Raw genomic sequence first — 57,671 nt, forward strand, 5'->3', positions numbered from 1 at the left:
GAAGCCCTCGCATACCTTCGTCGGCTATTTCATCGGCAGCCCGGGGATGAATCTGATTGACGTCACGCCGCAGCCGGGCGGTGTCGGTTTTGCCGATATTCACTTACCGCTGCCTGAGTCGTTGCAACAGAAGCTCGCCAATACGCCGTGGAAAACTCTGAAAGTGGGTATTCGTCCTGAGTTCGTGCATGTCTGGGACGGGCCTTACGACGATGCGATGCGTGCCGACGTGACCTATGTGGAAGACCTCGGCACTTACAAAATCATCACCCTGAAACTGGCCGGACAACTGCTGAAGGTGCGTCTGCAGGAAGACAAGCCGGTGCCGCAAGGCCAGGCCTGGATCAGCTTTCCGGGGCAATGGCTGATGCTCTATGCAGATGATTACCTGATCGAAGCCGGCCCTGCCAGTGAGGTGTCCCATGCGTAAGGTTCAGAACAACAAGGCCTGGTGGCTGGTGATGCCGGTGTTTCTGCTGGTGGCATTCAGCGCGATTATCCCGATGATGACCGTGGTCAACTATTCGGTGCAGGACATTTTCGACCAGTCCAGCCGCTATTTCGTCGGCACCGACTGGTTCCGGCAGGTCCTGCAGGACCCGCGTCTGCACGACTCGCTGTTGCGCCAGTTCATTTATTCGGGCTGTGTGCTGCTGATCGAGATCCCGCTGGGCATCGCGATTGCGCTGACCATGCCGACCAAGGGCCGTTGGTCGTCGTTGTGCCTGATCGTGATGACCATTCCACTGCTGATCCCGTGGAACGTGGTCGGCACTATCTGGCAGATCTTCGGCCGTGGTGATATCGGCTTGCTGGGTTACACGCTGAACAATGTGCTGGGCATCAACTACAACTACGCCGCCAATGCCTCGGATGCCTGGGTGACGGTGCTGGTCATCGACGTCTGGCACTGGACCTCGCTGGTGGCTCTGCTTTGCTATTCAGGGCTGCGGGCGATTCCGGATGTGTATTACCAGGCGGCACGCATTGATCGGGCGTCCGGCTGGGCGATCTTCCGGCATATCCAGTTGCCGAAGATGAAAAGCGTGCTGCTGATTGCGGTGATGTTGCGCTTCATGGACAGCTTCATGATCTACACCGAGCCGTTCGTGCTGACCGGCGGCGGGCCGGGTAACTCCACCACGTTCCTCAGTCAGACGCTGACCACCATGGCGCTCGGGCAGTTCGACCTGGGGCCTGCGGCCGCGTTCTCGCTGGTGTATTTCCTGATCATTCTGTTGGTGTCATGGGTGTTCTACACCGCGATGACTCACAGCGAAAAGAATTGAGGGGCTGGTCATGAGTCTGCGCAAAATCATACCGCTGTGGATTTACCTGTTGTTTCTGCTGGTGCCGATCTACTGGCTGATCAACATGTCGTTCAAGACCAATACCGAGATCCTCGGTGGCCTGACCCTGTGGCCGCAGGATTTCACCCTGGCCAACTACAAGGTGATCTTCACCGACGAGAGCTGGTACAGCGGTTACCTCAACTCGCTGTACTACGTGTGCCTCAATACCGTGATATCGCTGAGCGTCGCATTGCCGGCAGCCTACGCGTTTTCACGCTATCGTTTTCTCGGCGACAAGCACCTGTTCTTCTGGCTGCTGACCAACCGCATGGCGCCACCGGCAGTCTTCCTGCTGCCGTTTTTCCAGCTGTATTCGTCCATCGGTCTGTTTGACACGCACATCGCCGTGGCACTGGCGCACTGTCTGTTCAACGTTCCGCTGGCTGTATGGATTCTGGAGGGTTTCATGTCCGGCGTTCCCAAGGAAATCGATGAAACGGCCTACATCGACGGTTACAGCTTTCCCAAGTTTTTCGTGAAGATTTTCATTCCACTGATTGGTTCGGGTATCGGCGTCACCGCGTTTTTCTGCTTCATGTTCTCTTGGGTCGAGCTGTTGCTGGCGCGCACCCTGACGTCGGTGAACGCCAAGCCGATCGCTGCGGTGATGACCCGCACCGTGTCGGCATCGGGTATCGATTGGGGGGTGCTGGCGGCGGCAGGGGTGTTGACCATTCTGCCGGGCATGCTGGTGATCTGGTTCGTTCGCAACCATGTGGTCAAGGGCTTTGCTCTTGGTCGTGTCTGAGGAGTCGAAAAAATGGAGTGGATGTCCTGGACACTGCCCACTGCGGCCTTCTTTATCAGCATTGCACTGCTGCTGGCAGGGATGACCGTATGGGAATTGCGCTCGGCAAGTATCGAGCGCCGCGGTTTTCTGCCGATTGCCACCACGCGTGGCGACCGTCTTTTCATTGGGCTTTTAGGTAGCGCTTATCTGCATTTGCTGGTGATCGGCGCGACGGACTGGAGCATCTGGATCGCTTCGGGGGCTTCCCTGGTGTGGCTGTTGGTGGTGATGCGTTGGGGTTAGAGGGCGGCCGGGCGTGGTTGCCGGGGTGATCCGGTCGGCAGTATTGAAAAAGCGGGACTACATGAAAGCAACCTGGAGATGACTATGTTCAATAAGAAAAACAAGCTGCAACATAGCGTGACGCTGGCAACCATGATCATGCTCAGTGGGTTGAGTGTGTCGGCATGGGCGGATCAGTACGAAGATGCGGCGAAGAAGTGGGCGGCGAGCGAGTTCAAGCCGAGCACGCTTTCCGATGCCGAGCAGTTGAAAGAGCTGGAGTGGTTCATCGAAGCTGCCAAGCCGTTTCGTGGCATGGACATCAAGGTGGTGTCGGAAACCCTGACCACCCATGAATACGAATCCAAGACCCTGGCCAAGGCGTTCACCGAAATCACCGGTATCAAAGTCACCCATGACTTGCTGCAGGAAGGTGATGTCATCGAAAAGCTGCAGACCGCCATGCAGTCGGACAAGAGCATCTATGACGGCTGGGTCAACGACTCGGACCTGATCGGTACGCACTTCCGCTACGGCAAAGCGGTGTCGCTGACGGAGATGATGAAAAGTGACAGCGGTAAGTTAGTGACATCGCCAACCCTGGATATCAAGGACTTCATCGGCACCTCGTTTACCACCGCTCCAGACGGCAATCTTTACCAGCTGCCTGACCAGCAGTTCGCCAACCTGTACTGGTTCCGTGCCGACTGGTTCGAACGTCCCGACCTGAAAAAGAAATTCAAGGACAAGTACGGCTATGAGCTGGGCGTTCCGGTCAACTGGTCGGCTTACGAGGACATCGCCAAGTTCTTCAGCGAAGACGTCAAGGAGATCGACGGCAAGAAAGTCTTCGGGCACATGGACTATGGCAAGAAAGACCCGTCACTGGGCTGGCGTTTCACCGATGCCTGGTTCTCCATGGCCGGCAGCGGCGACAAGGGTTTGCCTAACGGTCTGCCGGTGGATGAGTGGGGTATTCGCGTCGAAGACTGCCATCCGGTCGGCTCCAGCATTACCCGCGGTGGCGACACCAACGGCCCGGCGGCAGTGTTCGCTACGCAGAAATACATCGACTGGCTGAAAGCCTATGCGCCGCCGGAAGCGGCGGGCATGACCTTCTCCGAATCCGGACCAGTGCCTTCGCAGGGTAACGTCGCGCAACAAATCTTCTGGTACACCGCCTTTACCGCCGACATGACCAAGCCAGGCCTGCCGGTGATGAATGCTGACGGCACGCCGAAGTGGCGCATGGCGCCTTCGCCGAAAGGCCCTTACTGGAAAGAAGGCATGAAGCTCGGCTATCAGGACGTCGGTTCATGGACGTTCCTGAAGTCGTCCGACGAGAAAAAGCGTCTGGCCGCCTGGCTGTATGCGCAATTCGTGACCTCGAAGAGCGTTTCGTTGAAGAAAACCATCGTCGGCCTGACGCCGATTCGCGAGTCGGACATCAATTCCAAGGAAATGACCGCACTGGCGCCCAAGCTCGGTGGTCTGGTGGAGTTCTATCGCAGTCCGGCACGCGTGCAATGGTCGCCTACCGGCACCAACGTGCCTGACTATCCGAAGCTGGCACAGCTGTGGTGGAGCCATGTGGCCGAGGCGGTCACTGGCGAGAAGACTGCGCAGGAGGCCCTCGACGGTCTGGCCAAGGACCAGGATGCGATCATGACGCGCATCGAGCGTTCCGGGGTTCAGAAGGCCAGCAATTGTGCGCCGAAGATGAATCCGGAAACCACTGCAGAAGCCTGGTACAAGAAGGCCGAAGAGAGCAACGGCAAGTTCCTCGCGCCACAGCGCAAGCTGGCCAACGAGAAACCCAAGGGCGAAACCATCGCCTACGCTGACCTGCTGAAAAGCTGGGAGGCAGCCAAGAAGTAAGGGTTTGTCGAGGTAAAAAAACGGCACCTTCAAGGTGCCGTTTTTTATTGCCGCAGGCTGATCAGTCGTGCAGGGTTTCTGCCGCGTACAGCGTGTTTTCCAGCAGGCAGGCGCGGGTCATGGGGCCGACGCCGCCAGGAACCGGGGTGATCCAGCCGGCGCGGGGCAGGGCGGTCTCGTAAACCACGTCGCCTACCAGCTTGCCGTCTTCCTGGCGATTGATGCCGACGTCGATGACGATCGCGCCCTGTTTGATCCATTCGCCTTTGACAAGGCCCGGCTTGCCGGCGGCAACCACCACCAGATCGGCACGACCCACGTGGCCTGCCAGATCCTTGGTGAAGCGGTGGGTCACCGTGACGGTGCAGCCCGCCAGCAGCAGTTCCATCGCCATCGGGCGGCCGACGATGTTGGACGCGCCGACGACGACGGCATCCAGACCGTACAGGTCGACACCGGTGCTTTCGAGCAAGGTCATGATGCCCTTGGGGGTGCATGGACGCAGCAGTGGAATGCGCTGAGCGAGGCGACCCACGTTATAGGGATGGAAGCCGTCCACGTCCTTGTCCGGGCGAATGCGCTCCAGCAGCAGCGAAGCGTCGAGGTGCGCAGGCAAGGGCAGTTGCAGCAGGATACCGTCGACAGCGGCATCCTCATTGAGGCGGTCGATCAGATCGGTCAGTGCTGCTTGAGTGGTCTCAGCGGGCAAGTCGTAAGCCTGGGAGATAAAACCGACTTCCTCGCAGTCCTTGCGCTTGTGAGAGACATAGACCTGGGAGGCGGGGTCGCTGCCGACCAGAATCACCGCGAGGCCCGGCGTACGCAGACCTTGCTGGCTACGTTCGGCGACACGTTTGGCGATCTGCTGGCGCAGGCTGGCGGCGATCGCCTTGCCGTCGATTAGTTTTGCAGTCATGACGCGTGATTAACCATCGAGAGGAAAAAAATGAGCGCGCATTCTCTCATGACATGGCGCGAGGGCAAAGGCGATTGCTTTGCATATTCAGCTAACTCCTTTATCTAGCTGAATTTTTTTCAAAAAAAGGTTGACGACCCCAGGGGGCGTCTATAAGATTCGTCGCACTTGCCGGGCAGAGCCCAGCACTGGTTAAGCTAGCACTGGTTGATTCGGTCAGGCAGAGTTGCAAATCAGCTCGGTGTGATCGATTGAAAGCCTTTTAGTTTGTTATCGCAAGAGTACAAATTATATAAGTGCCCGTAGCTCAGCTGGATAGAGCATCCGCCTTCTAAGCGGATGGTCGCAGGTTCGAGTCCTGCCGGGTGCGCCATTCAAGGCAGCTTTGGCACAGCAAGTAAGTTGCATCGTCACGCGCAATATGGTGGGCGTAGCTCAGTTGGTAGAGCACAGGATTGTGACTCCTGCGGTCGTGGGTTCGAACCCCATCGTCCACCCCATATTAAGAAGGGCGCCAGATTGATAGTCTGGCGCCTTTGCTTTAAAAGTCTGAAATGCGGATGTGGTGGAATTGGTAGACACACTGGATTTAGGTTCCAGCGCCGCAAGGTGTGAGAGTTCGAGTCTCTCCGTCCGCACCAGATGTACTTTCGTCGGGTTCCAGTGAGCACCGCGAAAGTCAAGAGAAGCCCGCCCAGTGCGGGCTTTTTTTTGTCCTGGATTTCTCATTAGGCAGTTTTATCTGCGGTTTTGGCTGTGTCTGTGAGGCGGTGCGAATTTGGATCTGGTCGGCGATGGCTGAGGGGGAGAGGCTGCGGCGGCGCGAGCGGTAGTTCATGCTCGCGGCGCGCTGGACTGCAATTTCAGCCTGATGGCGGCTGTATGCTTATTCGATAACCAGCAAAACCCTGGATTGGCACAGAAGTGATGAGTGCTCGCCCGGAATTTCAGTGACTACGCTGTAGCCGCCGGATTCCAGTGAGGATAAATCGGCAGAGAATGAAAAGCCTGATTTCAGGAAGTTTTCATTGCCGAACGCTTTGATCAGATCAGGGCGGTCCACGATCACAGGATCTTTGAACATGACGGGGGTGCCTTTGTAGCCCGTCAGGCGGAGTCTGATTTCCTTGGGGGCGCGCTGGTTGGCTGTGTCGATGGCCCATCCGTTGAACTGGGCCATGCCTTTGGCTAAATAGACAGTTGAGCCGGTCTTTCCGCCAATCGAGTCGATAGCGCACTTGTCTGTTGCATAGTTTGTGACTTTGGCTGCGCTTTCTTTGCTCCCGTCTTTATCATTGCACCCCGTCATGATCGCTGAAGTTATAGCGAGAACACTTACTGCAGCAATCATCTTGAGCATGATTTTTCCTGGGAGATGTCGATGTTGTGGAGAGGGGCTGAGTGGTTTTGACGGTTTGGCAGCGCATTGGCGCGAGGCGGAGATTATATGATTCATCGTCGTCGCAGCCTCTGTCCCCGCTGCTCGGGCAGCAAAATCAGGGGTCGGATTATGGAGTGCTTAGCCCAGCAGCACAAGGGTGCAGGGTCGCCAGGCTCCGGGGTTGACCAGGTTCTCCCGTTGAATGATCCAGGCGATCCGGCTGGCTTGATCTTCCCGTGCGTCAGGTGGGAGGCCGGCTTTGCGTGCCGCTCGCTGCGATCCATCGCTTTCAGACGAATTGACATGAAAGTCCCGCTGTTATGAGCTTGTGTCGAGGTGGTTATAAAAGTTCAGGTGTTTCGCGTGTCGATGTTTTGTAGGTGTCAGGTCAGCCAAAAGTTGTCTTGTCCCCGATAACTTGCAGCGTCGTCGCCTGGATGCTTGATATGTGCGAAGTGGGGTTATTGCCATAAGTTTCAGTTATTGATGAACGGAGGGCGATCGCCGAGCCGGGGTGTATTTGCCCCCCCCTGTTCGTTGTCAGGCGGTTGCGCGACCCGCCTGAGTAAAAAAGGCCAGTCCGGTCAATTGCTTGCCATGGGTGGCGCGGCATCGCTGCGTTGTGTACGATGCGCGCCGGGTTGAATAAGGCTTCGAAGTTGGAGCAGGCATTTGGTTGATTTTGTAATCGCCATCCGCTGGAGCCTGGATTGCCGGGGCAAGAGCTCCTCGGCTACACGAAATGGCCGCCTTGAGCGGTTTTTTTGTTTCAAGGTATTCGTTTTAACGTTTCGCTGGTTCGGTGGTCACATTACCACTGGTCGAGTGGGGCGCTGTGTAGATGGAGTCGGTGATCGTCTTGTGCGGATGCGTCCTTATATAAAGGAAGCTGTGCCAGACCTGTCGCGGTTAGTGAGGGGGTCATTTCCATCTCGCCCGGCTGTAGGCCGATTCCTTCTTGTTAACCCGCCCTTTTTCAGTAGGGTGACTTCTTGAGTTTGACCCACTAGAATGCATGCCCTTGATTCTGGGGTCGGAAACGGCCGGCTAACGTCTGTGCAACGAGGAATATCCATGCAAGTTTCTGTTGAAAATACTTCCGCTCTTGAGCGCCGCATGACCATTGGCGTACCTGCCGAGCGCATCGAGACTGAAGTCAACAAGCGTCTGCAACAGACCGCGCGCAAAGCCAAGATCCCGGGCTTCCGCCCTGGCAAGGTGCCTATGAGCGTGATTCGTCAGCGTTACGAAGACGGCGCACGTCAGGAGGCACTGGGCGATCTGATTCAGGCTACTTTCTATGAAGCTGTGGTTGAGCAGAAGCTGAACCCGGCCGGTGCTCCTGCTGTAGAGCCCAAGTCGTTCGAAAAAGGCAAAGATCTGGAATACGTGGCTACTTTCGAAGTATTCCCGGAATTCACCGTTGCCGGCTTCGACAGCATCTCCGTAGAGCGCCTGTCTGCCGATGTGGCCGACAGCGATCTGGACAACATGCTTGAAGTGCTGCGCAAGCAGAACGTTCGTTTCGAAGTGGCTGATCGTGCTGCCCAGAACGAAGACCAGCTGAACATCGATTTCGTCGGCAAGGTCGACGGCGAAGTGTTCGCTGGCGGTTCCGCTACCGGCACCCAGCTGGTTCTGGGTTCCGGCCGCATGATCCCTGGTTTCGAAGACGGTCTGGTTGGCGCCAAGGCCGGTGAAGAGCGCGTTCTGAACGTGACCTTCCCTGAGGACTATCAGAACCTCGAGCTGGCCGGCAAGGCTGCCGAGTTCACCGTGACCGTCAACACCGTTTCCGAGCCAAAGCTGCCTGAGCTGAACGAAGAGTTCTTCAAGCAGTTCGGTATCAAGGAAACCGGTATCGAAGGCTTCCGCACCGAAGTTCGCAAGAACATGGAGCGCGAGCTGCGTCAGGCGATCAAGTCCAAGGTCAAGAATCAGGTCATGGACGGTCTGCTGGCCGCCAACCCGATCGAAGTGCCTAAAGCGCTGCTGGAAAACGAAGTCAACCGTCTGCGTGTGCAGGCCGTTCAGCAGTTCGGCGGCAACATCAAGCCTGACCAGCTGCCGGCAGAGCTGTTCGAAGAGCAGGCCAAGCGCCGCGTCGAGCTGGGTCTGATCGTTGCCGAGGTCGTCAAGCAGTTCGACCTCAAGCCTGATGACGCTCGCGTTCGCGAAATGATTCAGGAAATGGCCTCCGCCTATCAGGAGCCTGAGCAGGTCGTTGCCTGGTACTACAAGAACGAGCAGCAAATGAACGAGGTACGTTCTGTTGTGCTTGAAGAGCAAGTTGTAGATACTGTTTTGCAGAAAGCTAGCGTGACCGACAAATCGGTCTCCTACGAAGAAGCTGTCAAGCCGGTGGAAGCTCCAAAAGCCGACTGATTTCTCTTTTCGTGCGAAAACACCCACAAGCCAGCCTTCGCGCTGGCTTGTGCGTATTCAAGACTCGACTATTTGGGAGTGAATGCAGGACATGTCCCGCAATTCTTATATTCAGCAGAACTCTGACATCCAGGCCGCTGGCGGCCTGGTCCCGATGGTTATCGAGCAGTCCGCCCGTGGCGAACGCGCCTATGACATCTATTCGCGCCTTCTCAAGGAGCGAGTCATCTTTATGGTTGGTCCGGTAGAGGACTACATGGCCAACCTTATCGCGGCACAGCTGCTCTTCCTTGAAGCGGAAAACCCGGACAAGGATATCCATCTCTACATCAACTCGCCGGGCGGTTCGGTGACTGCAGGCATGTCGATCTACGACACCATGCAGTTCATCAAGCCGGACGTTTCGACCATCTGTATCGGTCAGGCTTGCAGCATGGGTGCATTCCTGCTGGCCGGCGGTGCAGAAGGCAAGCGTCATTGCCTGCCCAACTCGCGGATGATGATTCACCAGCCGCTGGGCGGTTTCCAGGGGCAGGCGTCGGACATCGACATCCATGCCAAGGAAATCCTGCACATTCGTCATCGTCTCAACTCGCTGCTGGCGCATCACACCGGCCAGAGCCTCGAAACCATCGAGCGCGATACCGAGCGTGACAACTTCATGAGCGCAGAGCGTGCGGCCGAATACGGCCTGATCGACTCGGTGATCAACAAGCGTCAAATGCCTGCCTAAGCGGCTCAAAATGTAGGGGGTCGGCACAACCGACCGCCTGCGGACTTGAAAAAGCCCGCAATAGCCTTCATCTTGTGTTGCAAGCCTACCGGATTGGATCGATCGAATGACTGACACCCGCAACGGCGAGGACAACGGCAAATTGCTCTATTGCTCCTTCTGTGGCAAAAGCCAGCATGAAGTGCGCAAATTGATTGCCGGCCCCTCGGTCTTTATCTGCGACGAGTGCGTCGACCTGTGCAATGACATCATCCGTGAGGAGGTGCAGGAAGCTCAGGCCGAAAGCAGCGCGCATAAATTGCCTTCGCCTAAAGAAATCAGCGGCATCCTTGACCAGTACGTCATCGGTCAGGAACGTGCCAAAAAGGTTCTCGCAGTAGCGGTGTACAACCACTACAAGCGTTTGAATCAGCGTGACAAGAAGAACGACGACGTCGAACTGGGCAAGAGCAACATCCTGCTGATCGGCCCTACGGGCTCCGGCAAGACGCTGCTGGCCGAAACACTGGCTCGCCTGCTCAACGTACCGTTCACCATCGCTGACGCCACCACCCTGACCGAAGCCGGTTATGTGGGTGAGGACGTCGAAAACATTATCCAGAAGCTGTTGCAGAAATGTGATTACGATGTAGAGAAGGCCCAGATGGGTATTGTCTACATCGACGAAATCGACAAGATTTCGCGCAAATCCGACAACCCTTCGATCACTCGTGACGTGTCAGGTGAAGGCGTGCAGCAAGCCTTGCTGAAACTGATCGAGGGCACCGTGGCTTCCGTTCCGCCTCAAGGTGGTCGCAAGCATCCGCAGCAGGAATTCCTGCAAGTGGACACGCGCAATATCCTCTTTATCTGCGGTGGCGCCTTCTCGGGTCTGGAAAAGGTCATTCAGAACCGTTCCACCCGCGGCGGCATCGGCTTCAATGCCGAGGTTCGCAGCAAGGAGGAGGGCAAGAAGGTTGGCGAGTCGCTGCGTGAAGTCGAGCCTGACGATCTGGTCAAGTTCGGTCTGATCCCCGAGTTCGTGGGCCGTCTGCCGGTGCTTGCGACGCTGGACGAGCTGGACGAGGCTGCTTTGATACAGATCCTCACCGAGCCGAAGAACGCGCTGACCAAGCAGTATGCCAAGCTGTTCGAGATGGAAGGTGTGGACCTCGAGTTCCGTACCGATGCGCTGAAATCGGTTGCCCGTCGCGCGCTGGAGCGCAAGACCGGTGCCCGTGGCCTGCGTTCGATCCTCGAGGGCGTGCTGCTCGACACCATGTACGAAATCCCGTCGCAGAGCGACGTGAGCAAGGTGGTGATCGACGAAAGCGTTATCGATGGCACGTCCAAGCCGCTGTTGATCTACGAAAACAGCGAGCCGCCTGCCAAGGTTGCTCCCGACGCATAAACGCATGTTCATATGCGTGTGAAGTAATACTGAAGGGGGCCTTTTTGGTCCCCTTTTGCATTTTTAAGCCGTTCATTCGTTTTGTATGAAGAAACTGATCTTGGCGGGTCGCGCCTCTAGAGCTTGTTTTTTTTGGACGCTACCCCCATCTTGGCTTCAAGCTAATTCCATCTGTCCCGGCCAATTGGCCGCCGTAGAGGCGAAATCATGAAGACCACTATTGAATTGCCTCTCTTGCCATTGCGTGATGTCGTGGTTTATCCGCACATGGTTATCCCGCTGTTCGTGGGGCGCGAGAAGTCTATCGAAGCCCTTGAAGCGGCAATGACAGGCGACAAGCAGATCCTGCTGCTCGCGCAAAGAAACCCGGCTGACGACGATCCTGATGAAAAGGCTCTGTACAGCGTCGGCACCATTGCCACCGTATTGCAATTGCTCAAGCTGCCCGATGGCACCGTCAAGGTACTGGTCGAAGGCGAGCAGCGTGGTTCGGTAGAGCGTTTCATCGAAGTCGATGGCCACTACCGTGCAGACGTCGCGCTGATCGACGAAGTCGATGCGCCGGATCGTGAATCGGAAGTATTCGTGCGCAGCCTGCTGGCTCAGTTCGAGCAGTATGTGCAACTGGGCAAGAAAGTCCCTGCAGAGGTCCTGTCGTCGCTAAACAGCATCGATGAGCCTGGCCGCCTGGTTGACACTATGGCAGCGCACATGGCGCTCAAAATCGAGCAGAAGCAGGAAATCCTCGAGATTATCGACCTGTCAGCCCGTGTCGAGCACGTGCTGGCCTTGCTGGATGCCGAAATCGACCTGCTGCAGGTCGAAAAGCGCATTCGCGGTCGTGTGAAGAAGCAAATGGAGCGCAGCCAGCGCGAGTACTACCTGAATGAGCAGATGAAGGCCATTCAGAAGGAACTGGGCGATGGCGACGAAGGCCACAACGAAATCGAAGAGCTGAAAAAGCGCATCGACGCTGCGGGCCTGCCCAAGGACGCTCTGACCAAGGCGAATGCCGAGCTGAACAAGCTCAAGCAAATGTCGCCGATGTCGGCCGAAGCGACCGTGGTGCGCTCCTACATCGACTGGCTGGTTCAGGTGCCGTGGAAGGCGCAGAGCAAAGTGCGTCTGGACCTTGCGCGTGCCGAAGCGATTCTCGATGCCGACCACTATGGTCTGGACGAGGTCAAGGAACGCATCCTCGAATACCTCGCCGTGCAGAAGCGCGTGAAGAAGATTCGCGGCCCTGTGCTGTGTCTGGTAGGTCCACCGGGTGTGGGTAAAACCTCCCTGGCCGAGTCCATCGCCAACGCGACCAATCGCAAATTCGTGCGTATGGCACTGGGTGGCGTGCGTGACGAGGCTGAAATTCGTGGTCATCGCCGGACTTACATCGGTTCGATGCCAGGAAGATTGATACAAAAGATGACAAAGGTGGGCGTTCGCAACCCGCTGTTCCTGCTTGACGAAATCGACAAGATGGGCAGCGACATGCGTGGCGATCCGGCGTCGGCATTGCTTGAGGTGCTTGATCCCGAGCAGAACCACAATTTCAACGATCACTACCTTGAGGTCGACTACGATCTTTCGGACGTGATGTTCCTCTGCACGTCGAACTCGATGAACATTCCGCCCGCGCTGCTGGACCGGATGGAAGTCATTCGCCTGCCGGGCTACACCGAAGACGAAAAGATCAACATCGCCGTCAAGTACCTCTCGCCCAAGCAGATTCAGGCCAACGGCTTGAAGAAAGGCGAGATCAGCTTTGACGAGGAGGCGATCCGCGACATCATCCGTTATTACACCCGTGAAGCGGGCGTGCGCGGGCTGGAGCGTCAGATTGCCAAGGTCTGCCGCAAGGCGGTCAAAGAGCACGCGATGGAAAAACGTTTCGCGGTGCAGGTCACGGCCGACATGCTCGAGCACTTCCTGGGCGTGCGCAAGTTCCGCTACGGGCTGGCAGAGCAGCAGGATCAGATCGGTCAGGTCACCGGCCTGGCGTGGACTCAGGTGGGCGGTGAATTGCTGACCATCGAGGCTGCCGTGGTATCGGGCAAGGGTCAGTTGATCAAGACCGGTTCGCTGGGTGATGTCATGGTCGAATCCATTACCGCAGCCCAGACCGTGGTTCGCAGCCGTGCCCGTAGCCTGGGCATCCCCGCTGATTTCCATGAGAAACACGACACGCATATCCACATGCCGGAAGGCGCCACGCCGAAGGATGGACCGAGCGCTGGCGTGGGCATGTGCACTGCACTTGTTTCGGCACTTACACAGATCCCCGTGCGGGCGGATGTGGCAATGACGGGCGAAATTACCCTGCGTGGTCAAGTGCTGGCGATTGGTGGTTTGAAGGAAAAACTTCTGGCTGCACACCGTGGCGGAATCAAGACAGTGATCATTCCAGAAGAAAATGTGCGTGATTTGAAGGAGATTCCTGACAATATCAAGCAGGATCTGCAGATCAAGCCCGTTAAATGGATTGACGAAGTCCTGCAAATTGCGCTGCAATACGCGCCGGAGCCTTTGCCGGACGTGGCTACAGATCTGGTCGCCAAGGAAGAGAAGCGCGAGTCTGACTCTAAGGACAGAATTAGCACGCATTAAGTCTGGGCAGGCTTCCTTGACAGCTTTTTAGAGCCCTTGTTATAAAGCGGCTCTTTAAAGCAATCACAGGCAAGCCCTCCAGCGCTCGTTTTGCTTAACACCTAAAACTTAGAAACATACTCAATATAGAGATAAGGGGACTTAGAGTGAACAAGTCGGAACTGATTGATGCTATCGCTGCATCTGCTGATATCCCGAAAGCTGCTGCTGGCCGCGCGCTGGACGCAGTGATCGAATCCGTCACTGGCGCTCTGAAAGGTGGCGACCCGGTTGTTTTGGTTGGCTTTGGTACGTTCTCTGTGACTCACCGTCCTGCTCGTACCGGTCGTAACCCTCAGACAGGGAAAACGCTGGAAATCGCTGCTGCCATGAAACCAGGTTTCAAAGCCGGTAAAGCTCTTAAAGAAGCTGTCAACCAAACTGACAAGTAAGCCTCTTTACGCCTTGCCCGCTGGATCGGGCCTGTCCTGATCCAGTAGCGGAGCGGTGGTGCACTCGGTTGCGACACCGAAGGGTTCGAGCCCTACCGCTTCGTCAGTTACGAGAAGGCGCATCCTCGGATGCGCCTTTCTTCTATCCGCTTTCTACCCACGCTCCGCGGTTGGTTAGTCAGTACAACCGTTTTGGGGGACGCAATGCTGCAGAACATCAGGGACAATTCACAAGGCTGGATTGCCAAGACAATTATCGGACTCATCATCGCCTTGATGGCCTTCACCGGCATTGAAGCGATGTTTACCGCTACCAGCAACAAGCAGAACGCGGCTGAAGTCAACGGCGAGGACATCTCTCAGAATGAGTTGAGTCAGGCCGTGGACATGCAGCGCCGTCAGTTGGCTCAACAGCTTTCGCAACAGCTGGGCAAGGATTTCGATCCTGCCATGCTGGATGAAAAGCTGTTGCGCGAATCAGCGCTCAAGGGCCTGATCGACCGCAAGCTGCTGCTGCAAGGCGCGGCGGATGCCAAGTTCTCGTTTTCCGACGCGGCACTGGATCAGCAGCTTTTGCAGACGCCCGAATTTCAGGTGGATGGCAAATTCAGCGCAGACCGTTTCGATCAGGTCATTCGCCAGTTGGGTTACAGCCGTCTGCAGTTCCGCCAGATGCTGGGTCAGGAAATGCTCATCGGTCAGGTACGTGCAGGTGTTGCCGGCAGTGCCTTCGTAACCGACGCACAGGTTGAAGCCTTCGCACGCCTCGAAAAGCAGACCCGTGATTTCGCGTCGCTGACCCTGCCTGCCGATACCTCGGCGGTCAAAGTGACCGATGACGAAGTCAAGGCTCACTACGACGAGCATGCCAAGGAGTTCATGAGCCCTGAGCAGGTCGTACTCGACTACATCGAATTGAAGAAGTCGTCCTTCTTCGACAAGGTGCAGGTCAAGGACGAGGACTTGCAGGCGGCTTATCAGAAGGAAATCGCCAATCTGTCCGAACAGCGTCGTGCGGCACACATCCTGATCGAAGTGAACGACAAGCTGAATGACGAGCAGGCCAAGGCGAAGATTGAAGAAATTCAGCAGCGTCTGGCCAAGGGTGAGGATTTCGCGGCACTGGCCAAGGAATACTCGCAGGACCCGGGTTCGTCGAACAAGGGCGGTGATCTGGGCTACGCAGGCAAGGGTGTCTATGACCCGGCTTTCGAAGAGGCGCTGTATGCCTTGAACAAGGACCAGGTTTCGCAGCCGGTGCGTACCGACTTCGGCTGGCACCTGATCAAGCTGCTGGGCGTCGAAGCACCTTCTGTGCCGACCTTTGCCAGTCTGAAAGGCAAGCTGACCAACGATTTGAAATCGCAGCTGGTCGAGCAGAAGTTTGTCGAAGTGACCAAGCAGCTGGAAGACTCGGCGTTCGAATCGTCCGACCTGTCGCAGCCGGCTCAGGACCTGGGCCTGAAGGTTCAGACCACTGCACCGTTCGGTCGTGAAGGCGGCGAAGGCCTGACGGCCAACCGCGCGGTCATCCAGGCGGCATTCAGCCCTGAAGTGCTGGAAGAGGGCGCCAACAGCAACACGCTGGAGCTGGATCCGGAAACCGTCGTGGTGGTGCGCTCCAAAGAGCACCTGCAACCGCAGCAGTTGCCACTTGAGAGCGTTGCCAGCTCGATTCGCACTCAACTGGTCAAGGAGCATGCTTCGGCAGCTGCCAAGGCCAGGGGCGAGGCGCTGCTGGCCGGTCTGCGTGACGGCAAGATCCCGTTGGCGGCCAAGCAGGAAGGTCGTGACTGGAAGATGATGGAAGCGGTCACTCGCAGTCAGGAAGGGGTTGACCCTCAAGTGCTGCAGACCCTGTTCCGCATGCCCAAGCCGACAGGTAAGGACAAGCCGGAGTTCGCCAGCATCACTGCGTCGGATGGCAGCTTCGTGATCGTCCGTCTCAATGGCGTCAATCAGGCGGCTGCGCCGACTGATGCCGAGAAGGCGCAGTATCGTCGCTTCCTTGCCTCCCGCGAGGGGCAACAGGATTTCGCGGCGTACCGTGCACAGCTGGAAAGCAAGGCGAAGATCGAGAAGTTCTAATCTCGAAACGCGCAAACAAAGAAGGCCGCTCATTGAGCGGCCTTTTTTTTTGAGTCCGGGAAAGTGCCGCTCACGAGGAGCGGCGTTTACCGTATTACTCGTCCATGCTGCCCATCGCGGTGGTGTTGAAGCCGCCGTCGACGTACATGATTTCACCGCTGATGCCCGACGCCAGGTCGGAGCACAGGAACGCGCCGGCGTTGCCGACTTCGTCGATGGTGACGTTGCGGCGCAGAGGGGTCTGCGCTTCGTTGGCAGCCAGCATCTTGCGGAAGTTCTTGATGCCTGACGCGGCCAGGGTGCGGATCGGGCCGGCCGATACAGCATTGACGCGAGTACCATCCGGGCCGAGGCTGCCGGCCAGGTAACGAACGCCGGCTTCCAGGCTGGCCTTGGCCATGCCCATGACGTTGTAGTTGGGCATGGTGCGCTCTGCGCCCAGGTAAGACAGGGTCAGCAGGCTGCCGTTACGGCCCTTCATCATTTCGCGACCGGCCTTGGCCAGGGCCACGAAGCTGTAGGCGCTGATGTCATGAGCGATGCGGAAACCTTCGCGCGTGGTGGCTTCGGTGAAGTCGCCATCGAGCTGGTCGCCAGGCGCGAAGCCGACCGAGTGAACGATCACGTCCAGGCCGTCCCACTTCTTGCTCAGCTCTTCGAAGACCTTGTTGATCTCTTCGTCGCTGGCCACGTCGCAAGGGAAGCACAGCTCAGGGCCCGAACCCCAGCCTGCGGCGAACTCTTCGACACGACCCTTGAGTTTGTCGTTCTGGTAGGTGAAGGCAAGCTCTGCGCCTTCACGATGCATGGCGGCGGCAATGCCGGATGCGATGGACAGTTTACTGGCGACACCGACGATCAGGACGCGCTTACCGGCGAGAAAACCCATGTGTTGTTCCTCTTCAGGTTAATCGACAGCTACCGGCGCCAAAAAGGCGGCCTCCAGCAGCTGCTGTGTATAAGGATGTTGCGGTGCGGCGAAGATATCCTGCGCTGCACCCTGTTCGACCACTTGGCCTTGCTTGACCACCATCAACTGGTGGCTCAGCGCTTTGACGACAGCCAGGTCATGGCTGATGAACAAATACGTCAGGTTGTACTTGGTTTGCAGCGAGCGAAGCAGCTCGACGACCTGACGCTGTACGGTCCGGTCGAGGGCCGAGGTCGGCTCGTCCAGCAAAATCAGCGCCGGCTTCAAGACCAGCGCACGTGCAATGGCGATCCGCTGGCGCTGGCCACCGGAGAACTCGTGAGGGTAGCGGTGCCGGGTATCCGGGTCCAGACCAACCTCCCTGAGCGCTTCGATGATCGCCGTCTGCTGTTCGGCGGCCGTACCCATGCCGTGGATTCGCAAGCCTTCGCCAACGATTTCAGATACCGACATACGCGGGCTCAAACTGCCAAACGGGTCCTGGAAAACCACTTGCATCTGCCTGCGCAGCGGACGGATCTGCTGTTGCGACAGGGATTCTAGCGCGTTGCCCTTGAACCGTATGGTGCCCTGACTGCCGATCAGTCGAAGAATCGCCAGGCCCAGCGTCGATTTGCCCGACCCGCTTTCACCCACAATACCCAGTGTTTGCCCTTGCGGCAGGCTGAAACGTATGCCGTCCACCGCCTTGACGTGGTCGACGGTGCGCTTGAGCAGGCCTTTTTTGATCGGGAACCAGACTTTCAGGTCCTCGATTTCAAGCAGCGGAGCGCCTGCGGGGTTGGTCGAAGGACCGCCGCTGGGCTCGGCGCTGAGCAACACTTTGGTGTAAGGATGTTGCGGCGAACGGAACAATTCTTCGCACGATGCCTGTTCGACGATGCAACCGCGCTGCATGACACATACTCGGTTGGCTATTTGCCTTACGACGTTCAGATCGTGGCTGATCAGCAGCAGTGCCATGCCCAGGCGAGCCTGCAACTGCTTGAGCAATTCGAGGATTTTCAGCTGTACCGTCACATCCAGCGCGGTGGTCGGCTCATCGGCAATCAGCAGCTCGGGTTCGTTGGCCAGGGCCATGGCGATCATGACACGCTGCCGCTGGCCGCCTGACAGCTCGTGTGGCAGTGCTTTGAGGCGTTTGTGTGGCTCAGGGATGCCGACCAGATCGAGCAGCTCCAGCGTGCGCTCGGTGGCCGCCTTGCCAGTCAGGCCCTTGTGCAGGCCCAGCACCTCGTTGATCTGTTTTTCCACCGAATGCAGCGGATTGAGCGAGGTCATCGGCTCCTGGAAGATCATGGCGATCCGGTTGCCACGGATCGTGCGCAGTTTTTTCTCTTCCACTTTCAGCAGGTCTTCACCCGCGTAGCGAATCGTGCCGCTCGGGTGGCTGGCGATGGGGTAGGGCAGCAGGCGCAGGATCGAGTGCGCGGTGACTGACTTGCCCGAACCGCTTTCGCCGACCAGCGCAAGCGTTTCACCGCGGCGAATATCGAAGCTGATGTTCTCGACCACGCGTTGCCGTGAGTCGCCCGTCACGAACTCGACCGCCAGATCGCGGATTTCGATCAGATTGTCATTGTTCATCTTATTTCCTTGGGTCGAAAGCATCGCGGGCTGACTCGCCGATGAACACCAGCAGGCTCAGCATGATGGCCAGCACAGCAAAGGCGCTGATGCCCAGCCAGGGTGCCTGCAGGTTGGATTTGCCCTGCGCCACCAGCTCGCCCAGCGACGGCGAGCCGGCGGGCAGGCCAAAGCCCAGAAAGTCCAGCGCCGTCAGGGTGCCGATGGCGCCGGTGAGAATGAACGGCAGAAAGGTCATGGTCGACACCATGGCGTTGGGCAGGATATGGCGGAACATGATCGCGCCGTTCTCCATGCCCAGCGCCCGCGCGGCCCTTACGTATTCCAGATTGCGGCCACGCAGGAACTCGGCGCGCACCACGTCCACCAGGCTCATCCAGGAAAACAGCAGCATGATGCCCAGCAACCACCAGAAGTTGGGCTGTACGAAGCTGGCGAGGATGATCAGCAGATACAGTACCGGCAGGCCCGACCAGACCTCGAGGAAGCGCTGGCCCAGCAGGTCGACCCAGCCGCCATAGAAGCCCTGCAAGGCACCGGCGATGACGCCTATGATCGAGCTGAGGACGGTCAGGGTCAGAGCGAACAGTACCGAAATCCTGAAACCGTAGATCACCCGTGCCAGCACGTCACGGCCCTGATCATCGGTGCCCAGCAGGTTCTCCCGCGAAGGCGGCGCCGGGGCAGGGACTTTCAGGTCGTAGTTGATGCTCTGGTAGCTGAACGGGATGGGCGCCCACAGGGTCCAGCCATCCTTCGCGGCGAGCAGTTCCTTGATATACGGGCTCTTGTAGTTGGCTTCCAGCGGGAATTCGCCACCGAAAGTGGTTTCCGGGTAACGCTCGAATACCGGGAAGTACCAGCTGCCGTCATAACGCACGGCCAGCGGTTTATCGTTGGCGATCAGTTCGGCGCCCAGGCTCAGGCCGAACAGAATCAGGAACAGCCACAATGACCACCAGCCACGCCTGTTGGCCTTGAAGCGTTCGAAGCGACGGCGATTGAGAGGAGACAGCTTCATATCAATGCTTCCTGCTTTCGAAGTCGATGCGCGGGTCCACGAGGGTGTAGGTGATATCACCGATCAGTTTCACCACCAGCCCCAGCAGGGTGAAGATGAACAGCGTACCGAACACCACCGGATAGTCGCGGTTGATCGCGGCTTCAAAGCTCATCAGGCCCAGGCCGTCCAGCGAGAAGATCACTTCCACCAGCAGCGAGCCGGTGAAGAAGATACCAATGAACGCTGACGGGAAGCCGGCGATCACCAGCAGCATCGCGTTGCGAAACACATGGCCGTAAAGCACCTTGTGGTTGCTCAGGCCCTTGGCTTTGGCCGTGGTCACGTATTGCTTGCTGATTTCGTCGAGAAAGCTGTTCTTGGTCAGCAGCGTCATGGTGGCAAAGTTGCCGATCACCAGCGCGGTGACTGGCAACACCAGATGCCAGAAGTAATCGAATACCTTGCCCAGCGTGCTCAGTTCGTCGTAGTTGTTGGAGGTCAGCCCGCGCAGTGGAAACCAGTTGAAGTAGCTGCCCCCGGCGAACACCACGATCAGCAGAATCGCGAACAGGAACGCCGGAATGGCATAGCCGACGATGATTGCCGAACTGGTCCATACGTCGAACTGGCTGCCGTGGCGCGTGGCCTTGGCAATCCCCAGTGGGATCGACACCAGGTACATGATCAGGGTGCTCCATAACCCGAGGGAAATGGACACCGGCATCTTCTCGACAATCAGGTCGATGACCTTGGCATCGCGAAAAAAACTGTCGCCGAAATCCAGCGTGGCGTAGTTCTTGATCATGATCCACAGGCGTTCCGGCGCCGACTTGTCGAAACCGTACATGCGTTCGATTTCCTTGACCAGTGCCGGGTCCAGGCCTTGCGCGCCGCGGTAGTTGGAGCCGGCCACCGATACTTCGGCGCCGCCTCCGGCAATCCGGCTGGTGGCGCCATCGAAGCCTTCGATCTTGGCGATCATCTGTTCGACCGGGCCACCGGGCGCAGCCTGAATGATGACGAAGTTGATGATCAGGATGCCGAGCAGGGTAGGGATGATCAGCAGCAGCCGTCGCAGAATATAAGCCAGCATGTTATTGCTCCGCGTTCGCAGGCTTGGCCTGATCAGGGACTGACGGGGTCGCGGTCGCCGGTTTGACATCCGGCTTGGCCCACCAGGTCATCAGGCCGATATCGGAAAGCGCTTTGGCCTTGGGATGGTCAAGGTGGTTCCAGTAAGCCACGCGCCAGGTCTTGATGTGCCAGTTCGGGACGACGTAAAAGCCCCACAGCAGTACGCGGTCCAGCGCCTTGGTATGGGTGATCAGGCTTTGCCGTGAGTCGGCGTTGATCAGGCCGGTGACCAGCGAGTCTACCGCAGGGTCCTTGAGGCCCATGAAATTGCGGCTGCCCGGGTTGTCGGCGCTGGATGAGTCGAAGTACACGCGCTGCTCGTTACCGGGCGAGCTGGACTGCGGATAGCCCGTGACGATCATGTCGTAGTCCCGCGAGCGCAGGCGGTTGATGTATTGCGACACGTCGGCCCGACGAATCACCAGTTCGATACCCAGGTCACTCAGGTTGCGCTTGTAAGGCAACAGAATGCGCTCGAACTCGGTCTGGGCCATCAGAAACTCGATTTTTACCGGGTTGCCCTGCGCGTCGACCATCTTGTCGTCGACGATCTTCCAGCCCGCTTCCTGCAACAGCTGGAAGGCCCGGCGTTGCTGCGGCCGGATCATGCCGCTGCCATCGGTAACCGGCAGGGTGAAGGGTTCGCTGAACACGCGATCCGGAATCTTGCCGCGCAACGGCTCCAGAAGCTTGAGTTCTTCGGCAGACGGCAGGCCGCTGGCGGCCATTTCCGAGTTGTCGAAATAACTTTTGGTGCGGCTGTACGAACCGTTGAACAGCTGTTTGTTGGTCCACTCGAAGTCCAGCAGCAGAGTCAGCGCTTCGCGGACCCTGACATCCTGAAACACAGGCTTGCGCAGGTTGAAGACAAAACCCTGCATGCCGGTCGGGTTGCCGTTGGGCAGCTCTTCCTTGATCAGCCTGCCGTCGCGCACTGCCGGCGTGTCGTAGGCGGTCGCCCAGTTCTTGGCACTGGTTTCCATCCAATAGTCGAATTGCCCGGCCTTGCCAGCCTCCAGCGCTACCGTATTGTCGCGGTAGTAGTCGGTGGTCAGCACGTCGAAGTTGTAGAAACCCTTGTTGATCGGCAGGTCTTTTGCCCAATAATCCTTGACCCGCTCATAACTCACCGAACGACCGGCCTTCACGTCGGCGACCTTGTAAGGTCCGCTGCCCAGCGGGAAGTCCAGGTTGCCCTTGCTGAAGTCGCGATCTGCCCAGAAATGCTTGGGCAGCACCGGCAACTGGCCAAGGATCAACGGCAACTCGCGGCTGCCCTTGTGCTTGAATTTGAACAGCACGCGCAACGGATCTTCGACAATCACCTGATCGACGTCGGCGTAGTAGCCCTTGTACATGGGCGAGCCATGCTCCATGAGGGTCTTGAAGCTGAATTCGACATCGTCGGCGCGGATCGGGTGACCGTCATGAAAGCGCGCTTCGGGGCGCAGATAGAAACGCACCCAGCTGTTGTCCGGGGACTTCTCGATCTTGCCCGCGATCAGTCCGTATTCGGTGAACGGTTCATCCAGGCTCGAGCGGGCCAGGGTGTCGTAGATCAGGCCGATGTCGTCTGCCGGTACGCCCTTGTTGATGAACGGGTTGAGACTGTCAAAGCCGCCGAAGCCTGCCTGGCGCAGCGTGCCGCCCTTGGGGGCATCCGGGTTTACGTAGTCGAAGTGCTTGAAATCAGCCGGGTACTTCGGCGCTTCGTCATACAGCGTCACGCCATGCTGAGGCGCAGCCTGTACCGTGCAGGCGAGGCTGGCCAGCAGCAGGCCGGCTGCCTGCGAGCGCAGGGAGTGCAGAGGGTTCATCGGGGCTTCTCCAGAGTCTTGAGCCACCACGCACGCAGCCCCAGGGTGTAGGGCGGGGTAGTGACCATGGCGAATCGGTTGCGATAGGCAAGCCGATGATTGTTCAGGTACCAGTTGGGAATGCTGTAGTGCTGAGACAGCAGGACACGGTCCAGCGCCCGCGCCGCGGCGACCTGGTCGTCCCGGGTCTGCGCGGCCAGCAGTTTGTTCAGCAGGGCATCGACCACGGGGTTGGCGATACCCGCGTAGTTCTTGCTGCCGTTGATCGCGGCCTGACTGGAATGGAAATACTGCCACTGCTCCAGACCGGGGCTCAGGGTCTGCTGCAGGGTCATCAGAATCATGTCGAAATCGAAACGGTCCAGACGTTGCTTGTACTGGGCGCGGTCGACGGTGCGCAGCCCTGCATTGATCCCCAGGCGGCGCAGGTCTTCGATGTAGGGCTGCAGAATGCGTTCAAGGTTGGGGTTGACCAGCAGGATCTCGAAGCGCAACGGTTGCTTGTCGGCATTGAGCAAACCCTTGTCCGACAGCGTCCAGCCAGCCTCGGCAAGCAGCTTCAGGGCCTTGCGCAAGGTTTCGCGCGGTATCCCGCCGCCATCGGTTTTTGATGGAGTGAATGGCTGGGTGAACAGGCTGGCGGGCAACTGATCGCGGTAGGGCGCCAGGAGCAGCCATTCGGCCCCGGTCGGCAGACCCGTCGCGGAAAATTCGCTGTTGGGGTAGTAGCTGGTCGAGCGGTCATAGGCGTCGCTGAACAGCGTGCGGTTGGTCCATTCGAAATTGAACAGCAGCCCCAGGGCTTCGCGCACGCGGATGTCAGCGAAGGCGGCGCGCCGGGTGTTCATGAACAGGCCCTGGGTCTGGGTCGGTATGCGGTGGGGAATCTGTGCTTTGATCACCTGACCGCTGGCGACTGCGGGGAAGTCATAGCCATTGGCCCAGTTCTTGGCCTGATGCTCGATGTAGATGTCGAATTCACCCGCCTTGAAGGCTTCGAACGCCACGTCGCTGTCGCGGTAGAACTCAACCTCGACCCGATCGAAATTGTATTTGCCGCGGTTGACCGGCAAGTCCTTGCCCCAGTAATCCTTGACCCGTTCGAACACCAGTTGCCGACCCGGCTGCACGCGGGTGATGCGGTAGGGGCCACTGCCCAGCGGCGGTTCGAAGGTGGTCGCCTTGAAATCCCTGTCCTTCCAGTAATGCTGCGGCAACACCGGCAGTTCGCCCAGGCGCAGGATCAGCAGCGGATTGCCGGAGCGTTTGAAGACAAAGCGGATGCGATGACGGTTGAGAATGTCGACGCGCTGCACTTCCTGCAAGGCGGTGCGGTATTGAGGGTGACCGTCCTTGAGCAGTGTCCGGTAGGAAAACGCCACGTCGTAGGCGGTGATGGGCTTGCCGTCATGGAAGCGCGCCTGCGGGCGCAGGTTGAACACCACCCAGCTGCGGTCCTCGCTGTATTCCACGGACTGGGCGATCAGCCCGTAACTGGAGGTCGGTTCATCGCCGGACGGGTCGTACTGGCCTGTGCCGACCATCAGCGGTTCGTTCAGCTCGTTGACGCCATACTGCAGGAAGTTGCCGGTCGAGACCGGGCTGCTGCCCTTGAATGTGTAGGGGTTGAGCGTGTCGAACGTGCCGAAGGCCATCATTCTCAGGGTGCCACCTTTCGGCGCCTCGGGATTGACCCAGTCGAAATGAGTGAAACTGGCCGGGTACTTGAGAACACCAAACTGCGCGTAACCATGACTTTCAGTGATGGCTGCGTTGGCGCAGAAGCTCAAGGCCAGGCTGAGGGTTAGCAGGAAGGGACGTATCACGATCCAGGCGGCTTGGGCTTTCGGGTCGCTAACAGTAACAGCTTGTTCCAGCTGGAAAAAGACTGCAGGTGATGGCGCTGCCGGGGCTGCGTCGGCCACCCGCCCCAAGGTTATCGAAGGGCAAGTGGCCGCGCGCATCAGTGTGGCAGGTAAACGGTCAGGGTCTGGCCGGGTTTGAGAGCCTGCCCGCTACGTGGATTCCAGCGCTTGAGATGTTGCATCTCGACGTTGAAGCGCTTGGCGACCAGGTACATCGAGTCGCCTTTCTGGATCTTGTACTGCATGGATTTCTTTTCGCTGTCCTTGCCACCGGTGCTGGCGACCGCCTTGCCGGCGGCTTTACCTGCAGGTTTGCTGGTGTCCTGCATGACCAGCGTCTGGCCGACCTTGAGCTTTTTGCCGGTCAGCTTGTTCCAGCGTTGCAGGTCTTCGACATCAACCTTGTTGGCTTGCGCGATGTTGGTCAGGTTGTCACCGCTGCGCACCTTGTAACTGCGGGTACGTGACGGCTTGTCGTTGCTGGCCAGCGCTTCGAACACGGGCTGTGAATTCTGCATGCCCGGCTTGACCGGTATGCTCAGCGACTGACCGATCTTCAGGCGGTTGCCGGACAGCTTGTTATTGCCCTTGAGCGAGCTGACCGTGACCTGATAACGACTGGCCAGGCTTTCCAGAGTATCGCCCTTGCGCACCCGGTAAGGCTGCCAGGCGACCAGTTCTTCCTGTTTCATGGTCAGCAGGCTGGCCGTCAGCAATTGCGCCTTGGAGGTAGGCACCAGCAGGTGCTGGGGGCCATCGACGGTCAGGCGCTTCTTGTAGGCAGGGTTGAGCTGAATAAGCTCGTCTTCGTCGATGTCGGCGGCGCTGGCCACTTTCGACAGGTCGACACGCTTGTTGAGCTCGACGACTTCGAAGTAAGGCTGGTTGGCGATCGGGTTCAGATTGACGCCATAAGCTTCCGGCGACAATACAACCTGGGACAGCGCCAGCAGCTTAGGTACGTAATCGCGGGTTTCCTGCGGCAGCGGCAGGTTCCAGTAGTCGGTCGGCAGGTTGAGCTTGTCATTGCGCTCGATGGCGCGGCTCACCGTGCCTTCGCCGGCATTGTAGGCTGCCAGGGCCAGCAGCCAGTCACCGTTGAACATGTCGTGCAGGCGGGTCAGGTAATCCAGTGCCGCAACGGTCGAGGCCTGGATGTCGCGACGTCCGTCATAAAAGCTGGTCTGGCGCAGGTTGAAGTAACGCCCGGTCGACGGGATGAACTGCCAGAGGCCGACCGCCTGGCTGCGCGAAACGGCCATCGGGTTGTAGGCGCTTTCGATGACCGGAAGCAGCGCCAGTTCCAGCGGCATGTTGCGTTCTTCGAGGCGCTCGACGATGTAGTGCATGTACAGGCTGCCGCGCTCGCCAGCATTTTCCAGAAAGGAAGGGTTGTTGGCGAACCACAGGCGCTGTTGATCGATGCGGGGGTTCTGATCGTTGCCTTGTTGCAGTTGAAAGCCCTGACGCATGCGTTCCCAGACATCCTGTGGCGGTGCGAGAGGGGTGGCAGGCTTGTGCGACAGAAAAATCGGTTTTTGCTTGATTCCGGCGGCCAGGTTAGGCGCGCGATGATTGCTGGCCGGGTCGACACTGGCGGTGCTCTGGCAACCGGCCAGAAGGGCACTCGCGGTGACGGCCATGGCCTGAGCCAACCGAGTCAATGCGTCCGAATGTGAAGGCTTGCTGGTAGATGACGACATTGTTCGGGGGGTACATCCAGACGAAAATGTCGGGCGATTCTAGGAAGCGGCCTGCCGTCGGTCAACCTTTCAGAATTTTATTGCGGTTTTAGGGTCGGGTCAGAACTTATCTTTCCATGCCCTCAGGCTTGCAAAGACCGCACTCTGCGAGGTGTTTTGCCCGCCGCTCCGTTCGTCCGCTTTTTCTTTAACGGATGTTTCCCCGGTACGCAGGAAGGGGTTGGTGCGTTTTTCCAGTGCCATATTCGAAGGAAGACTGATGCGATTTTCGCTGCGCCAGCGCGTCACTTCGGCCAGGCGTTCGGCAATATCGACGTTGTCGGGTTCGACGGCCTGTGCAAAGCGCAGATTGCTCAGCGTGTATTCGTGAGCGCAGTAGATCAGCGTGCTGTCCGGCAGTTCGGCCAGGCGGCCGAGAGAATCGTGCATCTGTTGCGGCGTACCCTCGAACAGCCGTCCACATCCGGCGGCAAACAGCGTGTCGCCGCTGAACAGCAGGGGTGTTGTGGCGTCCTCGTGATAAAGCGCGATATGCCCCAGCGTATGACCAGGAACCGCATGCACCACAAATTCCAGGCCCAGCACGGTCAGGCGGTCATTGTCGACCAGCGAGACATCGCGCGCCGGTAGGGTCTCGGCCGCAGGGCCCAGCACACGGGCCGCGGTCGACTGCTTGAGTTCCGCGACACCGCCCACATGATCATTGTGGTGGTGCGTGATCAGGATATCGGTCAGCCGGTAGTCGGGATTCTGCGCCAGCCAGCCCAGCACCGGCTTTGCGTCGCCCGGATCGACGACAGCGCACTGCTGGCTCGAAAGGTCTTGTAACAACCATATGTAGTTGTCATTGAAAGCAGCAAAGGCGTGGATCTGTATCATAGCGCAGTTCGCATAGCGGCGGACAATGGTGCATCTTAGAGTCTGTTGCCGCTGTATGCGAGCACCTCTGGAGGAGAACTCATGACCGATGAAGCGTTCGCTCAGGCTGATCCTGAGTGGCTTGCATTGATCCGCGCTGCCCGTGAATGGCTTTCCGGGCCGCTGGGGCAGCTTCTGCTCGAAGAGGAGCGGCGCATTCTCGACGAAGAACTGGGGCGGTACTTTGGTGGCTATCTGGTGCATTACGGCCCATCGGCGCAAAGCCCGCCGGTGGCGCCCCAGGTGCAGCGCAATGTACGCCTTGGTGCGCCGCTGCCGGGTGTCGAGATCGTCTGTGAGGAACAGGCGTGGCCATTGAGTGAGCACGCGGCCGATGTCGTGGTATTGCAACATGGCCTGGATTTCTGCCTGTCGCCCCATGGCCTGTTGCGTGAAGCGGCCAGCAGCGTGCGGCCGGGCGGGCACTTGCTGATTATCGGCATCAACCCCTGGAGCACCTGGGGCATACGCCACGTTTTCGCTCGGGATGCGTTGCGCAAGGCACGCTGCATTTCATCCTCGCGGGTCGCTGACTGGCTGAATCTGCTGGGCTTCGCGCTGGAGAAACGGCGCTTCGGATGCTATCGTCCGCCCCTTGCTTCAGCAGTATGGCAGTCGCGTCTTGCAGGGCTTGAACGCCTTGGCGAGGGACGTCAGAGCCCCGGTGGCGGCTTCTATGTACTGGTGGCGCGCAAACTGGTGGTAGGTCTCAGGCCCTTGCGTCAGGTGCGCCGTGACCCCATCGGCAAGCTGATCCCGATGCCGATGGCCAAGGTCAGCCGCAACACTCAGGACCAGGCTTGAATAACGCCTTGCTGCACATGAAGCCCATCATTCTGGAAAGGTCGTAATGAGCGATAGCGTTGAACTCTTCACCGACGGTGCCTGCAAGGGTAATCCCGGCCCGGGCGGGTGGGGTGCCCTGCTGGTATGCAAGGGCGTCGAAAAAGAGCTGTGGGGTGGCGAAGCCAATACCACCAACAACCGGATGGAACTGACCGGTGCGATTCGCGGCCTTGAAGAACTCAAGCGCCCCTGCGAAGTGACGCTGGTGACCGACTCTCAGTACGTGATGAAAGGCATTACCGAGTGGATGGTCAACTGGAAGAAGCGCGGCTGGAAAACCGCTGCCAAGGAGCCGGTCAAGAATGCCGATCTGTGGCAGCTCCTGGATGAACAGGTCAGTCGCCACACGGTGAAATGGCAGTGGGTGCGTGGGCACATCGGCCACCCTGGCAACGAGCGTGCCGACCAGCTCGCCAACCGTGGCGTCGACGAAGTGCGCGGCATCCGGCACGGCTAGACGCGCACGGGCTTGCAACGGCCGCTGCGTGCTAGAATCGCGGTCTGTACATGAGGCAACAGTCAATGGCATTGCAAAACCTGGATAACAGATCCATCGTCCTCGATACCGAAACCACCGGTATGCCGGTGACGGATGGTCACCGCATCGTCGAGATCGGTTGTGTCGAGTTGATCGGTCGCCGCCTGACCGGTCGGCACTTTCACGTTTACCTGCAACCTGATCGCGAGAGTGACGAAGGCGCGATCGGTGTTCACGGTATCACCAACGAATTTCTGGTCGGCAAGCCGCGGTTTGCCGAAGTCGCCGATGAATTCTTCGAGTTCATCAAGGGCGCGCAGCTGATCATTCACAACGCGGCGTTCGACGTTGGCTTCATCAACAACGAATTTGCCTTGATGGGGTCGCAGGACAGGGCTGATATCACCCAGCACTGTTCGGTTCTCGACACCCTGATGATGGCGCGGGAGCGCCACCCGGGTCAGCGCAACAGTCTGGATGCGCTGTGCAAACGCTACGGCGTCGATAACTCGGGCCGCGAGCTGCACGGCGCATTGCTCGACTCCGAGATTCTGGCCGACGTCTACCTGGCGATGACCGGCGGGCAGACCAGTCTGTCGCTGGCTGGCAATGCCTCCGATGGCAACGGCTCGGGCGAAGGCTCCGGCAACCGCGCCAGCGAAATTCGCCGCCTGCCGGCCGATCGCAAGCCTTGCCGCATCATTCGCGCCTCTGAAAGCGAGCTGGCCGAGCACGAAGTGCGCATGAGCACCATCGCCAAGGCTTGTGGTGCTCCTCCGCTCTGGGTACAGATGCTGGAAGCCGGAGCACAGGCATCTTCCTGACAGCAAGCGGCAAAGGTGAACTGAACGTGGCACATCCTGCTTTGAGCATTCGGGTTGCAGACGAATGCTTCGAGGACTACATCCTCAACAGCGAATTCACGTTTACAGTGCTCGGCTATGCCCAGCCGATTATCGGCGAGCGCGTGGATTCATGGCCCGTCGAGCTGGTCGAGCCCTACAGCAAGAATTATGGCATCGACTCTCAGGAGTTTGCCGATCATCGCGACGCCCACACCAGTTCGGTGATGGTTGCCTGGCTGGATGACCACCCCGTCGGCCACATCGTGATGAGCACTCACTGGAGCGGCTTCGCTTACATCGATGAGCTGGCGGTAGACGAGTCGGCGCGCCGTCATGGCGTCGCACGTTCATTGCTCGACGCCGCGCAATTCTGGACGCGCAAGCGCAGTCTGCCGGGCATCGTTCTGGAAACACAGAACAATAACCTGGGCGCCTGCAGGCTGTACGAGAGTTGCGGGTACGTGGTCGGCGGGGTGGATCACATGCGCTATCGGGGCATCGATCCGAACACTCGTGAAACGGCGATTTTCTGGTATCTGATCTTTTCGGATTAACAGCTTCCCGCTGGCCGTGCAGCCAAAGCGGGAATGCTGCCGGTATTACGTGGGTGTACGGGTAATTTTTATGCCCGATTGCACCAGCTCGAAGTCCTCACCACCCAAATGCTTGACCCGGTCGCCGATTGCCAGCCTGTAGGTGATCACCGGCTGCCCGCCCTGCGCCTCATTCGGCTGCGATTCCTGGAACTCATGAACCGGATAAACGCGACCTTCGGCGTCCCTGGCATGAAATTGTCCGACGAGAACTGAAGCCATTTGCTCTGTAACCTCTGAAACTGAATATAACTGCTGGTTTACGAATCCATCGAGGCTAGTAGACCACTGATCTATAGGTGAGTTTGCCTTTGAGGGAAAAAATAATCCCTGCTGTTCAAGTGCGTGGGGAATTGACTGGCGCACAGGTCGTCTAAACCCGGCTTCTGTTCTATACCTAACCTTCCCTTGAATCAGATGACGGATATTTTCATGAGCCAGGTTCATACCATTGCCGTATTGGTCGGCAGTCTGCGAAAAGAGTCCATCAACCGCAAGATCGCGCTTGCTCTGGCAGAACTGGCACCTGCCAGCCTGAAACTGAATATCGTCGAGATCGGTGACTTGCCGTTGTACAACGAAGACATCGATGGCGACTCACCGCCGCCTGCATACACCACTTTTCGCGAGCAACTGGGCGCTGCCGACGGCGTGCTGTTTGTCACCCCGGAATACAACCGCTCGGTGCCGGGTGCCCTGAAAAACGCCATCGACGTGGGCTCGCGTCCTTACGGCAAAAGTGCCTTCAGCGGCAAGCCGGGCGCAGTGATCAGTGCCTCGCCGGGTGCTGTCGGTGGCTTTGGTGCCAACCATCACCTGCGCCAGTCGCTGGTGTTTCTGGACGTGCTGTGCCTTCAGCAGCCCGAAGCCTACCTGGGCGGCGCCGGAAGCTTTTTCGACGAGTCCGGCGCATTGTCCGATAAAACCAGGCCCTTCCTGCAGAAGTTCATCGATGCCTTCGCGGCCTGGGTCGAGAAGAACGGCAAAGCTGCCGCCAACTGATTTTTTTGACGAAGCGCGTCTGCCGATCGATTGCTTTATGTAACGCAGGCGCTTCGGTTCATTCTCATACGCTGTTTCCTTTTTCTCTGCCACGCGCCTGGGCGCCGTGCGCAGAGGCGCTCCTCAAAGGAAACAGTACATGTCAGCAGCTCCCTATTTTTCCAGCGACGCTCTGCGCGCGCGATTCACACAAGACATTCAGGACGCCATAGCACAGTCTCGAATCAGCCGCGACGACGGCGCGTGGTTGCAGCTATTGGCCGCCGAAAGCACCGAGCCAACCAACGATGCGCTTCCCCGAGTCGACAGACTGCTGATAAACGACCAGTTGCCCGTCAACGCGGAACTGGCCGCGGCCTTGTTCATCAGCGATGCCGCCAACCCCTCGGCACGGGTCTTTCTCAGTACCCTGACCGTCGGCATCGAGCAATTCGAGAGTCGCAGCGCGCTGTTCAGCGCGTTGCAGCAACGATTCGACGATATCACTGCCGTGTCGATCGTCGAGAGCGAGCGCATCGAGGGCTCGCTGTTTGACGCGCGCACGCAGACGGTCATGCGCCAGCAGGCCGGGCATCTGCAGCGTCTGGCGGTCAGACTGGAGGCGCTGCCCGATCTTCGAGAGGCGACTGGCAAGGCTTTTCAGGACGTGCTGGTAGAAAGGGGCATCGACGTCGTTGCCCAGACTGTCCAGCTTGTGCACACGGCGCCCGGCGCTGCTCCGGCAACGTCAACAGTCGTCGGGACTCAATACCTTGCCGATGCCGCCATGCAGGCGTTTTCCTACGAAGCCCTGCCGGCAGGCCAGACACGGCGCTACCTGGATGCCAAGGGAGTGGCGTTGCCTGCGGCACAGGCGATCGTTTTCGATCAGGCGCTGACTGACTCGGCTGCTTCGGTCGGCACCGCGTATGAGCAATTGCTGTCTGACTACTGGACGTCTAAGGGGCAGGGCGGTCGCACGCGTCGCGACCTCACCGCTGATGCGCTTGCCGAGTGCTTTCGCCAGCATCTGCTATCGAGCAGGACGCACCGTAACATGACCGAGGATGAATACCGCTGGCTGCTGAGCCTGCTGCCTTCGCAGCCTGGCGCGCCCGCTGTGCCGGTGCCGAGGGTACGCAGGTTATCGGTCGTCGTGGCCGGCCAGGACCCGGTCAAGCTGGTAGGCGTATTCTTCATCGATTTCCCCGGAGAAGCGTCACCTGCGGTGTTTCTCTATTCGTCATTGCCGGGCTTCCTGCGCTTCGGCGATCAGGCTCAGGCCATCGAGCATGTGCTGAGGGGCCCTTCACGCGCCGGATTGTTGTTTTACTCATCGCTGAATGATCATTCCGTCATCAGCCTGGAAGGTCAGCTCGAGCTGCGTCATGACACCCTCACCGAGGACTTTTTCAGCGAATTCATTGATGCCCTGATCGCCTTGCAAGAGCGCGACCTGCGCTATGTACTTGACCTGCCGGCCCTTCATTCCGAAAAAAATCCGGCGCGGATCGACGATGCACTGGACATCCGCAAGCTGCTCGATGGTCGGCTATTGAACATGCACGACGCAGGGCGCTGGCGTCAGGACCGGCTGAGCTTTGACAGCGTCTGGGGGGCGGCTGCCCAGAGCAGTGTCAGTGAGCGGCCGAACTTGATTTCAGACCCGTCCTACAACTGGATGGGCAAGTTGAAAAAGCTCGACGCCTTGCTCGACAGCGTCGATGCCATGCATGCCGGTGCAGATGGCTGCATGCATCGCGCGCTCAACCTCTATCTGGCCCTGATCGGCGGTCCGCCTCTGGATGCCCGCAAGCTTTGGGTGCAGGCGGGTGTCGCTGAGGCGGCGCCGGTGCCAGTGTTGACGCTGGCGCTTGAACGGGTGTGCGGTTACGCAAGCGCCTCATTGGCTGACAGTGTCGTTCTCGCCGGGCAGATCACGCCGGTGGCGGATCAACCGGTGCAGCGTCTGTCGCTGGCATTGCTTGAGCAGATACTGATCTGCGTGCAGGCAGATTTTGCCCAGCGCTTCGAGGGGCAGATCAGCGAGTTCTACTCACGCACGATTCGCCAACGCGATACCAGCCTGCATCCCGGCGTGATATCCGCCCTGGTCCGGGAGTATTCGCTGCGCCTTGAATTGCTGGTCGAACGACGCACGGCCACGCTGCCTGTCGCTTTCCTCGACAACGTACAGCAGGTCCTCGACAGGCCGTTGCCAGCACTTCGGGAGGCGTTGGGCGAGGCGCGCGTCGATGCTTTCGGGGTGACGGTTCAGTACGACCCGCAGGCGCCCGTGGTCAAGGTACCCAATGCGTTTGTGGTCACTGGCAGGCTTCCCGACAGTAAGCCCATTCTGTGGATCCTGGATCAGGGTCTCGTCGGTTTCGAAACCCTGCAGGCGCTGGAAGAGTACGTCGCCGGGCGACTGACAAGCATGGAGCTGGGCTCGCAGGTGTCAGGTGTTATCGCTGAACCTGACCGGCGCATGTTACTCGGCCAGCGTGACCGTCGAGGGACGCTTGAGCTCAGGGTCGTCCTGCAACCCATTGAGGGGCATCTCATCGAGGCATTGCAGCGCGACGAGGTCGAGCGCCAACAGCGTACGGTGGCCGATCTTTATCGGCAGTCCATCGCCTGGCAGGTGCCGTCGGAACTGTTCGTCAACCTGCTGAGTGCCGCAGAGCGGGATGACCGAAATCGCCAGGCCCTCAATTCTCTGGGGGTCGCGATTCAGTTCATCATCTACCGGGCGCTCGTACCTTCATGGGTCAGCGAGGCGTCGAAGCGTGATCAGGTCGTGCTGGTCGAGGTACTGCGACGGTTTTATGTGACCTGTGTCGGCGAGAAGGACTTTCTGTTCGGTATTCCAAGCTTCTACGATTATTCCCTCGAGCAGCTCAAGCGCAGGTTCGACAAGGACTTCGCAGAGCCTCGGCCTGATCCTGAAAACGTGCGTGTTTCCCTGACGCACTATGTTCCGGCACCGGTGGGGCCGGGCGAGGTGCCTCAGTCGGTACCTGCGGCGACCCAGGCCGTCAGCGAAAACCTGGTGGAATTCGCAATCAACCGCTTTCTGTCCAGGCAGGACGGCGTCATTCTGCTCTCCTCAAAGGATGACACGCCGCTGAACGCGGCCCTGACACCGGCGTATCTGCGCGAACTGGTGAGGTCGCTGGACGTCGCCGCGAGTTACCGCACGATGCTGAACTCGGTGCTGGCCGAAACCACACCGGAATATCTCGAGCGCCGCAAACTGTTCGTCGAACAGGTTCCTTCGCTGGATATATTGCGAGCCTTTTCCTTCAAGCTGAAAAACGAGCTGTCCGAGCAGGCGTATCGGATTATCGAAAACGTGCTGACCATGCCCGATGCGGTCGCGCGCCTGCCGGTCAACGGTTGCCAGATGATCCTCAGCCCCTTGAAACTGCTTCCGGCCAAGGAGGGGTGGGAGCCGACCGTCGTGCTCAATACGTACCTGATGGGGCCAAAGGACAATCAACCGGGACCGTGGGTGCTTTACGCGCCCCTGCACGATGATTTCGTGTTCAAGGAGTACGCCGACCAGGCTGCGCTGGTCCTTGATATTCACACTTCAGCCTATTTTCAAGCGTACATTCTGGACCGGATCGACCCGGATTTGCGCAAGATTTACGACAAGGGTGGCTTTGTGGAGCCGCACCTGCCTTTCAGCGCCGAGTCCTCTTTCGATCTGCCGTTCGAGCGTCCTGCACCTGTCACCGTGCAAATCGATCCTTATGAGGGCAACTGCCTGTTGCTGATGTTCAAAGGCGCGCTGGATATCCTGAAGCTGCAGGTCAAGCAGTACAGCGTCACCAATGCCGAACATCGCCGCGCGGCGAGCCAGTACCTGTTCACGCTGGGCGCAGAGCAATTCATGGCACTCATGCCTGGGCGCCTGGGGGCGCTGATCGGCATCATTCAGGGGCAGACATTGTTGAACCTGTCGCTCATCTCGGCAACGGATCAGCAATGGGGCCAGGCCATCTCGGAGTTCATGACGGCCCTGAGCGTGATGATTTCTTCCGGGCAGAACCCTGCGGAAGCCGCCTTACTGACGGCTCATGAGACCAGCGCCTTGCTGGATGACCCAACGTCGCCCGACCCGCTTGTGCAATTGATCGATGGCGCTGATACGTTCGAGTTCTCCTGGAGCAACGGCTCTCTGACGCAACAGATCCGCGAGCGTTTGCGCGAGTTCGAAGTTCACGACATAGCCTTGTACACGCTGCAACGCGATGAACTGTTAAGCGTCTACCGCGATCCTGTTACCAGCAGGGCGTATGCAGCCATCGGCGGGAAAACCTATGAGGTGCAGTCCGATGAGGACGGTTGGTTCATCGTGTCGGGCAGCAAGATCGGTCCCTCGGTGAGCCTGGATGCGGATCAGCAATGGAAGCTGGACATCCCTGGCGGGCTGCGCGGTGGAGGCGGGGCGCTGACCCGAATGGAAGGCAACCTGGTCGATGATCTGGTTGACGAGATCATGGTCGTCAGCGCTCGAGGCATGCCCGAGATTCGTCATCGCCACCGGGACATGGCCCAGGCCATCGAAGATGCCTGCCTGCAGGCGCAGCGCTATCTGGAAAACGCGCTGGACAACCTGACCCGACGCTCGCCGGACAACACGCTGGATCCGCGTGCGGAGAAAATACTGAGCGATTTTTTTGCCCAGAAGGCGCCTGACGATCGATTGCGCGATGTCACTAAAAAGACGGTCACCGACCTGTATCAGGAGTTGATCGACCCTTCGATGTCGCCCATCGACTCGTCGCGCTATGTCGTCGGTGTCAATCGAATAGGCAACGAGTCGGCCAGCGCTTTCATCTTCGAAGCCGACCCGGCGCGGCGGGTTTTTCTGACAGAGCAGTTCTTTCGACTGCCGACCTATCGATTGAAGCTCAGTGCGCAACGGGCCGGGGAGTTCAAGTTTGCTCAGCATTATCGGGGCGCGATCCTGATTCATGAGTTATCGCATATGGTGCTGAAAGCGGACGACATCGCCTATGTGGACTCAGAAGCCCCGTTCATTGATTTGCTCGAAGACGCACCTGCCTATCGACTGCGCATCAGAAACGAAACGATATATCGGCAGCAAAAGACCCTTTCCTTTCACACGGATCGGGACAAGTTGTTCAAGCAACTGGACGAAGATGCGTGGCACGATCTGAGGCGCAGGGACGGCAACGGAAAGCAGACAGTTCTGCGCATCGCTGGCAAGAGCACGCTCGAAGAGGCGCGTGATGTGTTTTACGAAGATGTCCACAAGCGAACCGACATCATGCTCAAGAATGCCGACTCGGTGGCCTTGCTGGTGACGTTGCTGGGGCGAGAGCGATTCGTGAAGCCCTGACGCGCTGCCCCTGCATACCGTATCGCCCGGCCTCTACGTCAGACCAGATAATGACGCAGTTCCCGAGCGATCAGCAGGCGCTGAATCTCGCTGGAGCCTTCGTATATCTGGGTGATGCGCGCGTCCCGGTAGTAACGCTCGACCGGGTAGTCCTCCAGATAGCCATAGCCACCATGAATCTGGATCGCCTTGGAGCACACCCATTCGGCCATTTCCGACGCGAACAGCTTGGCTTGTGAGGCTTCCGACAGGCACGCTTGCCCGGCGCTGCGCAGACGCGCGGCGTGCAGGGTCAGCAGGCGGGCGGCGTTGATGCGGGTGTGCATGTCGGCCAGCAGATTGGCAATGCTTTGATGTTCGATGATCGGTTTGTCGAACTGCACCCGTTCCCGGGCGTACGCCAGCGCTGCTTCGAAGGCGGCGCGGGCGATCCCCAGTGCCTGCGCGGCGATGCCGATACGCCCGCCTTCCAGGTTGGAGAGGGCGATAGACAGGCCCTTGCCACGCTCACCCAGCAGGTTGGCTGCGGGGATTCGGCAGTTGTTCAAGGTGACCGCGCAGGTGTCCGATGCCCGGATGCCCATCTTGTGCTCGCTGCGGTCCACCACGAAGCCTGGGTTGTCGGTCGGCACCAGAAACGCCGACAGGCCCTTTTTGCCGAGCGTCGGGTCGGTCACCGCAAACACGATAGCCAGGTGTGCCCGTTTGCCATTGCTGACGAATTGCTTGGCGCCGTTGATGACCCACTCATCGCCCTGCAATTCTGCGCGAGTCCGCAGGTTGTGGGCTTCAGAGCCTGCATGCGGTTCGGTCAGGCAGAAACAGCCGATGGCCCGGCCTGTGGCCAGTTTTTCCAGCCACGCGTGCTTCTGCTCGTCGGTCCCGTAGTTGAGAACCGGCCCGCAGCCCACCGAGCTGTGTACGCTCATCAGCGTGCCGGTGGCCGCGTCGGCGGCGGAGATTTCCTCAACCGCCAGTGCATAGGCAACGTAGTCGATGTAGGTACCGCCCCATTGCTCCGGCACCACCATGCCCAAAAGGCCCAGCTCACCGAGCTTGGCAACCAGCGCATCATCGATCCAGCCGGCCTTTTCCCAGGCCTGGGCATACGGCGCGATTTCATTACGCGCAAAGTCGCGCGCCATGTCGCGAATCATTACCTGTTCTTCGGTCAATTCAAGATCGTGCACGGCTCAATTCTCCAGACCGCTGAAGAAACTCTGCACCTGCGCGGCACTGACGTCCTGCGCGCTGGCGTGTTTCCATTGCGGCTTCTTGTCTTTATCGATGATCAACGCGCGTATGCCCTCGATCAGGTCACCGCGTTCGAACCATTGGCGATCCAGGTGCAACTCCATGGCGAAGCAGGCCGGCAGCGGCAGATGACGACCACGGCGCAGCATTTCCAGAGTCACGGCCATGCCCAGCGGCGAGTGAGCTTTCATTCGGCTGACGGTATCCAGCGCCCAGTCCCTGGTGTCGCCGATGACCACCTGCTGAAGCTGTTCGAGCATGCTGGGAACATCCGGCAAGCCGAAAAAGTGGTCGATGGCGTGGCGCAGGGCTTCCAGCGGCGGGGAGGGCAGACGCTGGGTAGCCAGCTTGGCCAGCGCACCCTGCAGGTCCTTGAGTGGGCTTGACTTCCACTTCAGGTGATCAAGCATATGGTCGAGGCGCGGCAGCAGTTCGCTGTTCATGGCCCAGTTGGCAAGGCCGCAGTACAGTGCGTCGGCAGCACCGATCTGCGACCCGGTCACGCCCAGCCAGGTACCCAGTTCGCCGGGCAGCCGCGAGAGAAAATAACTGCCGCCGACATCAGGGAAATAACCAATGGCGACTTCGGGCATGCCGAGGCGGCTGCGTTCGGTGACCATGCGCAGGTCGGCCCCCTGGACCAGCCCCATGCCGCCGCCCAGCACCAGACCATCCATCAGTGCCAGTACCGGCTTGCGATAACGGTGAATGGCCAGGTCCAGCTCATACTCTTCGGCAAAGAATGTGTGATGCAGATCCTGGCCGTTCTGGTGGCTTTCATACAGCGAACGGATATCGCCACCGGCACAGAACGCCTTGCCGCCTGCGCCGCGCAGGACCACTGCATGAACCGACGGGTCATGGGCCCAGCGGTCAAGTTGCTGGCGAAGTGTGCGGACCATGTCCAGATCGATTGCGTTCAGGCCTTCCGGACGATTGAGGGTCAAGTGTCCGATGTGATTACGCACGTCGATAACGATCGAATCCCGGCTGGCGGATGGTCGAACCGAGCGGGCCGATGAAACCTGTGAACTCATTCTGAACTCCTTGTTCGGTTGCGCTTTTTTCTTATTCGAGCATTCGAGCGTCGCAGAAGATCCTAGCAGCGCAAATGTGCAAAGCAAAACTGCGTTTAAGCATAGTCTGAAGTTTCAGATAGCCACTGTTTAGAGCATTGGCGAATGCCTGAGCGTTGCTGTATCGGGCTGACCGACGCGAATCATTGCCTGGCGGATGAGTATTATGAGTGTCATTAATGTCACAAAAGGGAATTCCTCAGGTGTACCCCATGAAAGTCCGCGTGCCAGTCATTTATGAGCGATAAGTATGCCCCGCGCGAGTGGGCCGCCCACGAGCGTCCGACCATGCCAGGCTCACCGTCGACGCCGCTGCATTCGACTGCGCGGCGTTGGGCGTTTGCTGTCGTAGGGGTGATCGTCGCGCTGACCGGCGGGCTCGGCAACGCGCTGGTAGTCGCCAACCTGCCGTATCTGCAGGGCGCATTGGGGGCGACCTCGCAGGACATCGCCTGGCTGCCGGCGGCCTACATCATGACTAACGTGTCGATGAATCTGCTGCTGGTGAAGTTTCGTCAGCAATTCGGTCTGCGCGCGTTCACCGAGCTGTTTCTGGTGCTGTACGCGCTGGTGACGCTGGCGCATCTGTTCGTCAATGACATCGATTCGGCCATCGCTGTACGTGCGGCACACGGTATGGTCGGTGCTGCGCTCAGCACCCTGGGGCTGTATTACATGATTCAGGCTTTCCCGCAGAAATGGCGGCTCAAGGCGCTGGTATTGGGGATTGGCACCGCCCAGCTGGCAACACCGCTGGCCCGGCTGGTGTCGGAAGACTTGCTGCAGATTGCCCAATGGCGTGGCCTGTATCTGTTCGAACTGGGCATGGCGCTGCTCTCGCTGGGCTGCGTGCTGATGCTCAAACTGCCGCCGGGCGATCGTTTCAAGGCGTTCGAGAAGCTCGACTTCCTGACCTTCGGCCTGCTGGCCACCGGCTTTGCGCTGTTCTGTGCGGTGCTGTCACTGGGGCGTATCGAATGGTGGCTGGAAGCGCAGTGGATTGGTATCGCCTCAGCGGCATCGATTGCGCTGATCTGTGCCGGACTCGCTATCGAGCATAACCGCAGCAATCCGTTGCTGATCACGCGCTGGCTGGGCAGTGGCGCGATCCTGCGTCTGGGACTGGCGGTTATCCTGTTTCGCGTGGTGCTGTCCGAACAGTCGGTGGGCGCTGTCGGTTTTCTTCAGGCGCTGAACATGGGCAGTCAGCAGTTGCACACCTTGTATCTGGTGATGTTGCTCGGCAGCGTCTCGGGGCTGGCGGTCAGCGCGCTGACCATCAATCCTGCGCATCTGATCAAACCTTTGCTGATCTCCTTGGCGATGATGGCAATCGGTGCCTGGATGGACAGTCATTCCACCAACCTGACCCGCCAATCGAACATGTACCTCAGCCAGTTTCTGTTGGCGTTCGGTGGCACGTTCTTCCTCGGGCCCACCCTGGTGCTGGGGATCAGCGGGGTTTTGGCGAACCCGCGCAACATGGTCAGCTTTTCGGTGTTGTTCGGGATCACCCAGAATATCGGCGGGTTGATCGGGTCTGCTGCATTGGGCACCTTTCAAGTGGTGCGCGAGAAGTTTCATTCCAGCCACGTCGTCGAACACCTGAGCCTCATCGACCCGCTGGTTCAGGCCCGGCTGCAGAGCTACAGCGCCAGTTACAGCTCGGTGATCGCCGACCCGTCGTTGCGCAACAGTCAGGGTATCCGCGCGATGGCCACGGCAGCGACCCGCGAAGCCAACGTGCTGGCCTACAACGATGTATTCATGCTGATCGCGCTGATTGCCGTGCTGACCATGATCTGGATTTCAGCCAGGGTCCTGTGGCTGAAAATGACCACTCAACCTCTGGCGCTGGCACCCGTTGCACCTGCTGCTTCGCCCTCCGTATCCAACTCCGGCGTTAAATCTTCATGACCGAATCCAAGACCCCAGATACCGAAGCCCCTCGTAACTCGCCGCCACCGGCACCGTTAACGTCCCCGGTGACCAGCAAGCCGCGCTCGACCCGCAAGCGTGTCGTGTCTTCCGTGATTTTCGGCGCCGTCGCCCTGGCCGGAGTGCTGGTGGTGCTGTACGCCTGGCAACTGCCTCCGTTTGCCAGCCCGATCGAGAGCACCGAGAACGCGCAGGTCAAGGGCCAGACCACGCTGATCGGGCCGCAACTGAGCGGGTATGTCTACGAAGTACCGGTGCAGGACTTTCAGTTCGTCAAGGCCGGTGATCTGCTGGTGCGTCTGGATGACCGTATCTATCGTCAGCGCCTGGACCAGGCCGTCGCACAACTGGCAGTGCAGAAGGCCTCGCTGGCCAACAATCTGCAACAACGGCGCAGTGCCGAAGCCACCATCGGCCAGCGCCAGGCCGAACTGCAGAACAGCATCGCCCAGAGCCGCAAGAGCGCTGCCGATCTGCGGCGCAATCAGGCGCTGGTGACCGACGGTTCGGTTTCGAAAAGCGAGCTGGATGTGACGCGTGCCGCCGACGCGCAGGCAAATGCCGCCGTTGCCGAAGCCAGGGCTGTCTTGCAGATCGCCCGTGAGGATCTGCAAACCGTCATCGTCAACCGCGGCTCGCTGGAAGCCTCGGTCGCCAATGCGCAAGCGGCTATCGAACTGGCGCGCATCGATCTGGACAACACCCGTATCGTTGCCCCGCGTGACGGGCAGTTGGGGCAGATCGGCGTGCGTCTTGGTGCCTATGTCAATTCAGGCGCGCAACTGATGGCGCTGGTGCCCGAGCAGCGCTGGATCGTGGCGAACATGAAAGAAACCCAGATGGCCAATGTGCGCCTGGGCCAGCCGGTGAGCTTTACCGTCGATGCGCTCGACGGCCACGAGATGCACGGCCACGTACAAAGAATTTCGCCCGCTGCGGGCTCGGAATTCAGCCTGCTGCCCGCCGATAACGCCACCGGCAATTTCGTGAAGATTTCCCAGCGTATCCCGGTACGTATCGTGGTCGATGCCGATCAGCCGATGCTTGAGCACTTGCGGCCAGGGATGTCGGTGGTGGTGAGCATCGACACCAGCGCGGACGGCGACGTGCCGCCTGATCCGGCGGTGCGGCGACCCCCGGATCAGTGACATGGCGAAGGAACCCGACGAAGTCGGGCCGGAAACCGGAGCGAAAGGCTAATGAGATGGTCAGCCCGATCCGAGAAACCCGGAGTGTCTACACTTTCCGGGTTTCTCTCTAACGTCGAGGAGATCACTCATGAAAAACGGCCTCAAGCTCTTAGGCATCGACATTGGTAAAAATAGTTTTCACCTCATAGGCCATGATGCAGGCGGCCACCAAGTATTACGCAAGTGCTTCAATCGCAATCGCTTTCTGCAGTTTGCGGCTCAGATTGAACCCTGCTCCATTGCAATGGAGTCGTGCGGTGGCTCTCACTGGCTTGCCAGGAAACTCGCCTCGCTGGGGCACCGGGTGAAGTTGATTGCTCCGCAACATGTGAAGCCCTACGTGACGGGCAACAAGAATGACTTCATTGATGCCGAAGCTATATGCGAGGCGGCCTCCAGACCGCGTACTCATTACGTTGCCGTTAAGACTGTGGAGCAGCAGGTACTTTCTGTACAACATCGTCTTCGCGAGTCACTGGTTTGCCACCGTACTGAAGCCATCAACAGGGTGCATGGTTTTTTGCTTGAGTTCGGAGTTGCCTTGCCAGCCACCAAGGCAGCGATCGCCAAAGTGCCTGAGCTGATTGACGATTCACGTAGCGACCTGCCGCTGCAGTTCAAAAGGGTCATGGAGCATTTGCTGGAGGATATTCATCGCCTTGATACCGAAATAAAGGCCTGTGATGCGCAAATCAAGCAGCAACTGGCGCAAGACGATGCTGGTACACGCTTGATGACGATTCCTGGCATTGGTCCTATTACCGCCAGCGCATTTGTAGCGGATCTGGGTGACGCTTCCAATTTTCGAGCCTCACGAGACCTTTCCGCTTTTCTGGGGCTGGTTCCCAGACAGTTCTCTACAGGCGGGAGACCCGTATTGCTGGGTATCAGCAAGCGAGGTGACAGGCACCTGCGAACCCTGCTGGTGCAAGGTTCTCGAGCGCTCATGATTCGAATAGAACGTCGCGATGATGCTCTTGGGCAGTGGGTAAGAGACTTGTTGGCACGCAAGCATCCGAACAAGGTGGCATGTGCTTTAGCGAACAAGCTGGCAAGAATCGTATGGGCGGTGCTCAGACGAGGTAGCACTTACAACGCATCAATGATCTGAGTAGAAAATAGACATACCAGCTTTTGCGACGCAGTGATGATGATGATAAACAGCTCATGGCCTGACTGAGAACCTGATAACCAAAGCAGCCTTCGAGGCTTTAAGGCTTTTGAGGACAGTAAGGCGGCGAATACTCATCAAGGGCCGGGCAGCGAAATTGCCCAGAATGAGCCCGGATACATTAGCGCAAGCATGCTTTACCGCTCATCGAACTGCGATTGCAGGGGGTGGGCTGACCATACATTTGGTTACTTTGGCCTCATCAAAGTAACTCGCCGAGGGGCGAAAAGGTGACTTGAGTCGAACTCTAATCTACCTGATGTCATGGAACCGCTGTGTGACGCAGAGCGTCACGAACGGCATGCCGACGCGGAGCGTCGGCACGATAGTCAAAGGGGGGCGGACGCGACAGGCATCAGAACAGCTTGCTGAACACCCAGTACAACGAACCTGACAAGAGGATCGCCGCCGGCAGGGTCAGCACCCAGGCAGTGGCCAGATTGCGCAGGGTACGCATTTGCAGACCCGAGCCATTGGCGACCATCGAACCGGCCACGCCGGACGACAGCACATGGGTTGTGGATACCGGCAGCCCATACATGTCCGCCGCGCCGATCGTGAACATCGCCACGACCTCTGCCGACGCGCCCTGAGCGTAAGTCATGTGCGTCTTGCCGATGCGCTCGCCCACAGTCACCACGATACGCTTCCAGCCGACCATCGTGCCCAGCCCCAAGGCGATGGCTACGACAATCTTGACCCAGGTCGGAATGAACCGCGTGGCACTGTCGATCTGCCCCTTGAACGCCTCAAGCTTGGTCTTGGTGTTCGCGTCGAAATCGCCGACCTTGTTTTTCTCCATCAGGCGGATGGTTTCCGAGGTCAGGTACATGTCGTTACGCACGTTGGTCACAGCCTCGGCAGGCACCTTCGACAGCGAGCCATAACTGGCGACCTGATCGCCGATCTTGCCCGCCATCACCGCCAGCGCAGGGATCAGTTCAGGGCTTGCCTCCTTGCTGACCAGGTAATCCGACAGCGTCTTGCGCGCATCCCCGGGGGCCGGTTGAGGGACGCTGCGGATCAGCGCCTGCTGGGTTACTTCAGCCACCGCAGCGAACTGGGTAGCCTGTTCGGCGGGCATGGTGCGGTTCAGCGCATAAGCCATCGGCAGGGTGCCGACCAGAATCAACATGATCAGGCCCATGCCTTTCTGCCCGTCGTTGGAGCCGTGCGCGAACGAAACGCCCGTGCAGGTCACAATCAGCATGGCGCGAATCCACAACGGTGGCGGCGCATTATCTTCCGGGGCTTTGTACAACGCACGGTTCTTGATGAACATGCGCATGGCCAGCAAAAGCAACGCGGCACAGCCGAAACCCACCAGTGGCGAGAGCAGCAGTGAGTAACCGATCTTGGTGGCCTGCGACCAGTCCACGCCGCTGGTGCCGTCGCGGCCGTGCATCAGGGCATTGGCGATGCCGACGCCGATGATCGAACCGATCAGCGTGTGCGACGAGGACGCCGGCAGACCCAGCCACCAGGTGCCGAGGTTCCAGATGATCGCCGCGATCAACAGCGCGAAGATCATCGCGAAGCCCGCCGATGAGCCGGTTTGCAGGATCAGTTCCACCGGCAGCAGGGCAATGATGCCGAACGCCACCGCGCCGCTGGAAAACATCACGCCGAGGAAATTGAAAAAGCCCGACCAGACCACTGCAAAGCCGGGCGGCAGGGAGTGGGTGTAGATGACCGTCGCGACCGCGTTGGCGGTGTCATGAAAGCCGTTGACGAATTCGAATCCCAGCGCGATCAACAACGCTACACCCAACAGCACGAACGGGGTCCAGGTGGTGACCACCGTGCCCATGTCGTCGACGTCCTGTTTAAGGCTGTAGCCGGTGAACAACAAGCCTGCGATAAGTATCGTGAAGAAAAGTATCATGGTCATTCGGCTGGGCTTGCGACCGAATTGACTCGCTGACAGGCTCGCCTTGCCGAGAGCGTCCGGAGACAGTGCGTTTGTAGCCATGTTCGCAATCCTGGATTGAAAGAATATTGACATGGTCATTGCAAAATGTGACAGCGGTGAGACATGTAACAATTGATTGCGCTTTTGCGCCGGTTTTCTGACAACCGGCGGGTGCGGTTGTTGAGTCAGTAGTCGCCGCGTTTGCGGAACGCCCAGCGCCCGGCGACCAGCGTGAAGGTCGCGACCAGTGCCACCAGAATCCAGAAGCCCTCAGGGTCGGACGCCAGCGGCACGCCCCCCACGTTCATGCCGAAAAAGCCGGCAACGATGTTAATCGGCAAGGCCAGAACAGTCACCACGGTCAGGGTAAACAGGGTTCTGCTGCTCTGCTCGTTGAGGTTGGCAGCAATTTCTTCCTGCAACAGTTTGATGCGCTCGCCCAGCGCCGTAAGGTCGTTGATCACCAGTGAGGACTCTTCGATGGACTGACGTAATGCCTGAACATCCTGTTCGCGTAGCCATTGCGGAGGTTTGTGCAACAGGCGCATCAACGAGCCGGGCTCCAGCGCCAGCAGGCGTTGCAGACGGACCAGCACCCGGCGCATGGCGCCGAGCTCGGAGCGATTGTTGCTCAGTCGCTGCGAAAGCAACTGGTCTTCGATGCGGTCGACGTTGACGCTGGTCTTGCGCAGAAACTGTGTCAGCACTTCGCCCTGGTCGCTCAGCAGGTGGGCGAGGAGCTCCAGCGGTGAGTCGAATTGCTCGCCGCGCTTGACCGCCGAGCGCAGCTTGTCTACCGAACGTAGCGGCTGCAGCCGGGCGGTGATCAGCAAACGCTGGCGGGCACAGACCCACAAGGTGGAGATGTCAGTCGAGAGTCTGTTGAAGTCGAATACCACATCGTTGACGACCGCCAGCAGCGTGGTATCCACGTGCTCGATCCGCGTCGAGCGCGAGCCCTCGTGCAATGCTTCGAAAAATTCTTCCGGAAGGTCCAGCTGAGTTTTCATCCAGCGCTCGCAGGCCGCGTGCGAGAGGTTCAGGTGCAGCCAGATGAAGCCGTTTTCTTCGGGAGGGTTTTGCAGGTAATCCAGCGCGGCGGCCGAGCCGATTTCCTGGCCACTTTCACCGTGGCGAAAACGGAAGCCGTAGAGCAGGCCGAAAAGGTCGGAGTCCTGATGGTGGTGAGCGATACTGTGGTTCATGGCTGTCCACGTGCGGCCTGGCCCGGGCAGGGAGGCGAAGGCCGCATGATGACAAGGCGTTATTTCATATTTGTGACAGCTTGTTGCCGGGTGTGTCATCTGTCATATCGGCAAGCGGCTGCATGGGCAGCCGTTCAGTCAATCGACAGCTCGCTATCGCATTGACAGCGATCAGACCATCGCCAGCGGCACCTTGCGAGTGGGCGCAGGCCATGCCAGATCGATATCGGCCAAGTCGCGCTCGGTCAGACGAATCTGCTCGGCAGCGATGTTCAGACGAATGTGTTCCGGGTTGGTCGCCTTGGGAATGGCGATCATGTTGTCCTGACGCAGCACCCACGCCAGAGAAATTTGCGCCGGTGTTGCATCGTGGCGCTTGGCGATTTCATGCAGGGCAGGGTGGTAGAGCAGATCGCCAGCCTGGCCGATCGGGCAGTACGCCATCAACGGCAGATGACGGTCTGCGCTCCACAGCATCAGGTCGAACTCGATGCCGCGTTGCTCCGGGTTGTAGAGCACCTGATTGGTGGCACAACGCGGGTTGTTGAGTTCGATCATGTCCGGCACATCAAAGTTGGAAACACCCCAGGCACCGATTTTGCCCGCTTCACGCAGACGCTCGAATGCCTCGACCGTCTCGGTCAGCGGGTACTGACCGGGCCAGTGCAGCAAGTACAGATCGATGTAGTCGGTGTTCATGCGCCGCAGGCTGGCCTCGCACGCGGTCGGAATACCGGCGCGGCTGGCGTTGTGCGGGTAGACCTTGCTGACCACGAATACCTTGTCCCGCTGCCCGGCGATCGCTTGCCCGACAATTTCCTCGGCAGCGCCATCGGCGTACATCTCGGCGGTGTCGATCAGGGTCAGGCCCTGTTCGATACCGAGACACAGACCGGCAATCTCTGCCGAGCGCTGATGCCCTTTTTCACCCATGTGCCAGGTGCCCTGACCCAGCACTGGTACGGTACTGCCTGCCAGTTCCAGTGTGCGCATGTGACCCCCTGCAGTTAAATAAGCAGCTAATGAGCGGTTGAATAAGCAGGTCTCAGGCAACAAGAGGCGCACGAGGTTCCGTGCCACCCCCCAAAATCGCAATGCAGATTTAAACCCGGAACTGCTTCAGCAAGGTGTTCAACTCTTCGCTCAACCCGCGCAGGTGCAGACTGGCCGAAGTCGATTGTTCGGCGGCCAGTGCTGTGCTCTGAGACAGTTGCGCGGCCTGGGTGACGTTCTGGTTGATGTCATCCACCACGTGCGTCTGCTGCAGGGTGGCACTGGCGATGGAGGCGTTCAGGCTGTTGAGGTTGCGCAGCGCCTGACTGATAGAGGTCAGGCTCTGGCCGGCCTGATTGGCCTGCTCGATGGTCATCTGCGAAGAACGGCTGCTGTCACCGATTACCTTGACCGCTGCATCGGAATGCTTTTGCAGGCGTTCGATCATTGACTGGATTTCTGCGGTCGACTTCTGCGTACGCTGGGCCAGCAGGCGCACCTCGTCGGCCACCACGGCAAAGCCGCGGCCCTGTTCGCCGGCCCGCGCTGCTTCGATGGCGGCGTTCAGCGCCAGCAGGTTGGTCTGCTCGGCAATCGAACTGATCACTTCCAGTACGCTGCCGATCTGCGTGCTCTCGCTGGCCAGACTCTGCATCACTTCCACGGCCTGACCAATGGTGCTGGAGAGGTGTTCGATCTGCCGCAGGCTGTTATCGATGTTGATTTGACCCTGCTGTGCCTGCGACTCGGCATCGCGCATTTCGCTGGCGGCATGTTCAGCATTCTTGGCCACGTCCTGCACGCCGTAGGTCACTTCGTTGACCGCAGTGGCAACCAGGTCCATCTGCTGCGACTGCTTCTCGCTGCGGCTCTGCGCCTGCTCGGCATCGCTGCCCAGATCAGTCGAGGCCTGGCCCAGCGCCACGGCCGAGTGCTGCAACTGACCGACGACATTGCGCAGCTTGGCGACAAAGGCATTGAAGTGCGTACCCAGCTCGGTGATTTCATCCCGGCCATGGGTTTCCAGCGTGCGGGTCAGATCACTCTCGCCACTGGCAATGCTGGCCATCGCACCGACCGCCGCTCTGAGCGGACGCACGATACTGCGCACGATCGTGACCAGCAGCAAGACCATGATCAGCACGATGCCGGCGATGAACATCCCGGCGTTCCACAGTTGGGTCTTGAACTCGGCCGCGACGTCATCGACGTATACGCCGGACCCCAGAATCCAGCCCCATGGCTGAAACAGCTGCACGTAGGAAGTCTTTTTCACCGGCTCGCTGGCACCGGGCTTGGGCCAGCGATAATTCACCATCCCGGCACCCTTGGCTTTGACCAGCGTGACCATTTCGTTGAACACCGCAAAACCGTCCGGGTCCTTGATGGTCGACAGATCCTGGCCTTCGAGCTTGGGGTTGGTGGGGTGCATGATCATCACCGGGCGCAGGTCGTTGATCCAGAAGTAGTCGCTCTGGCTGTAACGCAGGCTCTTTATCTCTTTCAAGGCCTGCTGTTGCGCAGCCTCGCGGGTCATGCCGCCTGCGGCTTCAAGCCCCTGATAAAACGAGAGGATGCCGCTGGCGGTCTGCACCACATGCATGGTTTTCTCGGCCTTGGCCTGGTACAGGTCGTTATGCAACTGCCTGAGCAGTGTCGCCGAGAGGACGAAGAGCATCAGCACTGAAACCACAAGAATCAGCCACAGACGGAGACTGATGGACAAACTGCGCATACCCATGATCGGCTTCCCTTGCATTATTTTTCTTCTGATCACCCCAATCCGCACAGCGCGCGATTCGGGGTCTTTCAAGCATCTCGGCGGGTCATGATCAAACATGAGCGGTCGGTCACACTTTTTAACGGCGTACGCCGGTATGGCGAAAGGCTTACAGCAACAGGCGCAATTGGCTCTATCGACGGACGCTCAGGGAATGTAGGATCCAATTCAACAGCTGCAGCGAAGGAACGCCGCAGTGATCAGGGAGGATCGACCATTGCCAGGAGGCTACTGACAGGATGTCGGAATGGTCATGTTGCAAAACCACCCGCTTCGGCGGGTTTTTTGCGTCTGCAGTAAAGCAGGGTGGGTTCAGCGGTCCGGCTCGCAGCCCTTGAGCACCAGCCTGAGGATGGTCTGCGTTGCCGCCTCGTAATCGACGTCCTGCAGTTTTGCCTTGCCGGTGACCGTTGCGATCTGCCAGTCGAAATCGGCGTAGGTCTGGGTCGCCGCCCAGATGGTGAACATCAGGTGGTGAGGGTCGAGCGGGGCGATCTGTCCGCTGTCGATCCAGGCCTGGATGCAATCGATATTGTGCCTTGCCTGGCCATTGAGCTGTTCGATCTGCTGCGCTGTCAGGTGCGGGGCGCCATGCATGATCTCGCTGGCGAACACTTTCGAGGCGAAGGGCAGGTCGCGGGAAATCTGGATTTTCGAACGGATATAGCGGCTGAGGACTTCGGCAGGTACGCCTTCGGGATTGAAGGGCGTAGAGGCACGCAGAATGGGCTCGATGATGCTTTCCAGCACCTCGCGATAGAGGTTTTCCTTGGATTTGAAGTAGTAATAGACGTTGGGCTTGGGCACACCGGCCTTGGCTGCGATATCGCTGGTCTTGCTGGCGGCGAAGCCCTTGTCGGCGAATTCCTCGCTGGCAGCGCGCAGGATGAGTTCTTTGTTGCGCTCGCGGATACTGCTCATGACCCGGTTATTCCCTTGCCTGCATGGCGGTCGCGCATGTTAGCACCGGGTTTGCGCAGCGCTCAATGTTGACGGCCCGGGGCAGGGTTGCACCGGGCCGTCTACTCAGGCGCTCATCAGTTCCTGGACTCTGGCGGCCAACGCTTCAATCGCAAACGGCTTGGTCAGTACGCGCATTCCTGGCCCGAGCTGTTCGTCACCGATGGCGGCGTTTTCCGCGTAGCCGGTGATGAACAGGGTCTTCAGATGCGGGCGGACCTCGCGTCCGGCATCGGCCATTTGTCGTCCGTTCATGCCGCCCGGCAAACCCACGTCAGTGATGAGCAGATCGATATGCACATCCGAACGCAGCAGCTTGAGGCCGGCCAGGCTGTCGGCGGCTTCGATCAGCGTATAGCCCAGGTCACCGAGGGCATCGGTGAGCAGCATGCGCACCGTGGGTTCGTCGTCCACGATCAGGATGGTTTCCCCGGACTTGGTGAACTCGAACGGTGCCTTGTGCACATCGCCTTCGTCCTTGGCCGCAGTACCTTCGTAGCGGGGCAGGTACAGTGATATCGCAGTGCCCTTGCCGACTTCCGACTGAATGAGCACGCGTCCGCCAGACTGATTGGCAAACCCGTAGATCATCGACAGACCCAGCCCGGTGCCCTGGCCAATGGGCTTGGTGGTGAAGAAGGGGTCGAATGCCTTGGCGATGACATCGGGTGTCATGCCGGTGCCGGTATCGGTCACGCATAGCGACAGATAATGGCCCTCGGGCATATCGTGCGCGCGTGCCACATCGCCGTCTATCCAGCGGTTGCTCGCCTCGATGGTGATGCGCCCGCCGTCCGGCATGGCGTCGCGGGCGTTGATGCACAGGTTCAGCAGCGCGTTTTCCAGCTGGCTGGCGTCGACCAGTGTCGGCCACAGCCCCGTGGCACCCAGGGTCTCGACCACGATGCTGGGGCCGACCGTGCGCTGTATCAGGTCGGTCATGCCTTTCATCAGCCTGTTCACGTCGGTCGGCTGCGGGTCCAGGGTCTGGCGTCGAGAGAAGGCCAGCAGCCGGTGCGTCAGGGCTGCTGCACGTTTGGCCGCGCCCTGGGCGGTCACGATGTACTTGTCGACCTCGCCCCAGCGGCCTTGCTCGATCCGGGTACCCATCAATTCCAGCGCGCCGGAAATACCTGCCAGCAGATTGTTGAAGTCGTGGGCCAGGCCACCGGTCAGTTGCCCGACCGCTTCCATTTTCTGTGACTGGCGCAGCTTCTCTTCGGCCTGCATGAGCTCGGTGGTGCGCGCTGCCACGCGTTGCTCAAGTGTGTCGTTGAGGGCCCGCAGCGCGGCAGTGGCACGGTCGCGTTCGGCTGCCACGGCGCGTCGTTCGTCAACGTTGATGAGCACGCCGGGGAAGCTCAGTGGCGTGCCATCCTCGGCTCGGTCGACCCGGCCGTTGGCTTCGATCCAGTAGTAAATGCCATCATTACGACGAACACGGTATTGGTGGGCGTAAACACGCCCGCTGGTGATGACCGCATTGATCGCATGGATCAGGCCCTGCTTGTCTTCCGGGTGAACAGTGGCAATGACTTGCTCCAGGCTCAAACCTTCACGGCCCAGCGCGGGGTCCAGACCGAAGGCCTTGGCGAAGGCTTCATCGACGGTAAAGCGATCGGTTGGCAAGTCCCAGTGCCAGGTTCCGATGATCGCACCGGCGGCCAGGGCGAGCTGAACGCGGTCGATGTTTTCACGTGCGACGGCCTCGCTGGTGCGCAAGCGCTCCTCGGCGTCGCGTCGCGCCGTCACATCGCTGAAGATCACCGCAATCTGCCGATCAGCCGGTTCACCGACACGCACCGCCTTGACTTCGAACCAGCGTTCGAAAGCTTTGGCATAGTTTTCAAAGTTGGCTGGCTCACCGGTTTTGGCGACGTTGCCATAGGCTTCGAACCAGAACCGCTCCAGGTCTGGCGCGAACTCGGTCACCCACTTGCCGCGCAGATCGACGCCGGCCTGACGTTCAAAGGCGGGGTTGGCCTCGATGAAACGGTAGTCCACCGGGCTGTCATCGGCATCGAACTTGACCTGAATGATGGCGAATGCGGCTTCGATGGTCTCCAGCATGGCCCTTGAGCGCTCTTCGCTCTGGCGCAGCGCGGTCTCGGCCTTACGCATCTGCGACATATCGAGCATTGCGCCGATCATGCGCACCGCCTGGCCGTCGATATCGCGTATCACATGGCCGCGGTCCAGCACGTCGGCATAGGCCCCGTCCAGACGACGAAAGCGGTATTCGTCCGTCCAGGCAGTGCCATTGCCGTCGATCACGGCATGAATGGAGTTGTACACGCGGGTACGGTCGTCGGGATGGATCTGGCCCATCCACCAGTCACCGGAGTTGTCCAGGGTTGCCAGCGGGTAGCCGTAGGCCTCTTCCAGCGCGTCGTTCCAGAGCACCAGGTTGGCTGCAAAGTCCCAATCCCAGATCGCGTCATTGGTCGCCTTGGCGGCGAGCCGGTGTCGTTCCTGGGCTTCTTCGGTCGCGCGGCCCGCCAGATGCTCGCGGGTGCGGTCGCGCAGGATCTTCACGAAGCCGAGGTGCGTATGCTTTTCATCGTAAAGCGGCATCATTTCGCCTGATGCCCAGAACAGCTGACCGTCCTTGCGCAGGTGCCAGCGCTCGTCCGATGCCCGGCCTACGCTCAGCGCAAGCTGCATTTCATGCTCGATACGATCGTTGGCCACGTCCTCGGGCGTAAAGAAACGTTCGGCGCTCTGGCCAACCATCTCATCCTGGGTCCAGCCCAGAACCTGCTCTGCGCCCGGGTTCCAGTCGGTAATGATGCCGTCGCGATCGGTCAGGATCATGGCGAAATCCATCGCACTGTCAAAGACTGCGCGCTGGCGTGCCTCGCGGCCGATGGCTGCGGGTCGACAGGTATTCGTTGCGGCGTCGATGCCGGCTTCTTCAAGCATTCTGCGCAGGTCCACGATCTGCGTTTCAAGCTCTTCTCTTGTCAGGTCTTTCAGAGCGCCTCCCGCTCACACGTTATGTTTGGCATGGGCGGGCACTTGCCGGTGGCCTGCTTTGCACGTTGAAATCCGCTCGTTAGTCAGCTCTGCATTTGCCCGTTTGCCCTCGGCAGGCTGCACCTGATGTGCGTCGTTCTATGTCGATCACCATACAGTCATTGCCGTGCCTGGACTCACTTCCTCTCCTGACTGCACCGCAGTGGCTGTGTCAGTGGACACCTGCAGACGAATCGGGTTTCGACGGATCAGGCATTTAAAGCAGTCATCGTGTCCTGAGCTGATTCAGGAGTATGTTCAAGACGTGGCAAATTGCCCGGGTATTCATCGGCCTTTTTGCGGCTTTCTTTAGAGGGCATCAGGCCATGGGAACAACTTTGTTCGCAGGCTGCGCACATCGCTCATGACCTGATGCGAATTGTGCTTGCGGAGCAGCCTTTTTTCAGGGGTTCTGCGGAGCACATGCTAGGATTTACCCTTTCGTTATGCGAAACGTGCCCTTCGTATGTCCATCGATGCAAACAGTTCCGGTACACCTGCCCCAGCCAAGCAGCCTGCAGCCAAACGTCGCCTGCCCAAGGGCGAGGTGCGCAAGGCCGAAATCATCAAGGCGGCCATGACCCTCTTCGCTCGGGATGGGTATGCCGGCGCCTCGCTGACCAACATTGCCAAGGTGGCAGGTCTCTCTCAGGTCGGCCTGCTGCACCACTTCCCGACCAAACTGGTGCTGCTGCAAGCTGTTCTCGAACATCGCGACCAGTACATTGCCGGCCGGCTGCAGGATGCCGATCAGGTCGCTTCTCTGCAGGGGTTCCTGTCGTTTCTGAAGCAGGTCATGAGTTTCAGTATCGAAGACGCCGCGGTCAGCCAGGCGCTGATGATCATCAACACTGAAAGCCTGTCGGTCACGCATCCTGCACACCGCTGGTTCAGCGAGCGTTTCGCAATTGTGCATGGTCATCTTCAGGCGCATCTGAAGTTGCTGGTCGAGGCAGGCGAAGTTCGAGCGGATATTGACGCAAGGCAGATCAGCCTGGAGATAGCCGCCATGATGGACGGCATGCAGATTCAATGGCTTCGATCGCCAGGGGATGTGCAGATAGAGCAGGGGTTTGCCAGGTTTCTCGAGCGACTGGCGCGGGATCTGGCTGCACGCTGAGCTGCGAGCATTGGCCAGGCAGGCATCGGTGGTCCTGTCGACCACCGATGCCTTTGGCTTGGGAATGTTGCTTGGGATGAATGTTGCTTAGTAAGCCTGTTCTGCCTTGACCTGTACGGCCTTGCGCAGGGGGATCGGCAGCGGGTTGGAGTCGCGAGTGGTCAATTGCTCCGGGTACAGCGCTACAACCGTGCGGTCGAGCGCCAGGTTTTCCGAGTCCTTGCCCACCAGCACCTTGAACTTGCCAGGGTCAACGTTCCAGCTCACCGAGTTGGCTGAGTAGTACGCGAACGAGCGCGAGTCCAGCGCAATGGTCACGGTCTTGCTTTCGCCAGGCTTCAGGTAAACCTTGGAAAAGCCCTTCAGCTCTTTCTCTGGACGATCAACCAGCGGCTTGGAAGGCTGCACGTACAACTGAGCCACTTCAAAACCGGCCTTGTCACCCGTGTTGGTAACCGTGAACGACGCTTGAATGGTCGCGCCCGGTGCCAGCACGTTGCTCGACAGCTTCAGATCGCTATACGCATAGGTGGTGTACGAAAGCCCGAAACCGAATGGGTAGAGCGGTTTGGTGTGCTTCTTGTCGTAACCGCGATAGCCCAGGTACAGGCCTTCGCTGTAGCTCATTTCGACAGGCGGGTTAGGGCTGCTGAAATAGTACGGCACCGGGTTCGAGTACGATGCATAGCTCGGATTGTCCTGCGCCTTCTTGTCCAGCGTGATAGGCAGCTTGCCCGACGGATTGACCTTGCCGAAGAGGATTTCAGCCAGTGCCTGGCCGCCCTGTTGCCCTGGATACCAGGCGTGCAGAGACGCGGCTACCTTGTCAGCCCACGGCTGCATGTCCATGCCACCGCCACCGTGCAGTACCACGATGGTTTTCGGGTTGGCTTTCTGAATGAAACCGATCAGCTCGGACTGGAATTGCGGCAGCTCGAACGGACGATCGAGCGACTCACCCTCGTATTCGAAGTTGTTGCCGGCGGCTACCACGACAGCGTCGTAATCCCCCAGGTTCTTTGGTGGACGCAACGCTGCCCAGCTCATCTGCACGCCGTTCATGCCGCCCAGTACCGGGGTGAAGTTGCCCTTGAGCCGGCGGTATTCGAGGCGCACGTTGTATTCGCTGCCAGCTTTGAGGTTCGGGGTTTTAACCGTCCGCGGAACCACTGGAATCAGGTCGAACGAGACTTGCGAACCCTCGTCCTCGAGCACCAGTTCATCATTGATCCAGAGTTTATAGGCACCGTCCGCACGCACCTTGAACACCTGAGGACCGGTGATCGTCGGTTTGATCTTGCCGGTGAAGCGGGCAGAGAACGCGCCTGGCGCAGGGGTATAACCGCTGACTGTGCTGGCACCGTTATCGGTCACGTTGGTACTGGTAATCCAGTCCAGGTTGACGCCCGGCTCGATGCGGGTTGCCACCGGGTCGCCGGACAGCGAGGTGTTGGCGTAGTACTCGGCTTTTACGCCGGTGTTGCTGATCGCCTGCTGGTCACTGCCTGGCTGATACCAGACCGATGATTTGGGGTTCAGGCTCATCTGTGGCAGGTAGTCCACATTGGAGGGGTCAGACGCCAGTTGCTTGAGTCCGCTCACTTCGGTGACATAGCTGGCCGGCGCCGAATAGGCGGTGCCGAACGGCGCGGTCGGCGGCTGCATGGCCATGTCGCCAATGACGGCGATCTTTGCGTTTCTCGGCAACGGCAGCAGAGGTTTTTGCCCGTCCACTGGCTCGTTGCGCAGCAGGACGATCGATTCTCTGGCCACGTTCAAGGCCGCCAGCTGACCGTATTCACGATGCTCCAGTGGCTGCGCCTTGTTGATCCCCTTGTCAAAGCCGTAGCTGACCAGCGCTCTCAGGTTCCTGCGCACCTTGTCGTCGATCACGTTCTGGTGCAGTTGACCATTCCAGACATAAGGCAGCAGTTTGGCTTCGGTAAACTGAAGGCCGCTCGGCATGTCGATATCGGTGCCGGCCCATGCGCCTTTGAAGGCGTCCTGAACCGAGTTGAAATCGCTCATGACGTTACCCTGAAAGCCCCATTGGCCTTTGAGGATATCGGTGATGAGGTGATGGTTTTCACACGCGTATTCGCCGTTGATCTTGTTGTAGCCGCACATGATCGAGGCGATATTCGAGTTCTTGACCAGCGACTCGAAGCCCGGCAGGTACAGCTCCTGCATCGCCCGTTCGTCGATCTTTACATCCAGATAATGACGGTTCGCTTCCTGCTCGTTCATCAGGTAATGCTTGGCGGCCGCCTGGATGCCTTGAACCTGGATACCGTTGGTGACGGCAGGTGCCAGTACTGCGCCGAGAAACGGATCTTCGCCGCTCATGTACTCAGCCGCCCGACCGTTGAACGGCGTGCGGTACAGGTTGATGGCCGGCGACAGCATCTGCTGACCGCCTGCGATGCGGGTTTCGTAGCCGATGGCCAGACCGAATTCCTTGGCCCGGTTAATGCTCCAGGTGGCCGCGAGTGCTGACGGGGAAGGGTACTGCGCACCGAACGTCTTGCCGCCGACCAGTACGCCCATGGCCGAGTCATAGGCGACCGTGCCTTGGAGGTTGAACTTGTCCAGCTTGGGAATCATGCGGCCGTCGTCAACGCGCGAAAAATTGATTTTTTCCGATTGCGTCATGTTGTCCAGCATCGCGCCTACGCGCGCTTCCACTTCATTGCCGGTCATCGGCGTGACAGCGAATACGCTGCCTGCCTGGGCGATACCGAGCGCCAACAGGCTCAGGCCCAGGCCTTGTTTGATCATGGACACGGAGTTATTCCTTACATCATTCATAGGTTGATCGGTTGCAGTCAGTGGGTCACTCAGTGGTCTTCATTGCCGGCAGGCGCGTCCGCAGTGTCGATCGGTGCATCCACCACCGTTTGCGCGCCACTGGGCGTTTTCTGTACGGCAGCGTCGGCACCGGTGATCTGCTCACGCTGTGCGTCGACTTCTGCGCGGCGCTCGCTCGACGTGGATGGCAGCGGGTTCTGCCCGTCAGCGGCAGACACCGGGAGGGCGGCAAGGGACATCAGTAAAGTGGCAACAACAGGCAGCAGGGGGCTGGCCATCGAGAGAATCTCCAAACAGAAATATGAAACAGGCAGACAGGCAAGTCAGCAGCTCAGGGCCGCTGACAGTTCATTCAAGGCGTGCGTGACAAACAGAAAAGTTGCTGAAAGGTAAAATACACGAATGTAATTTTATATAGTTGAAATTTGTTAAAGTTAAATGGCGGCTATTTTGTTTTAGTTTTGTTTTAATTTCAAAATATAAATTCAATAGGCAATATTTTTATGGTTTTTGTGTTTTTACAGGCATTAATCTTCTTTTTAAAAAACAGAGTGATCACTCTGTTTTCGGGGATTTAGATGGTTTTCCATGGGGTCGCGTGCTGATGAGCGCAAGTATTGCTGACGCCTGAATACTGGCAGTGAGTGCCAGTATCACCACGTCGCTGTCAGGCCCGTCGAATAAAGTCCGGACGCCACCGAAGAAGGCTGGCGCAAAGGCGTAGCAACCTTGAGCGATGGCGACGATCAACGTCACCACGCGCGCAACCTGATGCCTGGGAAATTCCGCTTGGGCAATCAGGGGAGGCAGTGATGTCGCATTGCCGATACCCACGCCGAAAAGAATCATGCCGGCCCATAACAGGGCAGGGCTTGTGCCGATAAACATCAGCACCACACAGCCCAGGCCCTGGCAGGCGTAACTCAGGCAGGCGACGTGGCGTCTACAGGTGCCTAGCGCTAACAGCCTGCTGGACAGAAATCTGCCGAAGATAGCGCTGCAGG

At 59.0% G+C, this 57,671-nt stretch carries 43 protein-coding genes and 3 tRNA genes (2 of these 46 cut by a window edge); 24 read left to right on the plus strand and 22 right to left on the minus strand.

The window, feature by feature from the left end; genetic code table 11:
- The 5 genes from LIX91_RS15815 to LIX91_RS15835 all read left to right on the plus strand — a co-directional run.
- Positions 1-430, plus strand: partial view of an ABC transporter ATP-binding protein gene (locus LIX91_RS15815; protein ID WP_103696585.1) — the final stretch only. It extends 686 nt beyond the left edge of the window; only the last 430 of its 1,116 coding nucleotides appear in the window; its start codon lies off the left edge, out of view; the stop codon is at positions 428-430.
- Positions 423-1,289, plus strand: a complete 867-nt coding sequence (locus LIX91_RS15820; protein ID WP_002552729.1) for a carbohydrate ABC transporter permease — start codon at positions 423-425, stop codon at positions 1,287-1,289. Before LIX91_RS15815 ends, LIX91_RS15820 begins: the two co-directional genes overlap by 8 nt.
- A 10-nt stretch (positions 1,290-1,299) precedes the next feature.
- The gene (locus tag LIX91_RS15825; protein ID WP_003315280.1) at positions 1,300-2,100 is read left to right on the plus strand and encodes a carbohydrate ABC transporter permease; all 801 of its coding nucleotides are present in this window, start codon (positions 1,300-1,302) and stop codon (positions 2,098-2,100) included.
- A 12-nt stretch (positions 2,101-2,112) separates the two neighbouring features.
- Positions 2,113-2,385: a DUF2160 domain-containing protein gene (locus LIX91_RS15830; RefSeq protein ID WP_003415748.1), complete on the plus strand. Its 273-nt coding sequence runs from the start codon at positions 2,113-2,115 to the stop codon at positions 2,383-2,385.
- A gap of 84 nt (positions 2,386-2,469) precedes the next feature.
- A complete protein-coding gene (locus LIX91_RS15835) occupies positions 2,470-4,242 on the plus strand; it encodes an ABC transporter substrate-binding protein (protein WP_003415750.1) in 1,773 nt (590 codons plus the stop codon).
- A gap of 61 nt (positions 4,243-4,303) precedes the next feature.
- Here LIX91_RS15835 and folD read toward each other — a convergent pair whose 3' ends face one another.
- The gene (gene folD / locus LIX91_RS15840; protein WP_003415751.1) at positions 4,304-5,158 is read right to left on the minus strand and encodes a bifunctional methylenetetrahydrofolate dehydrogenase/methenyltetrahydrofolate cyclohydrolase FolD; all 855 of its coding nucleotides are present in this window, start codon (positions 5,156-5,158) and stop codon (positions 4,304-4,306) included.
- Between the two features lie 296 nt (positions 5,159-5,454).
- Between folD and LIX91_RS15845 the strand changes: the two genes are divergently transcribed.
- The 3 genes from LIX91_RS15845 to LIX91_RS15855 all read left to right on the plus strand — a co-directional run bounded on the left by LIX91_RS15845 (position 5,455) and on the right by LIX91_RS15855 (position 5,799).
- A tRNA-Arg gene (locus LIX91_RS15845) sits at positions 5,455-5,531 on the plus strand.
- 51 nt (positions 5,532-5,582) lie between these two features.
- Positions 5,583-5,658 (plus strand) — tRNA-His (locus tag LIX91_RS15850).
- A gap of 56 nt (positions 5,659-5,714) precedes the next feature.
- Positions 5,715-5,799 (plus strand) — tRNA-Leu (locus tag LIX91_RS15855).
- Positions 5,800-6,044: 245 nt separating this feature from the next.
- Here the strand turns inward: LIX91_RS15855 and LIX91_RS15860 are convergent.
- Entirely contained in the window at positions 6,045-6,518 is a 474-nt protein-coding gene (locus tag LIX91_RS15860; protein WP_226488749.1) for a hypothetical protein, read from the minus strand.
- A 1,095-nt stretch (positions 6,519-7,613) separates the two neighbouring features.
- Here LIX91_RS15860 and tig point away from each other — a divergent pair.
- From tig to LIX91_RS15890, 6 genes are all read left to right on the plus strand, one after another.
- Complete coding sequence (gene tig / locus LIX91_RS15865; RefSeq protein ID WP_003315274.1) at positions 7,614-8,924, plus strand: trigger factor; 1,311 nt, start codon at positions 7,614-7,616, stop codon at positions 8,922-8,924.
- Between the two features lie 91 nt (positions 8,925-9,015).
- Complete coding sequence (clpP, locus tag LIX91_RS15870; protein ID WP_002552734.1) at positions 9,016-9,657, plus strand: ATP-dependent Clp endopeptidase proteolytic subunit ClpP; 642 nt, start codon at positions 9,016-9,018, stop codon at positions 9,655-9,657.
- A gap of 106 nt (positions 9,658-9,763) precedes the next feature.
- Positions 9,764-11,047, plus strand: coding sequence for an ATP-dependent Clp protease ATP-binding subunit ClpX (gene clpX, locus LIX91_RS15875; protein ID WP_002552735.1), 1,284 nt, complete (start codon positions 9,764-9,766; stop codon positions 11,045-11,047).
- Between the two features lie 207 nt (positions 11,048-11,254).
- Positions 11,255-13,651 carry an endopeptidase La gene (lon, locus tag LIX91_RS15880; RefSeq protein ID WP_003409729.1) on the plus strand — a complete coding sequence of 799 codons (2,397 nt, stop codon included), beginning with the start codon at positions 11,255-11,257 and terminating at the stop codon, positions 13,649-13,651.
- 146 nt (positions 13,652-13,797) lie between these two features.
- Positions 13,798-14,082, plus strand: a complete 285-nt coding sequence (locus tag LIX91_RS15885) for an HU family DNA-binding protein (RefSeq protein ID WP_003415754.1) — start codon at positions 13,798-13,800, stop codon at positions 14,080-14,082.
- A gap of 204 nt (positions 14,083-14,286) precedes the next feature.
- Positions 14,287-16,170, plus strand: a complete 1,884-nt coding sequence (locus tag LIX91_RS15890) for a SurA N-terminal domain-containing protein (RefSeq protein WP_226488750.1) — start codon at positions 14,287-14,289, stop codon at positions 16,168-16,170.
- A 94-nt stretch (positions 16,171-16,264) separates the two neighbouring features.
- Here the strand turns inward: LIX91_RS15890 and fabI are convergent, their stop codons facing one another.
- The 8 genes from fabI to gloB all read right to left on the minus strand — a co-directional run bounded on the left by fabI (position 16,265) and on the right by gloB (position 27,089).
- Positions 16,265-17,059, minus strand: coding sequence for an enoyl-ACP reductase FabI (gene fabI / locus LIX91_RS15895; RefSeq protein WP_003415756.1), 795 nt, complete (start codon positions 17,057-17,059; stop codon positions 16,265-16,267).
- Positions 17,060-17,077: 18 nt separating this feature from the next.
- On the minus strand, positions 17,078-18,688 hold the full coding sequence (locus LIX91_RS15900; RefSeq protein WP_003415757.1) for an ABC transporter ATP-binding protein: 1,611 nt from the start codon (positions 18,686-18,688) through the stop codon (positions 17,078-17,080).
- Between the two features lies 1 nt (position 18,689).
- Positions 18,690-19,709 carry an ABC transporter permease gene (locus LIX91_RS15905; RefSeq protein WP_003409732.1) on the minus strand — a complete coding sequence of 340 codons (1,020 nt, stop codon included), beginning with the start codon at positions 19,707-19,709 and terminating at the stop codon, positions 18,690-18,692.
- Position 19,710: 1 nt separating this feature from the next.
- Positions 19,711-20,784: a microcin C ABC transporter permease YejB gene (locus LIX91_RS15910; protein WP_226488751.1), complete on the minus strand. Its 1,074-nt coding sequence runs from the start codon at positions 20,782-20,784 to the stop codon at positions 19,711-19,713.
- Between the two features lies 1 nt (position 20,785).
- Positions 20,786-22,642: an extracellular solute-binding protein gene (locus tag LIX91_RS15915; protein WP_226488752.1), complete on the minus strand. Its 1,857-nt coding sequence runs from the start codon at positions 22,640-22,642 to the stop codon at positions 20,786-20,788.
- Positions 22,639-24,468: an extracellular solute-binding protein gene (locus LIX91_RS15920; protein WP_226488753.1), complete on the minus strand. Its 1,830-nt coding sequence runs from the start codon at positions 24,466-24,468 to the stop codon at positions 22,639-22,641. Before LIX91_RS15920 ends, LIX91_RS15915 begins: the two co-directional genes overlap by 4 nt.
- 137 nt (positions 24,469-24,605) lie before the next feature.
- Entirely contained in the window at positions 24,606-26,210 is a 1,605-nt protein-coding gene (locus LIX91_RS15925) for a LysM peptidoglycan-binding domain-containing protein (RefSeq protein ID WP_032702719.1), read from the minus strand.
- 99 nt (positions 26,211-26,309) lie between these two features.
- Entirely contained in the window at positions 26,310-27,089 is a 780-nt protein-coding gene (gene gloB / locus LIX91_RS15930; RefSeq protein ID WP_226488754.1) for a hydroxyacylglutathione hydrolase, read from the minus strand.
- A gap of 81 nt (positions 27,090-27,170) precedes the next feature.
- On the opposite strand from gloB, the gene LIX91_RS15935 reads away from it, so the two are divergent.
- The 4 genes from LIX91_RS15935 to LIX91_RS15950 all read left to right on the plus strand — a co-directional run bounded on the left by LIX91_RS15935 (position 27,171) and on the right by LIX91_RS15950 (position 29,851).
- The gene (locus LIX91_RS15935) at positions 27,171-27,932 is read left to right on the plus strand and encodes a methyltransferase domain-containing protein (RefSeq protein WP_003415761.1); all 762 of its coding nucleotides are present in this window, start codon (positions 27,171-27,173) and stop codon (positions 27,930-27,932) included.
- A gap of 46 nt (positions 27,933-27,978) precedes the next feature.
- Positions 27,979-28,431 (plus strand): ribonuclease HI, encoded by a 453-nt coding sequence (gene rnhA / locus LIX91_RS15940; protein ID WP_003368579.1) that lies wholly within the window; start codon positions 27,979-27,981, stop codon positions 28,429-28,431.
- Between the two features lie 65 nt (positions 28,432-28,496).
- Positions 28,497-29,276, plus strand: coding sequence for a DNA polymerase III subunit epsilon (dnaQ, locus tag LIX91_RS15945; RefSeq protein ID WP_003390621.1), 780 nt, complete (start codon positions 28,497-28,499; stop codon positions 29,274-29,276).
- A gap of 20 nt (positions 29,277-29,296) precedes the next feature.
- Positions 29,297-29,851, plus strand: coding sequence for a GNAT family N-acetyltransferase (locus LIX91_RS15950; RefSeq protein WP_032698202.1), 555 nt, complete (start codon positions 29,297-29,299; stop codon positions 29,849-29,851).
- 45 nt (positions 29,852-29,896) lie between these two features.
- On the opposite strand, the gene LIX91_RS15955 is transcribed toward LIX91_RS15950, so the two are convergent.
- On the minus strand, positions 29,897-30,112 hold the full coding sequence (locus LIX91_RS15955) for a hypothetical protein (RefSeq protein WP_003342876.1): 216 nt from the start codon (positions 30,110-30,112) through the stop codon (positions 29,897-29,899).
- 210 nt (positions 30,113-30,322) lie between these two features.
- Between LIX91_RS15955 and LIX91_RS15960 the strand changes: the two genes are divergently transcribed.
- Both LIX91_RS15960 and LIX91_RS15965 read left to right on the plus strand, forming a co-directional pair.
- Positions 30,323-30,892 (plus strand): NADPH-dependent FMN reductase, encoded by a 570-nt coding sequence (locus LIX91_RS15960; RefSeq protein WP_032698203.1) that lies wholly within the window; start codon positions 30,323-30,325, stop codon positions 30,890-30,892.
- A 139-nt stretch (positions 30,893-31,031) separates the two neighbouring features.
- Positions 31,032-36,245, plus strand: a complete 5,214-nt coding sequence (locus LIX91_RS15965; RefSeq protein WP_226488755.1) for a dermonecrotic toxin domain-containing protein — start codon at positions 31,032-31,034, stop codon at positions 36,243-36,245.
- Positions 36,246-36,283: 38 nt separating this feature from the next.
- Here LIX91_RS15965 and LIX91_RS15970 read toward each other — a convergent pair whose 3' ends face one another.
- Entirely contained in the window at positions 36,284-37,435 is a 1,152-nt protein-coding gene (locus LIX91_RS15970; RefSeq protein WP_003415778.1) for an acyl-CoA dehydrogenase family protein, read from the minus strand.
- Between the two features lie 3 nt (positions 37,436-37,438).
- Positions 37,439-38,536, minus strand: a complete 1,098-nt coding sequence (locus tag LIX91_RS15975; RefSeq protein ID WP_003415779.1) for an enoyl-CoA hydratase/isomerase family protein — start codon at positions 38,534-38,536, stop codon at positions 37,439-37,441.
- A 276-nt stretch (positions 38,537-38,812) separates the two neighbouring features.
- On the opposite strand from LIX91_RS15975, the gene LIX91_RS15980 reads away from it, so the two are divergent.
- From LIX91_RS15980 to LIX91_RS15990, 3 genes are all read left to right on the plus strand, one after another.
- Positions 38,813-40,492, plus strand: coding sequence for an MFS transporter (locus LIX91_RS15980; RefSeq protein ID WP_032698199.1), 1,680 nt, complete (start codon positions 38,813-38,815; stop codon positions 40,490-40,492).
- Positions 40,489-41,661, plus strand: coding sequence for an HlyD family secretion protein (locus tag LIX91_RS15985; protein WP_226488756.1), 1,173 nt, complete (start codon positions 40,489-40,491; stop codon positions 41,659-41,661). The genes LIX91_RS15980 and LIX91_RS15985 overlap by 4 nt, the downstream gene beginning before the upstream one ends.
- A 130-nt stretch (positions 41,662-41,791) precedes the next feature.
- Positions 41,792-42,814, plus strand: a complete 1,023-nt coding sequence (locus tag LIX91_RS15990) for an IS110-like element ISPsy7 family transposase (RefSeq protein WP_046236539.1) — start codon at positions 41,792-41,794, stop codon at positions 42,812-42,814.
- A 415-nt stretch (positions 42,815-43,229) separates the two neighbouring features.
- Here LIX91_RS15990 and LIX91_RS15995 read toward each other — a convergent pair whose 3' ends face one another.
- The 6 genes from LIX91_RS15995 to LIX91_RS16020 all read right to left on the minus strand — a co-directional run bounded on the left by LIX91_RS15995 (position 43,230) and on the right by LIX91_RS16020 (position 52,646).
- The gene (locus LIX91_RS15995; protein ID WP_226488757.1) at positions 43,230-44,846 is read right to left on the minus strand and encodes an inorganic phosphate transporter; all 1,617 of its coding nucleotides are present in this window, start codon (positions 44,844-44,846) and stop codon (positions 43,230-43,232) included.
- A 125-nt stretch (positions 44,847-44,971) separates the two neighbouring features.
- The gene (locus LIX91_RS16000; protein WP_003415784.1) at positions 44,972-45,991 is read right to left on the minus strand and encodes a transporter; all 1,020 of its coding nucleotides are present in this window, start codon (positions 45,989-45,991) and stop codon (positions 44,972-44,974) included.
- Positions 45,992-46,162: 171 nt separating this feature from the next.
- Positions 46,163-46,984, minus strand: coding sequence for an aldo/keto reductase (locus LIX91_RS16005; protein ID WP_226488758.1), 822 nt, complete (start codon positions 46,982-46,984; stop codon positions 46,163-46,165).
- A 109-nt stretch (positions 46,985-47,093) separates the two neighbouring features.
- On the minus strand, positions 47,094-48,725 hold the full coding sequence (locus LIX91_RS16010) for a methyl-accepting chemotaxis protein (RefSeq protein WP_100072696.1): 1,632 nt from the start codon (positions 48,723-48,725) through the stop codon (positions 47,094-47,096).
- A 351-nt stretch (positions 48,726-49,076) separates the two neighbouring features.
- Positions 49,077-49,685 (minus strand): TetR/AcrR family transcriptional regulator, encoded by a 609-nt coding sequence (locus LIX91_RS16015; RefSeq protein ID WP_100072695.1) that lies wholly within the window; start codon positions 49,683-49,685, stop codon positions 49,077-49,079.
- Between the two features lie 105 nt (positions 49,686-49,790).
- Positions 49,791-52,646 (minus strand): PAS domain-containing protein, encoded by a 2,856-nt coding sequence (locus LIX91_RS16020; protein ID WP_226488759.1) that lies wholly within the window; start codon positions 52,644-52,646, stop codon positions 49,791-49,793.
- Positions 52,647-53,205: 559 nt separating this feature from the next.
- Between LIX91_RS16020 and LIX91_RS16025 the strand changes: the two genes are divergently transcribed.
- Positions 53,206-53,859 carry a TetR/AcrR family transcriptional regulator gene (locus LIX91_RS16025; protein ID WP_226488760.1) on the plus strand — a complete coding sequence of 218 codons (654 nt, stop codon included), beginning with the start codon at positions 53,206-53,208 and terminating at the stop codon, positions 53,857-53,859.
- An 87-nt stretch (positions 53,860-53,946) separates the two neighbouring features.
- On the opposite strand, the gene LIX91_RS16030 is transcribed toward LIX91_RS16025, so the two are convergent.
- The 3 genes from LIX91_RS16030 to LIX91_RS16040 all read right to left on the minus strand — a co-directional run.
- Positions 53,947-56,637, minus strand: coding sequence for a beta-glucosidase (locus LIX91_RS16030; protein WP_226488772.1), 2,691 nt, complete (start codon positions 56,635-56,637; stop codon positions 53,947-53,949).
- Between the two features lie 59 nt (positions 56,638-56,696).
- Entirely contained in the window at positions 56,697-56,945 is a 249-nt protein-coding gene (locus tag LIX91_RS16035; RefSeq protein WP_032698359.1) for a hypothetical protein, read from the minus strand.
- A gap of 277 nt (positions 56,946-57,222) precedes the next feature.
- Positions 57,223-57,671 carry the end of an MFS transporter gene (locus LIX91_RS16040; protein WP_226488761.1) on the minus strand. The gene runs 799 nt beyond the window's last position, so the window shows 449 of its 1,248 coding nt (coding positions 800-1,248); the start codon falls outside the window, past its right edge; it ends in the stop codon at positions 57,223-57,225.

The sequence above is a fragment of the Pseudomonas sp. B20 genome (genome assembly GCF_020515755.1).
Taxonomy (GTDB): Bacteria; Pseudomonadota; Gammaproteobacteria; order Pseudomonadales; family Pseudomonadaceae; genus Aquipseudomonas; species Aquipseudomonas syringae.

Excerpts from the sequence above, each read along its gene's own strand:
- LIX91_RS16025 (WP_226488760.1), top strand. The coding sequence starts at position 53,206 with ATGTCCATCGATGCAAACAGTTCCGGTACACCTGCCCCAGCCAAGCAG.
- LIX91_RS16015 (WP_100072695.1), bottom strand. The coding sequence starts at position 49,685 with ATGAGCAGTATCCGCGAGCGCAACAAAGAACTCATCCTGCGCGCTGCC.
- LIX91_RS15980 (WP_032698199.1), top strand. The coding sequence starts at position 38,813 with ATGAGCGATAAGTATGCCCCGCGCGAGTGGGCCGCCCACGAGCGTCCG.
- LIX91_RS15860 (WP_226488749.1), bottom strand. The coding sequence starts at position 6,518 with ATGCTCAAGATGATTGCTGCAGTAAGTGTTCTCGCTATAACTTCAGCG.
- LIX91_RS16000 (WP_003415784.1), bottom strand. The coding sequence starts at position 45,991 with ATGAACCACAGTATCGCTCACCACCATCAGGACTCCGACCTTTTCGGC.
- LIX91_RS15995 (WP_226488757.1), bottom strand. The coding sequence starts at position 44,846 with ATGGCTACAAACGCACTGTCTCCGGACGCTCTCGGCAAGGCGAGCCTG.
- LIX91_RS16020 (WP_226488759.1), bottom strand. The coding sequence starts at position 52,646 with ATGCTTGAAGAAGCCGGCATCGACGCCGCAACGAATACCTGTCGACCC.
- LIX91_RS15910 (WP_226488751.1), bottom strand. The coding sequence starts at position 20,784 with ATGCTGGCTTATATTCTGCGACGGCTGCTGCTGATCATCCCTACCCTG.
- LIX91_RS15955 (WP_003342876.1), bottom strand. The coding sequence starts at position 30,112 with ATGGCTTCAGTTCTCGTCGGACAATTTCATGCCAGGGACGCCGAAGGT.
- rnhA (WP_003368579.1), top strand. The coding sequence starts at position 27,979 with ATGAGCGATAGCGTTGAACTCTTCACCGACGGTGCCTGCAAGGGTAAT.
- LIX91_RS16030 (WP_226488772.1), bottom strand. The coding sequence starts at position 56,637 with ATGATCAAACAAGGCCTGGGCCTGAGCCTGTTGGCGCTCGGTATCGCC.
- LIX91_RS15975 (WP_003415779.1), bottom strand. The coding sequence starts at position 38,536 with ATGAGTTCACAGGTTTCATCGGCCCGCTCGGTTCGACCATCCGCCAGC.
- LIX91_RS15915 (WP_226488752.1), bottom strand. The coding sequence starts at position 22,642 with ATGAACCCTCTGCACTCCCTGCGCTCGCAGGCAGCCGGCCTGCTGCTG.
- LIX91_RS15925 (WP_032702719.1), bottom strand. The coding sequence starts at position 26,210 with ATGTCGTCATCTACCAGCAAGCCTTCACATTCGGACGCATTGACTCGG.
- LIX91_RS15830 (WP_003415748.1), top strand. The coding sequence starts at position 2,113 with ATGGAGTGGATGTCCTGGACACTGCCCACTGCGGCCTTCTTTATCAGC.
- LIX91_RS15985 (WP_226488756.1), top strand. The coding sequence starts at position 40,489 with ATGACCGAATCCAAGACCCCAGATACCGAAGCCCCTCGTAACTCGCCG.
- LIX91_RS16035 (WP_032698359.1), bottom strand. The coding sequence starts at position 56,945 with ATGGCCAGCCCCCTGCTGCCTGTTGTTGCCACTTTACTGATGTCCCTT.
- gloB (WP_226488754.1), bottom strand. The coding sequence starts at position 27,089 with ATGATACAGATCCACGCCTTTGCTGCTTTCAATGACAACTACATATGG.
- LIX91_RS15960 (WP_032698203.1), top strand. The coding sequence starts at position 30,323 with ATGAGCCAGGTTCATACCATTGCCGTATTGGTCGGCAGTCTGCGAAAA.
- LIX91_RS15965 (WP_226488755.1), top strand. The coding sequence starts at position 31,032 with ATGTCAGCAGCTCCCTATTTTTCCAGCGACGCTCTGCGCGCGCGATTC.
- LIX91_RS15990 (WP_046236539.1), top strand. The coding sequence starts at position 41,792 with ATGAAAAACGGCCTCAAGCTCTTAGGCATCGACATTGGTAAAAATAGT.
- fabI (WP_003415756.1), bottom strand. The coding sequence starts at position 17,059 with ATGGGTTTTCTCGCCGGTAAGCGCGTCCTGATCGTCGGTGTCGCCAGT.
- LIX91_RS15835 (WP_003415750.1), top strand. The coding sequence starts at position 2,470 with ATGTTCAATAAGAAAAACAAGCTGCAACATAGCGTGACGCTGGCAACC.
- dnaQ (WP_003390621.1), top strand. The coding sequence starts at position 28,497 with ATGGCATTGCAAAACCTGGATAACAGATCCATCGTCCTCGATACCGAA.
- LIX91_RS15825 (WP_003315280.1), top strand. The coding sequence starts at position 1,300 with ATGAGTCTGCGCAAAATCATACCGCTGTGGATTTACCTGTTGTTTCTG.
- LIX91_RS15820 (WP_002552729.1), top strand. The coding sequence starts at position 423 with ATGCGTAAGGTTCAGAACAACAAGGCCTGGTGGCTGGTGATGCCGGTG.
- lon (WP_003409729.1), top strand. The coding sequence starts at position 11,255 with ATGAAGACCACTATTGAATTGCCTCTCTTGCCATTGCGTGATGTCGTG.
- LIX91_RS15905 (WP_003409732.1), bottom strand. The coding sequence starts at position 19,709 with ATGAAGCTGTCTCCTCTCAATCGCCGTCGCTTCGAACGCTTCAAGGCC.
- LIX91_RS16010 (WP_100072696.1), bottom strand. The coding sequence starts at position 48,725 with ATGGGTATGCGCAGTTTGTCCATCAGTCTCCGTCTGTGGCTGATTCTT.
- LIX91_RS16005 (WP_226488758.1), bottom strand. The coding sequence starts at position 46,984 with ATGCGCACACTGGAACTGGCAGGCAGTACCGTACCAGTGCTGGGTCAG.
- tig (WP_003315274.1), top strand. The coding sequence starts at position 7,614 with ATGCAAGTTTCTGTTGAAAATACTTCCGCTCTTGAGCGCCGCATGACC.
- clpX (WP_002552735.1), top strand. The coding sequence starts at position 9,764 with ATGACTGACACCCGCAACGGCGAGGACAACGGCAAATTGCTCTATTGC.
- clpP (WP_002552734.1), top strand. The coding sequence starts at position 9,016 with ATGTCCCGCAATTCTTATATTCAGCAGAACTCTGACATCCAGGCCGCT.
- LIX91_RS15890 (WP_226488750.1), top strand. The coding sequence starts at position 14,287 with ATGCTGCAGAACATCAGGGACAATTCACAAGGCTGGATTGCCAAGACA.
- LIX91_RS15900 (WP_003415757.1), bottom strand. The coding sequence starts at position 18,688 with ATGAACAATGACAATCTGATCGAAATCCGCGATCTGGCGGTCGAGTTC.
- LIX91_RS15935 (WP_003415761.1), top strand. The coding sequence starts at position 27,171 with ATGACCGATGAAGCGTTCGCTCAGGCTGATCCTGAGTGGCTTGCATTG.
- folD (WP_003415751.1), bottom strand. The coding sequence starts at position 5,158 with ATGACTGCAAAACTAATCGACGGCAAGGCGATCGCCGCCAGCCTGCGC.